General features: G+C 73.2%; 44 protein-coding genes (2 of these 44 cut by a window edge). 28 read left to right on the top strand and 16 right to left on the bottom strand.

The annotated features are described in order from the left end of the window. The 8 genes from ACIQLL_RS10490 to ACIQLL_RS10455 form a co-directional block, all read left to right on the top strand. On the top strand, positions 1-455 hold the 3' portion of the coding sequence (locus ACIQLL_RS10490) for a beta-galactosidase (protein ID WP_402466504.1). It extends 1,645 nt beyond the left edge of the window; only the last 455 of its 2,100 coding nucleotides appear in the window; its start codon lies off the left edge, out of view; its stop codon occupies positions 453-455. Between the two features lie 82 nt (positions 456-537). Next, a complete protein-coding gene (gene yicI, locus ACIQLL_RS10485) occupies positions 538-2,844 on the top strand; it encodes an alpha-xylosidase (RefSeq protein ID WP_402466503.1) in 2,307 nt (768 codons plus the stop codon). Beyond that, positions 2,841-4,292, top strand: coding sequence for a GH1 family beta-glucosidase (locus tag ACIQLL_RS10480; protein WP_402466501.1), 1,452 nt, complete (start codon positions 2,841-2,843; stop codon positions 4,290-4,292). The genes yicI and ACIQLL_RS10480 overlap by 4 nt, the downstream gene beginning before the upstream one ends. A gap of 652 nt (positions 4,293-4,944) precedes the next feature. Further along, on the top strand, positions 4,945-5,187 hold the full coding sequence (gene nrdH / locus ACIQLL_RS10475) for a glutaredoxin-like protein NrdH (protein WP_402466499.1): 243 nt from the start codon (positions 4,945-4,947) through the stop codon (positions 5,185-5,187). 79 nt (positions 5,188-5,266) lie between these two features. Further along, positions 5,267-5,698: a class Ib ribonucleoside-diphosphate reductase assembly flavoprotein NrdI gene (nrdI, locus tag ACIQLL_RS10470; RefSeq protein WP_402466497.1), complete on the top strand. Its 432-nt coding sequence runs from the start codon at positions 5,267-5,269 to the stop codon at positions 5,696-5,698. Between the two features lie 38 nt (positions 5,699-5,736). Next, the gene (gene nrdE, locus ACIQLL_RS10465; protein ID WP_402467403.1) at positions 5,737-7,863 is read left to right on the top strand and encodes a class 1b ribonucleoside-diphosphate reductase subunit alpha; all 2,127 of its coding nucleotides are present in this window, start codon (positions 5,737-5,739) and stop codon (positions 7,861-7,863) included. Between the two features lie 50 nt (positions 7,864-7,913). Continuing rightward, positions 7,914-8,894 carry a class 1b ribonucleoside-diphosphate reductase subunit beta gene (nrdF, locus tag ACIQLL_RS10460; protein ID WP_402466494.1) on the top strand — a complete coding sequence of 327 codons (981 nt, stop codon included), beginning with the start codon at positions 7,914-7,916 and terminating at the stop codon, positions 8,892-8,894. Positions 8,895-8,971: 77 nt separating this feature from the next. Further along, on the top strand, positions 8,972-9,763 hold the full coding sequence (locus ACIQLL_RS10455; RefSeq protein WP_402466491.1) for an MBL fold metallo-hydrolase: 792 nt from the start codon (positions 8,972-8,974) through the stop codon (positions 9,761-9,763). A 39-nt stretch (positions 9,764-9,802) separates the two neighbouring features. Here the strand turns inward: ACIQLL_RS10455 and ACIQLL_RS10450 are convergent, their stop codons facing one another. Together ACIQLL_RS10450 and ACIQLL_RS10445 are read right to left on the bottom strand one after the other, a co-directional pair. Then, positions 9,803-10,300, bottom strand: coding sequence for a phosphoribosyltransferase (locus tag ACIQLL_RS10450; RefSeq protein ID WP_402466488.1), 498 nt, complete (start codon positions 10,298-10,300; stop codon positions 9,803-9,805). A gap of 108 nt (positions 10,301-10,408) precedes the next feature. Then, a complete protein-coding gene (locus ACIQLL_RS10445) occupies positions 10,409-11,389 on the bottom strand; it encodes an FKBP-type peptidyl-prolyl cis-trans isomerase (protein ID WP_402466486.1) in 981 nt (326 codons plus the stop codon). 114 nt (positions 11,390-11,503) lie between these two features. On the opposite strand from ACIQLL_RS10445, the gene ACIQLL_RS10440 reads away from it, so the two are divergent. From ACIQLL_RS10440 to ACIQLL_RS10430, 3 genes are all read left to right on the top strand, one after another. Further along, positions 11,504-11,803, top strand: coding sequence for an LIM domain-containing protein (locus tag ACIQLL_RS10440; protein ID WP_402466483.1), 300 nt, complete (start codon positions 11,504-11,506; stop codon positions 11,801-11,803). Between the two features lie 84 nt (positions 11,804-11,887). Continuing rightward, positions 11,888-12,661 (top strand): alpha/beta hydrolase, encoded by a 774-nt coding sequence (locus ACIQLL_RS10435; protein ID WP_402466481.1) that lies wholly within the window; start codon positions 11,888-11,890, stop codon positions 12,659-12,661. Between the two features lie 36 nt (positions 12,662-12,697). After that, positions 12,698-13,489, top strand: a complete 792-nt coding sequence (locus ACIQLL_RS10430) for an alpha/beta fold hydrolase (protein WP_402466478.1) — start codon at positions 12,698-12,700, stop codon at positions 13,487-13,489. Positions 13,490-13,526: 37 nt separating this feature from the next. Here the strand turns inward: ACIQLL_RS10430 and ACIQLL_RS10425 are convergent, their stop codons facing one another. Further along, positions 13,527-14,999 (bottom strand): hypothetical protein, encoded by a 1,473-nt coding sequence (locus ACIQLL_RS10425; RefSeq protein ID WP_402466476.1) that lies wholly within the window; start codon positions 14,997-14,999, stop codon positions 13,527-13,529. Between the two features lie 271 nt (positions 15,000-15,270). Between ACIQLL_RS10425 and ACIQLL_RS10420 the strand changes: the two genes are divergently transcribed. From ACIQLL_RS10420 to ACIQLL_RS10410, 3 genes are read left to right on the top strand one after another with little or no spacing between them, the layout of a single operon-like run. Next, positions 15,271-16,788 carry a hypothetical protein gene (locus ACIQLL_RS10420; protein ID WP_402466474.1) on the top strand — a complete coding sequence of 506 codons (1,518 nt, stop codon included), beginning with the start codon at positions 15,271-15,273 and terminating at the stop codon, positions 16,786-16,788. Next, positions 16,785-17,858 (top strand): hypothetical protein, encoded by a 1,074-nt coding sequence (locus tag ACIQLL_RS10415; RefSeq protein WP_402466471.1) that lies wholly within the window; start codon positions 16,785-16,787, stop codon positions 17,856-17,858. Before ACIQLL_RS10420 ends, ACIQLL_RS10415 begins: the two co-directional genes overlap by 4 nt. A gap of 44 nt (positions 17,859-17,902) precedes the next feature. Continuing rightward, positions 17,903-18,838, top strand: coding sequence for a tetratricopeptide repeat protein (locus tag ACIQLL_RS10410; RefSeq protein WP_402466468.1), 936 nt, complete (start codon positions 17,903-17,905; stop codon positions 18,836-18,838). 9 nt (positions 18,839-18,847) lie between these two features. On the opposite strand, the gene glgB is transcribed toward ACIQLL_RS10410, so the two are convergent. Beyond that, positions 18,848-21,052, bottom strand: coding sequence for a 1,4-alpha-glucan branching protein GlgB (gene glgB / locus ACIQLL_RS10405; protein ID WP_402466466.1), 2,205 nt, complete (start codon positions 21,050-21,052; stop codon positions 18,848-18,850). A 99-nt stretch (positions 21,053-21,151) separates the two neighbouring features. Between glgB and ACIQLL_RS10400 the strand changes: the two genes are divergently transcribed. The 7 genes from ACIQLL_RS10400 to ACIQLL_RS10370 all read left to right on the top strand — a co-directional run bounded on the left by ACIQLL_RS10400 (position 21,152) and on the right by ACIQLL_RS10370 (position 31,202). Next, a complete protein-coding gene (locus tag ACIQLL_RS10400) occupies positions 21,152-22,174 on the top strand; it encodes a LacI family DNA-binding transcriptional regulator (protein WP_402466464.1) in 1,023 nt (340 codons plus the stop codon). Between the two features lie 105 nt (positions 22,175-22,279). Beyond that, on the top strand, positions 22,280-23,596 hold the full coding sequence (locus ACIQLL_RS10395; protein WP_402466461.1) for an ABC transporter substrate-binding protein: 1,317 nt from the start codon (positions 22,280-22,282) through the stop codon (positions 23,594-23,596). Positions 23,597-23,661: 65 nt separating this feature from the next. Continuing rightward, positions 23,662-24,606, top strand: coding sequence for a carbohydrate ABC transporter permease (locus ACIQLL_RS10390; RefSeq protein ID WP_402466458.1), 945 nt, complete (start codon positions 23,662-23,664; stop codon positions 24,604-24,606). Positions 24,607-24,683: 77 nt separating this feature from the next. Beyond that, complete coding sequence (locus ACIQLL_RS10385; protein WP_402467400.1) at positions 24,684-25,544, top strand: carbohydrate ABC transporter permease; 861 nt, start codon at positions 24,684-24,686, stop codon at positions 25,542-25,544. After that, complete coding sequence (locus ACIQLL_RS10380; RefSeq protein WP_402466456.1) at positions 25,541-28,060, top strand: glycoside hydrolase family 2 protein; 2,520 nt, start codon at positions 25,541-25,543, stop codon at positions 28,058-28,060. The genes ACIQLL_RS10385 and ACIQLL_RS10380 overlap by 4 nt, the downstream gene beginning before the upstream one ends. After that, the gene (locus ACIQLL_RS10375; RefSeq protein ID WP_402466453.1) at positions 28,057-29,061 is read left to right on the top strand and encodes a glycoside hydrolase family 113; all 1,005 of its coding nucleotides are present in this window, start codon (positions 28,057-28,059) and stop codon (positions 29,059-29,061) included. The genes ACIQLL_RS10380 and ACIQLL_RS10375 overlap by 4 nt, the downstream gene beginning before the upstream one ends. Continuing rightward, entirely contained in the window at positions 29,058-31,202 is a 2,145-nt protein-coding gene (locus ACIQLL_RS10370; RefSeq protein WP_402466451.1) for an alpha-galactosidase, read from the top strand. The genes ACIQLL_RS10375 and ACIQLL_RS10370 overlap by 4 nt, the downstream gene beginning before the upstream one ends. Here ACIQLL_RS10370 and ACIQLL_RS10365 read toward each other — a convergent pair. The 4 genes from ACIQLL_RS10365 to ACIQLL_RS10350 all read right to left on the bottom strand — a co-directional run bounded on the left by ACIQLL_RS10365 (position 31,189) and on the right by ACIQLL_RS10350 (position 37,245). After that, complete coding sequence (locus ACIQLL_RS10365; RefSeq protein WP_402466448.1) at positions 31,189-32,580, bottom strand: aminoglycoside phosphotransferase; 1,392 nt, start codon at positions 32,578-32,580, stop codon at positions 31,189-31,191. The genes ACIQLL_RS10370 and ACIQLL_RS10365 overlap by 14 nt on opposite strands. A gap of 14 nt (positions 32,581-32,594) precedes the next feature. Beyond that, positions 32,595-34,382 carry a maltose alpha-D-glucosyltransferase gene (treS, locus tag ACIQLL_RS10360; protein ID WP_402466446.1) on the bottom strand — a complete coding sequence of 596 codons (1,788 nt, stop codon included), beginning with the start codon at positions 34,380-34,382 and terminating at the stop codon, positions 32,595-32,597. Beyond that, positions 34,379-36,442: an alpha-1,4-glucan--maltose-1-phosphate maltosyltransferase gene (locus ACIQLL_RS10355; protein ID WP_402466443.1), complete on the bottom strand. Its 2,064-nt coding sequence runs from the start codon at positions 36,440-36,442 to the stop codon at positions 34,379-34,381. Before ACIQLL_RS10355 ends, treS begins: the two co-directional genes overlap by 4 nt. Before the next feature lie 65 nt (positions 36,443-36,507). Next, positions 36,508-37,245, bottom strand: a complete 738-nt coding sequence (locus ACIQLL_RS10350; RefSeq protein ID WP_402466440.1) for a TetR/AcrR family transcriptional regulator — start codon at positions 37,243-37,245, stop codon at positions 36,508-36,510. A 79-nt stretch (positions 37,246-37,324) separates the two neighbouring features. Between ACIQLL_RS10350 and ACIQLL_RS10345 the strand changes: the two genes are divergently transcribed. Beyond that, positions 37,325-38,779 carry an MFS transporter gene (locus ACIQLL_RS10345; RefSeq protein ID WP_402466438.1) on the top strand — a complete coding sequence of 485 codons (1,455 nt, stop codon included), beginning with the start codon at positions 37,325-37,327 and terminating at the stop codon, positions 38,777-38,779. Between the two features lie 27 nt (positions 38,780-38,806). Here the strand turns inward: ACIQLL_RS10345 and ACIQLL_RS10340 are convergent, their stop codons facing one another. Together ACIQLL_RS10340 and glgX are read right to left on the bottom strand one after the other, a co-directional pair. Continuing rightward, positions 38,807-40,507, bottom strand: coding sequence for an FAD-binding dehydrogenase (locus tag ACIQLL_RS10340; RefSeq protein WP_402466435.1), 1,701 nt, complete (start codon positions 40,505-40,507; stop codon positions 38,807-38,809). A gap of 79 nt (positions 40,508-40,586) precedes the next feature. Continuing rightward, positions 40,587-42,824 (bottom strand): glycogen debranching protein GlgX, encoded by a 2,238-nt coding sequence (gene glgX / locus ACIQLL_RS10335; RefSeq protein WP_402466433.1) that lies wholly within the window; start codon positions 42,822-42,824, stop codon positions 40,587-40,589. A gap of 175 nt (positions 42,825-42,999) precedes the next feature. Between glgX and ACIQLL_RS10330 the strand changes: the two genes are divergently transcribed. Both ACIQLL_RS10330 and ACIQLL_RS10325 read left to right on the top strand, forming a co-directional pair. Further along, on the top strand, positions 43,000-43,803 hold the full coding sequence (locus ACIQLL_RS10330) for an electron transfer flavoprotein subunit beta/FixA family protein (protein WP_402466431.1): 804 nt from the start codon (positions 43,000-43,002) through the stop codon (positions 43,801-43,803). Between the two features lie 14 nt (positions 43,804-43,817). Beyond that, positions 43,818-44,807, top strand: a complete 990-nt coding sequence (locus tag ACIQLL_RS10325) for an electron transfer flavoprotein subunit alpha/FixB family protein (RefSeq protein ID WP_402466429.1) — start codon at positions 43,818-43,820, stop codon at positions 44,805-44,807. Between the two features lie 149 nt (positions 44,808-44,956). On the opposite strand, the gene ACIQLL_RS10320 is transcribed toward ACIQLL_RS10325, so the two are convergent. Genes ACIQLL_RS10320 through ACIQLL_RS10300 form a run of 5 tightly spaced genes read right to left on the bottom strand, consistent with a single transcriptional unit; the run spans position 44,957 to position 48,474 of the window. Then, positions 44,957-45,199, bottom strand: coding sequence for a MoaD/ThiS family protein (locus ACIQLL_RS10320; RefSeq protein ID WP_402466426.1), 243 nt, complete (start codon positions 45,197-45,199; stop codon positions 44,957-44,959). 2 nt (positions 45,200-45,201) lie between these two features. Then, the gene (gene moaA / locus ACIQLL_RS10315) at positions 45,202-46,284 is read right to left on the bottom strand and encodes a GTP 3',8-cyclase MoaA (RefSeq protein ID WP_402466423.1); all 1,083 of its coding nucleotides are present in this window, start codon (positions 46,282-46,284) and stop codon (positions 45,202-45,204) included. Further along, the gene (locus ACIQLL_RS10310) at positions 46,281-46,556 is read right to left on the bottom strand and encodes a DUF6457 domain-containing protein (protein ID WP_402466421.1); all 276 of its coding nucleotides are present in this window, start codon (positions 46,554-46,556) and stop codon (positions 46,281-46,283) included. Before ACIQLL_RS10310 ends, moaA begins: the two co-directional genes overlap by 4 nt. Beyond that, entirely contained in the window at positions 46,553-47,155 is a 603-nt protein-coding gene (gene mobA / locus ACIQLL_RS10305; protein WP_402466419.1) for a molybdenum cofactor guanylyltransferase, read from the bottom strand. Before mobA ends, ACIQLL_RS10310 begins: the two co-directional genes overlap by 4 nt. Continuing rightward, positions 47,152-48,474: a molybdopterin molybdotransferase MoeA gene (locus ACIQLL_RS10300; protein WP_402466416.1), complete on the bottom strand. Its 1,323-nt coding sequence runs from the start codon at positions 48,472-48,474 to the stop codon at positions 47,152-47,154. Before ACIQLL_RS10300 ends, mobA begins: the two co-directional genes overlap by 4 nt. Before the next feature lie 313 nt (positions 48,475-48,787). Between ACIQLL_RS10300 and ACIQLL_RS10295 the strand changes: the two genes are divergently transcribed. From ACIQLL_RS10295 to ACIQLL_RS10285, 3 genes are read left to right on the top strand one after another with little or no spacing between them, the layout of a single operon-like run. Further along, positions 48,788-50,191, top strand: coding sequence for an MFS transporter (locus ACIQLL_RS10295; protein WP_402466413.1), 1,404 nt, complete (start codon positions 48,788-48,790; stop codon positions 50,189-50,191). Next, positions 50,188-52,419, top strand: coding sequence for a molybdopterin oxidoreductase family protein (locus ACIQLL_RS10290; protein ID WP_402466410.1), 2,232 nt, complete (start codon positions 50,188-50,190; stop codon positions 52,417-52,419). Before ACIQLL_RS10295 ends, ACIQLL_RS10290 begins: the two co-directional genes overlap by 4 nt. Continuing rightward, complete coding sequence (locus ACIQLL_RS10285; RefSeq protein ID WP_402466408.1) at positions 52,416-54,068, top strand: FAD-dependent oxidoreductase; 1,653 nt, start codon at positions 52,416-52,418, stop codon at positions 54,066-54,068. Before ACIQLL_RS10290 ends, ACIQLL_RS10285 begins: the two co-directional genes overlap by 4 nt. A 77-nt stretch (positions 54,069-54,145) precedes the next feature. Here the strand turns inward: ACIQLL_RS10285 and ACIQLL_RS10280 are convergent, their stop codons facing one another. After that, positions 54,146-55,564 (bottom strand): cellulase family glycosylhydrolase, encoded by a 1,419-nt coding sequence (locus ACIQLL_RS10280; protein WP_402466406.1) that lies wholly within the window; start codon positions 55,562-55,564, stop codon positions 54,146-54,148. A gap of 210 nt (positions 55,565-55,774) precedes the next feature. Between ACIQLL_RS10280 and nirB the strand changes: the two genes are divergently transcribed. Further along, positions 55,775-57,671 carry the 5' portion of a nitrite reductase large subunit NirB gene (gene nirB, locus ACIQLL_RS10275; protein WP_402466403.1) on the top strand. Its footprint extends 782 nt past the window's final position, so 1,897 of the gene's 2,679 nt are visible here — the first part of the coding sequence; its start codon is at positions 55,775-55,777; its stop codon lies off the right edge, out of view.

Raw genomic sequence — 57,671 nt, 5'->3', positions numbered from 1 at the left:
TCGCGCGGAGCACGTCCGGGGACGACGACGCCCCGCGGGCGACGATCCTCGGTGAGCTCCTGCGCAGCGACGGTGCCGAGGTGCTCGCGACGTTCGCCACGGGTCACCTCGCCGGTCTACCGGCGCTGACGCGGCACGTCCTGCCCGACGGCGGGGGGAGCGCCTGGTACCTCGGGACCGTGCCGCCGGCGGCGCTCCTCGCGCGGGTGGTCGGGGCCGCGCTCGACGCGTCCGGGGTCGCCGGCGTCCTGCCGGGGCTCGCCGACCTGCCGGACGTCGAGGCGGTGCGGCGCGGTGAGCTCCTCTTCGTCCTCAACCACGGGGCCGCCCCCGTCACGGTGCCGGTGCCCGCTCCGGCGACGGACCTCCTCGCCGGCGCTCGCTGTCGCGACGTCGTCGAGGTCCCGGCGGAGGGCGCCGTCGTGCTCGCCGCGGACCCCACCGAGTCGCCGTGACGGCGGCGCTCCCGACGCTCGAGATGTTGCGACCACCGCAGGGGCCGGTGCCCCTGGACCACGACGAGAAAGCGGACCACCGATGAAGTTCACCGACGGCTACTGGTTGTCCCGGCCGGGCCTGCACCCGCTCCACGCGGTCGAGGTGGACGACGTCCGCGTCGACGAGGCCGCGGGCACGATGACGGTCTACGCACCCACCGCCGTGGTGCGCCACCGGGGTGACACGCTCAACCGGCCCGTGCTGACGCTGACGTACTCGTCGCCGGCGCCCGGCGTCGTCACGGTGCGGGTGGAGCACCACGCCGGTTCCCTGCATCGCGGCCCGGACTTCGCCCTGCACCCCGAGCCCGGCTACCGGCCGGTGGTGAAGGTCGACGAGACGGCCGGTGTGCTGCAGTCCGGCGGCCTGACCGTGCGGGTGCACCGCCAGGGCCCGTGGCGGGTGGACTTCGAGCAGGACGGCCGCCCGCTCACGTCGAGCCTGACCAAGTCGGTGGGGGCCATCGCCTCCGACGCCGGCGAGCACTGGGTCCACGAGCAGCTCACCCTCGCGCCCGGCGAGCACGTCTACGGGCTGGGGGAGCGGTTCGGCCCGTTCGTCAAGAACGGCCAGGAGGTCGACGTCTGGAACGCCGACGGCGGGACGTCCAGCGAGCAGGCGTACAAGAACGTCCCGTTCTACCTGACGTCCGCGGGCTACGGCGTCTTCGTCGACCACCCGGAGAAGGTCTCGCTCGAGGTCGCCTCCGAGGTGAACTCGCGCGTGCAGCTCTCCGTGCCCGGGCAGGCCCTGACCTATCACGTGATCGCCGGTCCGGAGCCGAAGGACGTGCTGCGGCGCTACACCGCCCTGACCGGTCGCCCGCCCCGCGTACCGGCCTGGTCCTACGGGCTGTGGCTGTCGACGTCGTTCACCACCGACTACGACGAGAAGACCGTGACGTCGTTCATCGACGGCATGGCCGAGCGGGACCTGCCCCTGAGCGTCTTCCACTTCGACTGCTTCTGGATGCGCGAGTACCAGTGGTGCGACTTCACCTGGGACCCGCGCACCTTCCCCGACCCGCAGGGCATGCTCACCCGCCTGCACGAGCGCGGTCTGAAGGTCTGCGTGTGGATCAACCCGTACATCGCGCAGCGCTCCCCGTTGTTCGCCGAGGGCGCCGAGCGCGGCTACCTGCTGCGCACCGACGACGGCGGGACCTGGCAGTGGGACCTGTGGCAGGCCGGCATGGGGCTGGTGGACTTCACCAACCCCGAGGCGACGGCCTGGTACCTCGGCCATCTCGACCGCTTGCTCGACCAGGGGGTCGACTCGTTCAAGACGGACTTCGGCGAGCGCGTCCCGACCGACGGCGTCGTCTGGCACGACGGTTCCGACCCGCACCGGATGCACAACTACTACGCGCAGCTCTACAACGAGGCCGTGTTCGGCCTGCTCGAGCGCCGCCGGGGGAGCGGTGAGGCGGTCGTCTTCGCCCGGGCCGCCACGGCCGGCGGGCAGCAGATGCCCGTGCACTGGGGCGGCGACTGCGACTCCACCTACTCCGCCATGGCCGAGTCGCTGCGCGGCGGGCTCTCGCTGGCGATGTCCGGGTTCGGCTACTGGAGCCACGACATCGGGGGTTTCGAGGGCACGCCCGACGCCGGCGTCTTCAAGCGGTGGCTCGCGTTCGGTCTGCTGTCCAGCCACTCGCGGTTGCACGGGTCGGGCTCCTACCGGGTGCCGTGGGCGTTCGACGACGAGGCGGTCGACGTCGCCCGCCGGTTCACCCACCTCAAGATGCGGCTCATGCCGTACCTCGGGCGTCTTGCCGAGGAGGTGGCCGCGGCGGGCACGCCGATGATGCGGCCGATGGTCCTGGAGTTCCCCCACGACCGCGCGACGTTCGGCGTCGAGACGCAGTACATGCTCGGCGACGCGTTGCTCGTGGCGCCCGTGCTGCGGGCCGACGGGACGGTCGATGCCTACCTGCCCGCGGGGCGCTGGACGCACCTCGACCCCGGGACGGTGGCCGACGGCGGACCTGTCGACGGCGCGGTCGTGGACGGTTCGCGCTGGGTCACCGAGACCCACGGGTTCACCAGCCTCCCGCTCCTCGTGCGGCCCGGTACCGTCCTCCCCGTCGGGGAGCGGTCCGACCGGCCCGACTACGCGTGGGCGCACGGGGTGACGTTGCACTGCGTCGAGCTGTCGCCGGGGCACGACGCCGAGGTCCTGGTGCCCGGCGGCTCCGGAGCCCCGGCGACCTTCCGGGTGCGGCGGGAGGCGGACTCGGGCACCGTCGTCGTCACGAGCGTCGACGCGCCCGCGGCCTGGGCCGTCCAGGTCGGAGAACGGCGGGTCGCGGCCAGCGGCCCCGGAGAGGTGAGGATCGAGCAGTGAGCAGCATCAGCGCGACGGGGCAGTTCCCCGAGGGTTTCCTGTGGGGGACGGCCACGGCCGCCTACCAGATCGAGGGCGCCGCCCACGAGGGCGGTCGCGGACCGTCCATCTGGGACACCCTGTGCCAGGTGCCCGGTGCCGTGCAGGGCGGTGACACCGGCGACGTCGCCTGCGACCACTACCACCGCTGGGCCGAGGACGTCGACCACCTCGACCGGCTCGGCGTCGGCGCCTACCGGCTGTCGATCTCCTGGCCCCGGGTGCAGCCCGGCGGTCGCGGGGCCCTGAACCCCGAGGGCGTCGAGTTCTACCGTAACCTGCTCGACGCGCTGCGCGAGCGCGGCATCACCCCCTACGTCACGCTCTACCACTGGGACCTGCCCCAGGAGCTCGAGGACGCGGGCGGCTGGGCGTCGCGGGAGACGGCCCACGCCTTCGCCGACTACGCCCGCGCCATGGCCCACGAGCTCGGTGACCGTGTCGCCCTGTGGACCACGCTCAACGAGCCCTGGTGCTCGGCCTACCTCGGCTACGCCTCCGGCGTGCACGCCCCGGGCCGCACCGAGCCGGCCGCGGCGCTCGCGGCGGTGCACCACCTCAACCTGGCGCACGGGCTGGCCGTCCGGGCGATCCGCGAGGAGATCCCCGGGGCCGCCTGCTCGATCACGCTCAACCTGCACGTCTTCCGCGCGGACTCGGACTCGGTGGCGGACGCGGACGCGGTGCGTCAGGTGGACGGTCTGGCCAACGGGGTCTTCCTCGGGCCGCTGCTGGAGGGCTCCTACCCGTCCGACGTGCTGGCGGACACCGCGAGCGTGTCGGACTGGTCGTTCGTGCAGGACGGCGATCTGGAGATCACGCGGGCCCCGCTCGACGTGCTCGGGGTCAATTACTACTCCTCGACGCGGGTACGCCGGTTCGACGGGCAGGGCGAGCCGGTGCGGGCGGACGGGCACAAGACGACGGCGGTCTCCCCGTGGGTCGCGGCCGACGACGTCGAGTTCCTGCGTCAGCCGGGCCCGCACACGGCGATGGGGTGGAACGTCGAGCCCGGCGGACTCACCGAGCTGCTGTGCTCGCTGCACGATCGCTACCCCGACCAGCCGCTGGCGGTCACGGAGAACGGGGCGTCGTTCACCGACGAGGTCGTCCACGACGTCGCGCTCGGGATCGACCGGGTGCACGACGTCGCGCGGGTGGCCTACCTGCGCGACCACGTCGCCGCCGTCGCCGCCGCGATCGACGCCGGGGCGGACGTGCGCGGGTACTTCGCCTGGTCGCTCATGGACAACTTCGAGTGGGCCTACGGGTACTCCAAGCGGTTCGGGATCCTGCGCGTCGACTACCCGACGGGGGAGCGGACGTGGAAGGACTCGGCGTACTGGTACTCCCGACTGGCTCGCACGGGACGGATCCCCGCGGTGTTCGAGGCCGGACCGCCCGCCTGACCCGACGCGCGCCTGCCCCTCGCCTCCTCCCGTCGGTCGTTGTGGGCGTGAAATTGACGGCCCTACCTCCCGGCAGGGCCGTCAATTTCACGCCCACAACGACCGACGGGCGACGCGCGCGGTGGGACGACACGCCGGGACCCGGCGGTGTGAGGAAGATCTGAGGACCGGGTGGTGCCGGCCGCGTCCCCGCGCGGCGAGCTCCGTGCACAGGGTGTGGACCGGCGTCGTCCACGGGCTGTGGAGGACGGTGCGCGAAGCGCGCGACGGCGCCGTCGACGGGTCGATCCACCGGTGCACGGACCGGTGGACGACGGACCGTGTCGGTGGCGCGTGCGACGATGCTCGCAGGATCGCGGGAGGCGCCCGAACGGCCATTCCGGGCGAATCACACCGGTGTAATGACAGCCGTGTGAACCACAACATGTCGTAGCCGAGCAGACGGCGAACACTAGGTGTAGTGTCTGAGAGACGCGGAAGCCACCGGCTCCCGCGCTAGCAACATCGGCGTAGTTCCACCGGTGTCGTCACTGGTCGCAGGCCTCCGAAGGGGTCCTGACGGCCCGGACGGCGGTCCCGGATCGCACGCCGAGGGCGCGACATCACGGGACATCGGACGCCGCCGATCGAGTGGCGAGACAGGGAGTGCGACATGAGCGTCACGGTCTACAGCAAGCCGGCCTGCGTGCAGTGCGACGCGACCTACCGCGCCCTCGACCGCAAGGGCGTGGAGTACACGGTCGTGGACATCACCGAGGACGCCGAGGCGCTCGAGATGGTCCGCGGTCTCGGATACCTGCAGGCTCCCGTCGTCGTCGCCGGCGAGGACCACTGGTCGGGCTTCCGTCCCGACCGCATCACCGCCGTGGCGGCGCAGCAGACCGTCTCGGCCTGAGAGCTCCGGCCCGGTCGCGAGGCACTGCCTCCCGACCGGGCCGGCACCACCGCAGCACGTCCGTCGGGGGGAGGGTGACATGGGGTCGCTCGTCTACTTCTCCAGCGTCTCGGAGAACACGCACCGGTTCGTCGAACGCCTCGGCCTCGACGAGCTGGGCATGGCGGTCCACCGGATCCCCCTGCGCCCCGCCGACGGCTTCCTGACCGTCGACGAACCGTACGTCCTCATGGTCCCCACCTACGGCGGGGGCAACGAGGGCGGCTCGGTGCCTCGCCAGGTCCGCAGGTTCCTCGGCGACGTGCACAACCGGTCGTTGATCCGTGGCGTCATCGCCGCGGGCAACACCAACTTCGGCGCTGCCTACTGCATCGCCGGCGACATCATCGCGGCGAAGTGCCAGGTGCCCTACCTGTACGCCTTCGAGCTGCTCGGGACGACCGAGGACGCCCAGCGCGTCCGTGACGGATTGGGACGATTTTGGCAACGACAGTCACTGATCTCGGCGTGAGCACCACGTCCGCCGACGCCCCGGCGCAGGCCGGAGGCGTGACGCTGCAGGAGTCCGAGCTCGACTACCACGCGCTCAACGCGATGCTGAACCTGTACGGGCCGGACGGCGAGATCCAGTTCGACAAGGACCGTGAGGCGGCCTCCGCGTACTTCCGTCAGCACGTGCTGCCCAACACCATCGAGTTCGACACCCTCGACGACAAGCTCGACCACCTGGTCGAGAACAAGTACTACGACCCCGAGGTGCTCGCGAAGTACTCGCGCGCGTTCGTCAAGGAGCTCTTCCAGCGCGCCTACGGCGCCGGCTTCCGGTTCGAGTCGTTCCTCGGTGCCTTCAAGTACTACACCTCGTACACGCTCAAGACGTTCGACGGCAAGAAGTACCTCGAGCGCTTCGAGGACCGCGTCTCGATGGTGTCGCTCGGCCTGGCCGACGGGGACGAGCAGCGCGCGCGCGACATCGTCGACGAGATCATCGCCGGGCGGTTCCAGCCGGCCACGCCGACGTTCCTGAACGTCGGCAAGGCGCAGCGCGGCGAGCCCGTCTCCTGCTTCCTCCTGCGCATCGAGGACAACATGGAGTCGATCGCGCGCAGCATCAACTCGGCGCTGCAGCTGTCGAAGCGTGGCGGCGGCGTCGCGCTGCTCCTGAGCAACGTGCGCGAGCACGGCGCGCCGATCAAGCACATCCAGAACCAGTCCTCCGGCGTCATCCCCGTGATGAAGCTGCTCGAGGACTCGTTCTCCTACGCCAACCAGCTCGGGGCGCGCCAGGGCGCCGGCGCCGTCTACCTGCACGCCCACCACCCCGACATCCTGCGGTTCCTCGACACCAAGCGCGAGAACGCCGACGAGAAGATCCGGATCAAGACCCTGTCTCTCGGCGTCGTCATCCCGGACATCACGTTCGAGCTGGCCAAGCGCAACGAGGACATGCACCTGTTCAGCCCGTACGACGTCGAGCGCGTCTACGGCAAGCCGTTCGCGGACATCTCGATCACCGAGAAGTACGACGAGCTGGTCGCCGACGAGCGGATCACGAAGAAGACGATCAAGGCGCGCGACTTCTTCCAGACGATCGCGGAGCTCCAGTTCGAGTCCGGCTACCCGTACGTGATGTTCGAGGACACGGTGAACCGGGCCAACCCGATCGCCGGGCGGATCACGCACTCCAACCTGTGCTCGGAGATCCTGCAGGTCTCGACGGCCTCGACGTTCCACGAGGACCTGTCCTACGACGAGGTCGGCCGGGACATCTCCTGCAACCTGGGGTCGCTGAACATCGCCAAGACGATGGACTCGCCGGACCTCGGCAAGACCATCGACACGGCGATCCGCGCACTGACGGCCGTCTCGGACCAGACGAGCATCGAGTCGGTGCCGTCGGTGAAGAAGGCGAACGAGCTCGGCCACGCCATCGGGCTGGGGCAGATGAACCTGCACGGCTATCTGGCGCGCGAGCGGATCCACTACGGGTCTGCCGAGGGCGTGGACTTCACGAACATCTACTTCTACACCGTCGCCTACCACGCGATCGCCGCGTCGAACCGGCTCGCGATCGAGCGTGGACGTGCCTTCGGCGGCTTCGAGGACTCCACGTACGCCTCGGGGGAGTACTTCGACAAGTACACCGAGGCCGCGTGGACGCCGGCCACCGAGCGGATCGCCGACCTCTTCGCTCGGGCGGGAGTGCACATCCCGACCCAGGACGACTGGCGTGCACTGAAGGCGTCCGTCATGGAGCACGGGATCTACAACCAGAACCTCCAGGCGGTGCCCCCGACCGGGTCGATCAGCTACATCAACTACTCGACGTCGTCGATCCACCCGGTGGCGGCGAAGATCGAGATCCGCAAGGAAGGCAAGCTCGGTCGCGCCTACTACCCGGCGCCGTACATGACGAACGACAACCTGGAGTACTACCAGGACGCGTACGAGATCGGGTACGAGAAGATCATCGACACCTACGCGGCGGCGACCCAGCACGTCGACCAGGGCTTGTCGCTGACGCTGTTCTTCCCGGACACCGTCACGACCCGGGACGTCAACAAGGCGCAGATCTACGCCTGGCGCAAGGGCATCAAGACGCTGTACTACATCCGCCTGCGCCAGCTGGCGCTCGAGGGGACCGAGATCGAGGGGTGCGTCAGCTGCATGCTGTGACGCCCCCGGCCCCGCCTCCTGACCCGCCACGCACGACGAAGGACACCGCCATGGCACCGACCGGACAGCTCAAGCTCATCGACCGCGTGACCGCGATCAACTGGAACCGCCTGCAGGACGAGAAGGACCTCGAGGTCTGGGACCGCCTGGTCGGCAACTTCTGGCTGCCCGAGAAGGTGCCGGTGTCCAACGACATCCAGTCGTGGAACACCCTGTCCGAGGCCGAGAAGCTGATGACGACCCGGGTGTTCACCGGCCTGACGCTGCTGGACACCATCCAGGGCACCGTCGGCGCGGTCTCGCTCATCCCGGACGCGCTGACCCCGCACGAGGAGGCCGTGTACACCAACATCGCCTTCATGGAGTCGGTGCACGCCAAGAGCTACTCCTCGATCTTCTCCACCCTCATCTCCACCAAGGAGATCGACGAGGCCTTCGCCTGGTCCGAGCAGAACGCCCAGCTGCAGCGCAAGGCCGAGATCGTCCTGGACTACTACCGCGGTGACGACCCGCTCAAGCGCAAGGTCGCCTCGACGATGCTCGAGTCCTTCCTGTTCTACTCGGGCTTCTACGCGCCCATGTACTGGTCGAGCCGGGCCAAGCTGACGAACACCGCCGACCTGATCCGCCTCATCATCCGCGACGAGGCCGTGCACGGGTACTACATCGGCTACAAGTTCCAGAAGGGGCTGGCCAAGCTCACCTCGGCCGAGCAGGACGAGATGAAGTCCTACACCTTCGAGCTCCTCTTCGAGCTGTACGAGAACGAGGCCGAGTACACCGACACGCTCTACGGCGAGCTGGGGCTGACCGAGGACGTCAAGAAGTTCCTGCGGTACAACGCCAACAAGGCCCTGATGAACCTGGGCTACGAGGGCCTGTTCCCGAAGGACGAGACGGACGTCAACCCGGCGATCCTCGCGGCGCTGAGCCCGAACGCCGACGAGAACCACGACTTCTTCTCGGGCTCCGGCTCCTCGTACGTGATCGGCAAGGCGGTCCACACCGAGGACGAGGACTGGGACTTCTGAGACGCCCTCGGGAGGGCAGCGCGCGGCGTCGACGGACCTGACCGGGCCGGTCGGCGGACGAGCAGGAAGGGAGAGCCGTGACGGACACCCTGCGACTCACGCACGTCGGCGGGCCCACGCTCCTGATCCAGCTCGGCGGCTGGAACCTGCTCGTGGACCCCACGTTCGACCCGCCCGGACGCCGGTACGGGTTCGCGCTCGGTACCTCGTCGGTCAAGCTGGCAGGACCGGCCGTACCCCTGGAGGACCTGCCCCCGATCGACGCCGTGCTGCTCAGCCACGACCATCACGCCGACAACCTCGACGACGCCGGCAGACGCCTGCTTCCGCAGGTGCCCCGTGTGGTGTCCACGGCGGCGGCAGCCCGCCGGCTCCGGATGCCCTCGGTCACCGGCCTGAAGCCGTGGTCGGCGACCGAGCTCGCCCACACCGGCCGACCGACCCTGCGGGTGACGGCCACGCCGTGCCGGCACGGTCCACCGCTCAGCCGGCCGGTCGTCGGGGAGGTCGTCGGCTTCGTGATCGAGCCGGCCGACAAGAGCTCGGGCGCGCTCTGGATCACCGGTGACACCGTCACGATCCCCGCGCTCGCCGAGGTCCCTCGACGCTTCGACGTCGACACGATGGTCATGCACCTGGGTCGCGTCCGGTTCGGGCTCACGGGCCCCCTCCGGTACAGCATGGACGGCCACGACGCCGTCGAGCTCCTCCGGACGGTCCGCCCCCGCCGCGCGGTGCCCGTCCACTACGAGGGATGGAGCCACTTCAGCGAACCCGTCTCCGACCTCCGGCGCGCCGTCGACGGTGCCGAGCAGCAGCTCCGGGAGCGCGTCGTCTGGTTGTCGCCAGGGGTTCCCACCCCGGTCTGACGGGCCGAGGAACGCCGCCCTCGGCGGGCGCGCCGGGGCTCAGGCGGCCCCGTCGCCACCGGCCCCGTCGACGGGCGGCTCGGCCGACCAGGGGAACGTGATCCAACGGTCGGTCTCGCGCCAGGAGTACTCGGGCCGGTAGACCGAGCGGGGCTTGGTGTAGAGCACCGCCGCCCGGGCGTCGGCGCCCTGCTCGGCGAGCATCCTCATGACCAGCTCCAGGGTGCGCCCGGAGTCCGCGACGTCGTCCACCACGAGCACGCGCGAGCCCGGCAGCTCGGAGGTGTCCATGAGCGGCGGCAGGACCCGGGGGTCGTCGAGCGTGCGGCCGATGTCGGTGTAGAACTCGACGTTCATGGTGCCGACGCCCTTGGTCCCGAGCGCGTAGGCGACCGCACCTCCCGGGACCAGGCCTCCGCGCGCGACGGCGACCACGACGTCGGGCCGGAAGCCGTCGGCCACGACCTGCTCGGCGAGGCGGCGGACCGCCGTCGCGAAGTCGGACCAGGTCAGGACCTCACGGGGCGGGCTCGTCATGGGCCGACGATACGACGACGGCGGGCCCCCGCACCATGCGGGGACCCGCCGTCGTGGCTCTGCCCGCGCGCGGAGGCCGACACCGGCCGCGAACGCGGGCGGTCGGGACTACTCGACGGCGAGGATGTCCACGACGAAGACCAGTGGGCTGTCGGGCGGGATGCTCCCGTCCGGCGAGCCGTCGGCGCCGTAGGCCTGGTCGGAGGGGATGACCAGCAGCACCTGGCTGCCGACCGTCTGCCCCGCGATGCCGTCGGTCCAGCCGGGGATGACCTGCTGGAGGGAGAACGAGGTGGGGGCGCCACGTTCCCAGGAGGAGTCGAAGACCTCGCCGTCCATCGTCCAGCCCGTGTAGTGGGCGGTCACCGTCTGGTCGGCCTTCACCGTCGGGCCGTCACCCTTGATGAGGGTCTGGGCCACCAGCTCGTCCGGGGGCTCGTAGCCGTCGGGGATCTCGACGGACGGCGCGCCGTCGTCGGCCAGCGTCACGGTGGGCAGGCCCTCCGCGGGCTCCACCGCCTCGCCCTCGGCGCGTTCCGGGATCTTGACGGCGTCGGTGACCTCCAGCAGGTTGACCACCGTAGCCGGGTTGTTCTCCGCGTCGACCGTCGGGTTCGCCACGAGGATCCGGGCGCCGACCTGCTGACCGACCAGCGGCTCGGTCAGGAGGCCGTAGCGCTGGTCACCGAGGAGGAAGCTCTCCGGCGCGTCGGTCTCCCAGGTGGAACCGAGGAGCTCCCCGGTCGAGTCGTACGCGACGTACTGCATGGTGACCTGCATGCCTTCGGCCAGCTCCTCGCCGTCGCCCTCGTCGACGACGCGCGTGGTCGGCACCGACACCTCGAGGGAGTCGAACGTGAGCTCGGGCTCGCTGCCGGGCTTGCCGGAGACCTTGATCGCGGCGAGGGCGGCGATGTCCTCGTCCGTGGGCTCCGCAGCGCCGGTGGCGTCGGCCGACTGGGTCGACTCGGCGGAGGCGGAGGCCTCGGGCGTGGCCTCCGACGAGTCCCCCTCACCGCCCGAGCAGGAGGACAGGACGAGTGCGGCGGCCAGCGCGGTAGCCACGCCGGCTGCGGAACGGAGCTTCACGAGAGACCCTTCGGTCGCGGAGAGAATCGGCCCGAGTCACGGGCCCCGGACACTCTAACGGTCCGCGGCCCGGTCACGTTCCGCCGTCGGGCTCCTGGGCGTGACAATGGAGGCATGCCCTCACGCCGACCCTCACGCAAACGACCCTGGGGTGCGCAGCACCAGCCCCTCGACACCGACCGCGCCCTGGGCGGCGTGCGTCACGTCAGCGGGGGCGACGGCGAGTGGACGGTGCGCCGGGTCCGCGGCGGGGAGAAGGCGTACACCTGCCCGGCCTGCCACCAGCAGATCCCGCCGGGGACACCGCACGTGGTCGCCTGGCAGCGCGACGTCGTCGGGGGCGAGCAGGCCGGTCTGGCCGACCGCCGGCACTGGCACCCGGCCTGCTTCCAGCGTCGCGAACGGCTGCGCTGACCTGGGCGGCCGGGGCCTGGCGTCAGCCTGCCGACGGTCCGCGGCCGACGGGCAGGAGCGGCGGCGCGAACTAGGCTGGCAGTGATGAACGACGACGCCGCCACCGGCCACCAGATCCGCTCGATGACCGTCCTGCCCGCCCGCCGGGAGGACGTCGACCTGCACACCGCGGACGGGCTCACGCTCGTCGGCGAGCTCGCGCTGCCCGCCGACGTCGATCCCGTGGCCAGCCTGCTCACGTTCCACCCGTTGCCGACCCACGGCGGCTACATGGACTCGCACGTCTACCGCAAGGCGGCCTGGCGTCTCCCGGCGCTCGCGGACCTGGCGGTGCTGCGCTTCAACACCCGGGGCACGACCTCGCCCCGCGGCACGTCCGAGGGCGACTTCGACGGCGGCGACGCCGAACGGTACGACGTCGCGGCGGCGCTGGAGCTGGCCGAGTTCCGTGAGCTGCCGCACCCGTGGCTGGTCGGCTGGTCCTTCGGCACCGAGCTCGTCCTCAAGCACGGCGCCGACCCGAGCATCGAGGGGGCGGTCCTGCTCTCGCCACCCCTGCACCGCGCCACGGACGCCGACCTGGACCGGTGGGCCGACTTCGGCAAGCCGCTCGTCGTCCTCGTCCCCGAGCACGACGACTACCTGCAGCCCGTCGAGGCCAGGGAACGGTTCGCGCGGGTGCCGCAGGCGGAGGTGATCGGGGTCGACGGCGCCAAGCACCTGTGGGTGGGGGAGCCGGCCGTGCGCCGGGTGCTGGACGAGATCGTGCAGCACGTCGTGCCGGGCCACGCCCCGCTGCCCACGCACTACGACGGCGACGTCGAGCAGGTCTCGGACGTGGCACCGGCCACGAGGTGACGCGAACCGCGAGGACGACGAGAGGGTGACTCAGCGATGACGACCACGACACTGGCAACGTCCCTGCTCTGCGACGGCGGTGGTGTGCCCCTGGTGCTGCTGCACGGGTTCCCCCTGGACCTGCGCATGTGGCGCCCGGTGGCCGCCGAGCTCGGCGACCGTGTGCGCGTGATCGCGGTCGACCTCCCCGGCCAGGGCCACAGCGACATCGGCAGCCTGCCACCCACGCTCGAGGCCGCCGCCGACGCCGTCCACGACACGCTGCGCGCGCAGGGGGAGGGCAACGCCGTCGTGGTCGGGCTGTCGATGGGCGGCTACGTGGCCCTGGCGCTCGCGGAGCGGCACCCGGAGCTCGTCCACGGGCTCGGGCTCGTGGACACCAAGTCGACCGCCGACGACGAGGAGGCGCGCGCGAACCGGTACCGGATCGCGCGCACGGTCACGGACGAGCAGAGCACCGACGCGGTGGCCGGGATGCGGTCCAAGCTGCTGGGGCCGACCAGCGCGATGGAGCGTCGCGCCCTCTACCCCACCCTCGACGCCTGGATCCGCGCGCAGTCCCCGGCGGGGGTGGCCTGGGCCCAGAACGCCATGGCGGCGCGACCGGACCGGACCTCGGTGCTGGAGTCGTTCGACGGCCCCGTCGCCGTCGTCGTCGGTGCCGAGGACCAGATCACGCCGGTCGCCGACGCCCACCACATGGTCGACGCGGCACGGGACGCGGTGCTGACGGTCGTGCCCAACGCCGCTCACCTGAGCGCCGTCGAGGAGCCGGCGGCGGTGGCCAAGGCGCTGCTCGACCTGCACGACCGGGTCGCCCGGATCTGAGCCGCCGGCGGGTCGCGCCGCCGGCGGCTCGGGGCTGTCAGGCCTGCGAGCGGGCGGCGGCGGTGTCCTCCGCCGGAGACCCGGGTTCGCCGGACCCGGCGGCGTCGTCCGCCGACTGCGTCGAGGCCGCCCGTGCGGCCTGCGCCGGTGTCTGGTCGAGCGGACGCTCGGCCTCGGGTGCGGCCTCGTCCTCCGCGTCCTCGGGGGAGGCCGAGGACGCCGACGGCGCCGGGACGTCCCACGACTGGTCGGGCTGGGGCGACGCCGGGGCATCGGAGAGCTCCGCGGCGGCCTTCTCCGTGCCCAGCAGCCCCCGCAGCTCCTCGAGGTAGGAGTTGATCGAGTCGTGACGGCGGGTGAGGTCCTCGAGCTGCCGCTCCGCCGTGGTGCGGCTCTGCTCCGCCTCGGCCTGGGCGTCCGAGACCGTCTGCTCGGCGAAGGTCCGGGCCTCGGAGACGATCATGTCGGCCGATCGCCGGGCGTCGGCGACCAGGTCCTTGACGTAGGCGTCGGACTCGGTACGCACCCGGTCTGCCTGCGCGAGCGCCGCGGCGACGCGCTTCTCGGCCTCGGCGGCGTGCTCCTCGGCCGCGCCGACGAGACGTTCGGTCTCGGCACGCGCGGTCTCGTGCCGTTCGGCGGCCTCGGCCTCGACACGTTCGCGCATCTGCGCGACCTCGAGCTCGGCGTCGGACAGCGTCCGACGGGTCCGCTCGCGCAGGTCCTCGAGCTCGCTGGTGACGGAGTTGGCGGCCTCCGCCGCCTGGTGCTTCGCCTCGGCGACGATGCGGGCCGCCTCGTTCCGGGTGCGCTCGAGCAGGTCGCCGGACTCGCGCTCGGCCTCCTCGCGCACGGCGGCCGCCTCGGCCGACGCCTCGGCACGCAGCTGCGCGATCTCACGGTCGGCGGTGACGCGCGCCTCGGTCACCTCGCGCTCCGCCGTCGACCGCAGGGTGCCGATCTCCCGCTCCAGGCCGGCGCGGCGTTCGCTCTCCTCGGTGGTCAGGGTGCTCGTGATCAGCTGGGCCTCGCGTTCCGCGGAGCCGACCAGCTCCTCGGCGCGGCGCTGGGCGCCCTGGAGCGTGCCCTCGGCCTCGGCGCGCGTGGTGGACCGGATCTCCTCGGCCTCGCGCCGCGCGCTGGACAGCAGCTCCGAGGACTCGGACTCGGCACGCTGGCGGACCTGCCCGGCCGAGAGCTTGGCGCGGGCCATGATGTCGGCCGCCTGCTGGTTCGCCTGGGTCAGCACCTCGGCCGCCTGCTCGTCGGCGGACCGCAGCAGGCGCTCGGCGCGGGCTCCCAGGCCGGCGTAGGACGGCTTGTCGTTCTCGCGGAGCTGGCGGTGCGCCTCGGCCAGCTCCGAGGAGAGCTGCATGGCGCGGCCGTCGGTGGCCTCGACGTTGCGTCGGGCCTCCTCGACCGCCTGCTCCAGGCGGGAGATCTGGTTCTCCACCGCCGCGCGGTCGTAGCCGCGCATGGTGATGGGGAAGAGCGAACGCTCGTCGGACACGTGGAGACCTCCGTCTGTCAGTGGGCGCCGCGGGCTCCGGTCAGGATAGTGGGCGGCGAGTCCCACCGACACCCGAAGTACCTCCCGATCGGACCGGACACGCCGCTCCGGGGGTCGTGGTGGCCCCGCGGGGCGCAGCCGTGGGAGGCTCGGGGGCGCCGGTACCGGACTCGTGAAGGGTTCGTGAACCCATCCGGCGGGCCCTGCCTCGGCGTCCGACGGGACGGTGGGCGTCCCTATCCTGGAGTGTCCACGTCGAAAGGGAAGCTCGGTGCTGCAACGCATTCTCGGTGTCGTCCTCGTTCTCGCGGGCCTGGGCGCCATCGTGTTCGGGGTCGCCTCGGCCACGGTCCTGCGCGAGTCGGACACGGTCGTCGCCACGGCGCGCCCCGCCGGTGACGGCACGATGGTCGTCACCGACCCCGGGGTCCTCGGGCTCGTGGCCTCGGACGTCACCGTCACCGCCTCGGTGCCCGCCGGGCAGGAGGTCACCGTGGTCGTGGGCCGCGACGTCGACGTCACCGGCTGGCTCGGCGCGGACCCGTACACCCGGGTGACCGGGCTGGCCGACTGGGAGACCTTGTCCACCGAGGCGGTCGAGCCCCCGGCGGACGACGAGGGAGAGGGTGCCGACAGCGACGCGGCGGAGGGTGACGCCGCGGCGGACGGTGCCGACGACGGCGACGTGCCGCCCCCGGCGGACCCGGCCGGTTCGGACATGTGGGTCACCGAGCTCACCGACGCCGAGCAGGTGACGCTGCGCTGGTCGGATCGTCCGGGGCGGTGGGTGCTGCTCGCCGCGGGGACCGGGCCCGCGCCCGCGCAGGAGGGTGACGGGGCGGACGGCGACGGCGACGCCGCGCAGTCGGAGTCCGCCGACGGGGCGGCCGACGCCGCCGAGGCGCCGACCCTGGAGCTGACCTGGGACCGTGACGTCGCGACGCCTCTGCTGTGGCCCGCGGTCGGGGTGGGCGGTGTGCTCCTCGTGATCGGGCTGGTGCTCCTCGCCGCCGGCCGCCGCCGCCGCAAGCGGTCGCGCCGCAGCGCGACCGGAGCCGCGTCGTCGTCGTCGCCGTCGCTGAGCTCGCCGTCGCTGAGCTCGCCGTCGGCAGCGAGCCCGAGCACCAGCCCCGCCACCCCCGACGACAGCCCGGCCGGTCCCTTCGCCCGCACCACCACGACCTCCGCGTGGCCGGCCACCGTCGCCGCGAACCCGCCCGCTGCGCCGGACGAGACCACCGAGGCCTCGTCGGAGGCAGGCGCGGACGGTCCGGGATCCGCCGGACCCGACGGCGAGCCCGGTTCCGGGGGCCGGTCGGGCACCGCTCCGGTCCCCGTGGCGGGACGGTTCTCCCGTCGCTCACGCCTGCGCCGACCCCGGCCGGAGACGTCCGCGGAGCCCCCGCAGCACGAGGACGCCGCACCGGCCGCGACGCCCGAGCCGGCTCCGGCCGCCCCGGAGCCGGTGGCACCCTCGCCGGTCACGGCGACGGGCTCCCACCCGACGCTCCCGGACGGACGTCCCCTCACCCGCCGCGAGCTGCGTCGGCAGGAGGAGGAGCGCCGTGCGTCCGGACAGTCGGGCATGGGCCGCGCGTTGCGCGCCCTGACGGGCCAGACGCCCGTGGTGCCCCCGCCGTCCGGTGGCGGCACGACGCCGGAGGACGCGTCGCCGGGACGGCCCGCGTCCCGCCGCGCCTCGGCCTGGCGCGAGACGTGGGGCTTCGGGGACACCACCGGCGGCTCCGACGACGCGTACGACGACACGACCGACGGGGGAGCCCGATGACCCGCACCGACCGCACGCCCCGGGCGCGCCGCACCGCCGTCGTCGTCTCCGTGGCCACGACCGCCACGCTCCTGGCGGGCTGCGCCCAGGAGCTGCCGCAGCCCGTGGCCGACGACCCGTTCGAGGGTCCGGTGCTGACCGCCGCCCAGGAGACGGCCGTCGTCGACTCCGTCGCGGGGGCGCTCGAGAAGGCCGGCAAGAAGCGCAAGCCTCAGCTCCTCGAGCCTCGGGTGACCGGACCCGCGCTCGAGGTGCGCACCAGCCAGATCGAGGTCGCCCAGGCCCGGGACGACGACTCGTTCGTCACCAGCATCCCGACCGAGCTCAAGCGCATGATCATCCCGACGACGCAGACGTGGCCGCGGGTCAGCTACACCATCACGGAGCCGACGGAGAATCTCGAGGTCCCGCGGATGGTCGCCTATACGCAGGACTCGGCGCGGGACAACTACAAGATGTGGTCCTGGGTCCAGCTGATCCCGGGGACCACCATGCCCAACTTCGCGGATCCCGAGGTCATCGGGTCCGCGGCGGTGGCACCCGACGACGACTCCCTCATCGTGACCCCGACGCAGGCGATCAAGCAGTACGCCGACCTCGTGGCCCGGGGGACCGACAAGTCGAAGCACGCCGACGCCTTCGAGCTGCCGTCGGACAGCCCGGACCTCGTGCAGCGTGTCCAGGAGGACGCGCAGACGGTGCGCAAGGCGGAGGACTTCCAGGACGCCGACGGGGAGTACGCGCTGACGTTCGTGCCGCGGACCGACCAGACCGTCGCGGTGCGGACCTCCGACGGCGGCGCCGTGGTGATGGGCGTGCTCGACGGCAACGCCCGGGCGACGGTCGAGGAGGACGGCGAGATCGGCGCCCTGAGCGTCGCGCAGGGTGCCCTCATCGGCGACGAGGACAAGACCAACGAGCTGTACGTGGAGTACACCGACCAGATCGCGCTCTACGTGCCGCCGGCGGGTTCGTCCGAGTCGATGCGGCCGCTCGGCTACTCGCACGTCCCCGTCGACGCGTCCACGTCGATCCCCGACAAGAAGAACACCGACCGCTCGAAGAACTGACGCCGACGCGACGGCCGGGGTCCGAGGATTCGTAGGATGTGCTCATGAGCAACCCCACGCCCGAACCGAGCTACAGCCCGCGTGGCGCCGTCGACCTGTCGGCGCTGAACCGTCCTCAGTCGCCGCCGCCGGGAACCCCGGGCGGGGCGCCGACCGCGGGCGGGTTCGTCGTCGACCTCACCGACGCCAACTTCCAGCAGGTCGTGCAGGACTCGACGACGTACCCCGTCGTGGTCCTGCTGTGGATGCCCACGGACCAGGCCAACGCCGACCTGGGCACGCTGCTCGGCCGGATCGCCGAGGAGTACGCCGGACGGTTCCTCCTGGGTCGGTTGGACGCGGAGGCCTACCCCCAGATCGCCGCGGCGTTCCAGGCGCAGGGCGTGCCCACGGTGGTGGCCGTCCTGGCGGGTCAGCCGCTCCCGCTGTTCGCCGGCGCGGCCTCCGAGGAGCAGGTCCGGGGCGTCCTGGACCAGGTGCTCGCCGCCGCCGAGCAGAACGGCGTGACGGGGCGGGCCCCCGGGGCGCAGGAGCCTGCGGAGGAGGCCGAGGAGGTCGAGGAGCCGCTGCCTCCGCTGCACCAGGAGGCCTACGACGCGATCGAGCGCGACGACCTCGAGGCGGCCGAGGCCGCCTACACCAAGGCGATCAAGCAGGACCCGAAGGACGCGCAGGCCGTCGCCGGGCTCGCCCAGGTGGCCCTGATGCAGCGCACGCGCGGGGCCGACCTGCACCAGGTCCGCACGGCCGCCGCCGACGCGCCCGACGACGTCGCCGCGCAGCTGGCCGTCGCGGACATGGACATGCTGGGTGGCAAGGTGGACGACGCCCTCGCGCGGCTGCTCGACCTGCTGCCGGGGGCCGAGGGCGACGACAAGGAGGCGCTGCGCACCCGTCTGGTCGAGTACTTCGAGGTCGTCGGGCCGTCGGACCCGCGGGTCGGCAGGGCTCGCCGGAAGATGATGATGTTCCTGTACTGAGCCCGGGGGTCAGCGGGGCGTGAGCACCAGGGCGCCGAGCGGGGGGACCCGCAGAGCGGCCGAGTGCTCGCGACCGTGCCACGGGATCGGCTCGGAGCGGACCTCGCCGGTGTTGACGACGCCGGACCCGCCGTAGCGCAGGTCGTCGGTGTTCAGCGCCTCGTGCCACGTGCCCGCGTGGGGCAGGCCCAGGCGATAGCCCTCGTGCGGGACGCCCGCGAAGTTCACGACCACGACCACCGGGGAGCCGTCGGCGGCGCGGCGCACGTAGGACAGCACGTTGTGCGCGGCGTCGTCGGCGTCGATCCACTCGAAGCCGGAGCCGTCGAAGTCCCGCTCCCACAGCGCCGGGGTGGCCCGGTACAGGGCGTTGAGGTCGCGCACGGTGCGCTGGATCCCCGCGTGGGCGGGGTCGTCGAGCAGCCACCAGTCCAGGCTCCGGCCCTCGCTCCATTCCGCCACCTGGGCGATCTCGGAGCCCATGAAGAGCAGCTGCTTGCCCGGGTGGGTCCACTGGTAGGCCAGGAACGAGCGGACTCCCGCGAGCTGCTGCCAGCGGTCGCCGGGCATCTTGGCCAGCAGCGACCCCTTGCCGTGCACCACCTCGTCGTGGCTGATGGGCAGCACGTACTGCTCGGAGAACGCGTACACCAGGGAGAACGTCAGCTCGCCGTGGTGGTGGCTGCGGTACATGGGGTCCTTGGCGACGTAGCGCAGCGAGTCGTTCATCCAGCCCATGTTCCACTTGAGGCCGAACCCGAGGCCCCCGGCGTCCGTGGGCCGGGTGACCCCGGGGAACGCCGTGGACTCCTCGGCGATGATCATCACCCCGGGGCTGCGCCGGTAGGCGGTCGCGTTGGCCTCCTGCATGAAGCCGATCGCCTCCAGGTTCTCCCGGCCGCCGTGGACGTTCGGCTCCCACTGGCCGTCCTCGCGCGAGTAGTCGAGGTAGAGCATCGACGCCACGGCGTCGACGCGCAGACCGTCCGCGTGGAACTCCTCGAACCAGTAGCTCGCGTTGGCGACGAGGAAGTTGCGCACCTCGCGGCGGCCGAAGTCGAAGACGTAGGTGCCCCAGTCGGGCTGCTCGCCGCGCCGGGGGTCGGGGTGCTCGTACAACGGTGTGCCGTCGAACCGGGCGAGGGCGAACTCGTCGCGCGGGAAGTGCCCCGGCACCCAGTCGATGATGACGCCGACGCCGGCCTGGTGCAGCCGGTCCACGAGGTACCGGAAGTCGTCGGGGGAGCCGAACCGCGCCGTCGGCGCGTAGTAGCCCGTGACCTGGTACCCCCAGGAGCCGCCGAACGGGTGCTCGGCGACCGGCAGCAGCTCGACGTGGGTGAACCCCTGCTCGGTGACGTAGGCCGTGAGCTCCTCGGCGAGCTCGCGGTAGCCGAGACCGGGCCGCCACGAGCCGAGGTGCACCTCGTAGACGCTCATCGGACCACCGTGGGGGTCGGTGGCGGCGCGGCGGTCCATCCACTCGTGGTCGCCCCACGCGTGCTCGGAACGGGCCACCACGGAGGCCGTCGCCGGGGGGGCCTCGGCGGCCTGGGCCATGGGGTCGGCCTTGGCGCGCCAGGTGCCGTCCGGACCGCAGATCTCGTACTTGTACCGCGTCCCGGCGGCGACGTCGGGCACGAAGATCTCCCACACGCCGCTGGAGCCGAGGGACCGCATCGGGTGCACGGGGGACCAGCGGTTGTGGTCGCCGACGAGCCGCACCCCGCGGGCGTTGGGTGCCCAGACGGCGAACGACGTCCCGACGACGTCGCCGCGGGCGCTGGGGTAGACGTGCTGGTTGGCGCCGAGCACCCGCCAGAGCGTCTCGTGGCGGCCCTCCCCGATGAGGTGCAGGTCCATCTCGCCGAGCGAGGGCAGGAAGCGGTAGGGGTCGTCCGTCGTCGTCGACTCGTCGCCGTAGCGCACCCGGACGCGGTAGTCGGGCGCGTGCCGCGTGCCGTCGTCGTCGACGGGTGCAGGGACGACGGCGGCCCACACGCCCGCGTACTCGTGCGTGGCGGGGTGCTCGGTCCCGTCGTCGGTGACGACGGCGACCTCGTCGGCCAGCGGGCGCAGCACCCGGACCACGGCGAACGCACCGTCCCGGGAGGGGACCAGGTGCGACCCGAGCACAGAGTGCGGGTCGTGGCTCGTCCCCTGGGCGACGGCGGTGAGGACCTCGGGATCGACGGCGGGGGGTGCGGGTGTCATGCGCCCCACCCTTCCACCGCGGCCCCGACTTGTCAGGACGTGCACGCCGTCTGGCGCGCGGGGATTCCGACGTACGATCCTTGCGAGGAGAGGTGAGGAATGGCCCGCATCACGATCGCGGACATCGCGCGACGCGCCGAGGTGTCGACGGGTGCCGTGTCCTACGCGCTCAACGACCGGCCGGGCGTCTCGGCGACGACCCGGGAGCGCATCCTCGCCATCGCCGCCGAGATGGGGTGGCAGCCGAGCCAGGCCGCTCGCTCGCTGTCCGGCGCCCGTGCCGAGACGATCGGGCTGATCCTGGCCCGGGCGCCCGAGACCCTCGGCTTCGAGTCCTTCTACATGCAGTTCGTCGCCGGCATCGAGCAGGTGCTGTCCGAGCGTTCCTACGGTCTGCTGCTGCAGGTGGTGCCCGACGTCGCGGCGGAGGTCGCGGCGCACCGGCGCTGGCGGGCGGCACGGCGCGTCGACGGCGTCGTGGTGGTCGACCCGCGGACGGACGACCCGCGGCTGCCGCTGCTGCTGGGGGCGGACGCGCTGCCCGCGGTCGTCGTCGGTGACCCCGGGCTGGCCGGCGGGGCGACGGCGGTGTGGACCGACGACGGGACGGCGCTGCGGGAGTGCGTGCGGTACCTGGTCGGCCTGGGGCACCGTCGGATCGGGCGCGTCTCGGGTACCGAGGAGTTCGGTCACACCCACATCCGTGACCTCGCGTTCGACGACGAGACGCGCAGTCACGGCGTCGTCTCGCGCTCCGAGCGCGCCGACTTCACGCCGGAGGCCGGTGCGGCGGCGGCGCGGGCGCTCCTGACGGCGGCCGACCCGGTGACGGCGATCGTCTTCGACAACGACGTCATGGCGCTCGCCGGGCTGGGGGTCGCCCACGAGCTGGGGGTCCGGGTGCCGCAGGACCTCTCCCTGGTGGCGTGGGACGACTCGCCGCTGTGCGAGGCGGCGTTCCCGCAGCTCACCGCCCTGAGCCACGACGTGACGAGCTACGGCGCGCACGTGGCGCGGCGGCTCTTCGACCGCATGGAGGGTGCTCCGGCGGCGAGCTTCCTCGACGCGACGCCGGTGCTCCGGGTGCGCGGCTCGACGGGTCCGGCGCCCGCTGCCGACTGACCTCCCGGCGATCCCCTGCGCTGCACTGAAGCGCTTGACCTCCGTAACTTAACCGCTTAACGTGTGTCGCGTCACCGTTCAACGACGACCGGAATCGAGCACGACATGGCAACGAAGCACCGCATCACCGGCGTGGCCGCCACCGCCGCCGCCGCGCTGGCCCTGACAGCCTGCTCCGGCGGGGACGAGCCGGGGACCGGCACCGCCGACGACGCCGCACCCTCCGGCGAGATCACCGTCATCACGCAGCGCACCGACATCGTGGACACCGTCTTCCAGGACTACAAGGAGCAGTTCGAGGCCGAGTACCCCGACGTCACCGTCACGTTCGAGGCGCTGACCGACTACGAGGGCGAGATCGCCGTGCGGATGAACACCGCGGACTACGGCGACGTCCTGCTGATCCCCAACAGCGTCACACCCGACCAGCTCGGCACCTACTTCGAGCCGCTCGGGAGCGTCGACGAGATGAGCGAGACCTACCGCCTCGTCGAGGAGAAGGCGTACGACGGCCAGGTCTACGGCGTCTCGATCACCGTGAACACCCAGGGCCTGGTCTACAACAAGAAGGTCTGGGCCGATGCCGGCGTCACCGACCTGCCGACCACCCCGGACGAGTTCCTCGACGACCTGCAGGCCATCGCCGACAACACCGACGCCGTCCCGTACTACACGAACTACGCCGACGGCTGGCCGCTGAGCCAGTGGGACGGCAACCGCGGGGTCATGGGCGACCCGGACTACCAGAACACCCACGTCGCCCACAGCGACACCCCGTGGGCCGCCGACGAGTGGCACGGCATCTCCGACGGGCTCCTCTACGACATCGTCGCGGCGGGGCTCAGCGAGGACGACCCGACCACCACGAACTGGGAGGAGTCCAAGACGCTCCTGGGCACCGGCGAGGTCGGCACCATGCTGCTCGGCTCCTGGGCCATCACGCAGATGCAGCAGGCCGCCGAGGACGCCGGCGGCTCGGCGGACGACATCGGGTACATGCCGTTCCCCTACCAGGTCGACGGCACCTTCCACGCCCAGGTCGCGGGGGACTACAAGAACGCGATCAACGTCAACAGCGAGCACAAGGCCGCCGCCCGGGCCTGGATCGACTGGTTCGCGCAGGAGTCGGGCTACGCCTACGACGAGGGCGGCATCTCCCCGCTGGTCGACGGCCCGACGCCCGAGACGCTCGGCGACTTCGACGACGCCGGGGTCGAGTACGTCGAGATGAACCCGGCCCCGCAGGGCGAGGAGGCCTACGAGTCCGAGATCGTCAACGCCTCCGAGATCGACCTGTACGGGAACATCTACCGCCAGAAGCTCGTGGACACCGCCCGCGGCGCCGCGGACGGTGACAAGGAGTCCTTCTTCGCCGACCTGAACCAGCGTTGGGCCGACGCCCGCGCGGCAGTCGGCGAGTGACCCTCGCCCCGGGGTGGTGGCGTCCCGCGCCGCCACCCCGGGATCCCACCGATTGGAGGACCGCCATGGCGACGGTCTCGTCCCCGGTCCGTGGCGCCGTCCGCGCCTCGGCCACCCCACCCCCGGCCCCGAGACGGCGCGGGCCCGGCCGCGGCTGGCGCATCACACCGTGGCTGTTCCTGATCGCCCCGCTCGGCCTGCTGATCCTGTTCACCTACGTGCCCGTGGCCAACATGGTCTGGTACAGCTTCACGAGCTGGAACGGGATGGCCCCGGTCAAGGAACCCGTCGGGCTGGACAACTACGTGCGGATCTTCACCGACCCGGACATGTTCACGGTGTTCCTGGTGAGCCTGTACTACCTGGCCGGCGCGTTCCTGCAGCTCGCGCTGGCCCTGTACTTCGCGACCGTCCTCAGCTTCCGCACCCGCGTGCGGAACCTGTTCAAGGGGATCATCTTCTTCCCGTACCTCATCAACGGTGTCGCGATCGGGCTGGTGTTCCTGTTCTTCCTGCGCCCGGGAGGGACGCTCGACGCCCTGCTCGGGCTCGTCGGGGTCGCCGAGCCCCCGCAGTGGCTGGGGGACCCCGACCTGGCGAACGTCTCGCTGGCGACCACGAGCGTGTGGCGCTACATGGGACTGAACTTCGTGCTGTTCCTCGGGGCGATCCAGTCGATCCCGAACGAGCTCTACGAGGCCGCGGACCTCGACGGGGCGACGAGCTGGCAGAAGTTCCGGTTCATCATCGCTCCCGGCATCAAGCAGGTGATCGGCCTGACGACGATCCTGGCGATCTCGGGCTCGCTGGCGGTCTTCGAGATCCCCTGGATCATGACCGGCGGCGCCAACGGCACCACGACGTTCGTCATCCAGACGGTCCAGCAGGCCTTCGAGTTCAAGAAGTTCGGCCTCGCCTCGGCCATGGCCGTCGTGCTGCTGCTGATCGTCCTGGCGATCACCTGGATCCAGCGCCGGATCTTCCCCGACGAGAAGGTGGACCTGACGTGACCACGACACCCGACGCCCCGGTGCTGCCGGGATCGGCGGACGCCTACCCCGGTCCGGGCCCGGTGGAGGGCACCGTGCTGCGGTTCCGCCGAGCCCTGCGCGCCCTGCACCCGCTCCTCGGACCGGTGGCCACCACCGCGAAGTACGCCAGCCTGGTGGTCGCGTGCGCCGCCGCGCTCATCCCGCTGGTGACCGTGTTCATGGCGGCCTTCAAGACGAAGGAGGAGTTCGCCACCTCGGACCCGCTGACGCCTCCCCAGCACTGGACGAACCTCGACAACTTCGTCACCGCGTTCGTCCAGGGCGGGATGATCCGCGGGTTCGTCAACACCTCGGTCATCCTGGTCGTCGCGCTGGTGGGCACGATCGTCATCGGCACCATGACGGCCTACGCCGTCGACCGGTTCGACTTCCGGGGCCGCCGGCTGGTGATGGGCGGGTTCCTGCTGGCCACGCTCGTGCCCGCCGTGACGACCCAGGTGGCCACCTTCCAGGTGGTCAACGGCCTGGGCCTGTTCAACACCCGGTGGGCCGCGATCGTGCTGTTCATGGGCACCGACATCATCTCGATCTACATCTTCCTGCAGTTCATGCGGGGCATCTCGCGGTCGCTCGACGAGGCCGCCATGCTCGACGGCGCCAACCGCCTGACCATCTACGCCCGCATCATCTTCCCGCTGCTGCGCCCTGCCATCGCGACCGTCGTCATCGTCAAGGGCATCGCGATCTACAACGAGTACTACATCCCGTTCCTGTACATGCCCTCACGCGACCTCGGCGTCGTCTCGACCTCCCTGTTCCGCTTCATGGGACCGTTCGGGGCGCAGTGGGAGGTGATCTGCGCCGGGGCCGTCCTCGTGATCGTCCCGACGCTCGTCGCGTTCCTGCTGCTGCAGCGGCAGATCTACAACGGCCTGACCTCCGGAGCCACCAAGTGACCCACACCGCACCCCGTCCCACCCGTGAGCTCGACGCCGGCTGGAGCGTGCGCGCCGTCGCCGGACCCGTCCCGGCGCACCTCGCCGACGTGCTGGCCGCCGGGATCCCGGCCACCGTGCCGGGCACGATCCACACCGACCTGCTCGCCGCCGGACTGATCCCCGACCCCTACCTGGACGACCACGAGCGTCTGCTGCAGTGGATCGGCCGCTGCGACTGGGAGTACGCCACCACCTTCCGGCGCTCGCCCGGCCCCGACGACGAGCGCACCGAGCTCGCCCTCGACGGCCTCGACACGGTCGCCACCGTGACGTTGAACGGCACGGAGGTGGCCCGGACCGCGAACCAGCACCGGTCCTACCGGTTCGACGTCACCGAGACGCTGCTCGACGGCGACAACGTCCTGACGGTGCGGTTCACGGCGCCCGTTCCCTACGCCGACGCGCAGAGCCTCGCGCTGGGACAGCGGCCGCAGGTGAACCACCATCCCTTCAACGCCGTGCGCAAGTCGGCGTGCAACTTCGGGTGGGACTGGGGGATCGACGCCGCGACCGTCGGCATCTGGCGTCCCGTCCGCCTCGAGTCGTGGCGCGGTGCCCGCCTCGGTGCGGTACGAGCGGTCCCCACCGCCGACCTCACCGGTACCGAGGCGCTCGGCCGGCTCACGGTCCACGCCGACGTCGTCCGCTCCCCGGGCGCGCTCCTGGAGGTGACGGCACGCGTGACCGGCGCGGGCGCGGACGTGCACGCCACCGTGACGGTCCCCGCCGGCAGCGCCTCCGTCGTCGTGCCCCTCGAGGTGCCCGACGTCGCCCTGTGGTGGCCGCGCGGGTACGGCGCGCAGCCGCTCTACGACGTCGAGGTGACGGTGACCGGCCGGGACTGCCCGGCCGGTGACGTGCTGGACCGCTGGAGGACGCGCACCGGTTTCCGGTCGGCCGCTCTGGCGATGGAGCCCGACGACGACGGGACGTCGTTCACGCTGCTGGTCAACGACCGGCCGGTGTGGGTCAGGGGCGCCAACTGGATCCCCGACGACGTCTTCGCCCCCCGGGTAGACCGGGACCGCTACGCGCGGCGGATCGACCAGGCCGAGCAGGCCGGGATCAACCTGCTGCGCGTGTGGGGCGGCGGCCTCTACGAGTCCGACGACTTCTACGAGCTCTGCGACGAGCGCGGCGTGCTGACCTGGCAGGACTTCGCGTTCGCCTGCGCCGCCTACAGCGAGGACGAGCCGCTGCGCTCCGAGGTGGAGGCCGAGGCACGGGAGCACGTCGCCCGGCTGGCGCCCCACCCGTCGCTGGTGCTGTGGAACGGCTCCAACGAGAACGTCTGGGGCGTGCGCGAGTGGGGGTGGGAGCCGCTGCTCGTCGACAAGACCTGGGGCCTGGGCTACTACACGGACCTGCTGCCGCGGATCGTGGCCGAGGTCGACGGCACCCGGCCCTACACGCCGTCGAGCCCGTGGTCCGGGACGCTCGACGTGCCCCCCAACGATCCCGACCACGGGTCCATGCACTCGTGGGACGTGTGGAACCGGCTCGACTGGACCCGCTACCGCGACGACGTGCCGCGGTTCATGGCCGAGTTCGGCTGGCAGGCCCCGCCGGCATGGTCCACCCTCACCCGGGCGGTCTCCGACGACCCCCTGACCCCCGAGTCGCCCGGCATGCAGGTGCACCAGAAGGCCATGGAGGGCAACAAGAAGCTCTCGGTGGGGCTGGCGCCGCACCTCGCGGTACCGGACGACATGGACGACTGGCACTGGGCGATGTCCTGGAACCAGGCGACGGCGGTGCGCACCGCCGTCGAGCACCTGCGCTCGTGGTCACCGCGCTGCTCCGGGTCGGTGGTCTGGCAGCTCAACGACTGCTGGCCCGTCACGTCCTGGTCCGCCGTCGACGGCGACGGACGGGCCAAGCCGCTGCTCTACGCCCTGGGCCAGGCGCACGCCGACCGCCTCGTGACCGTCCAGCCGCGGCCGGCCGGACTGTCGGTCGCCGTCGTCAACGACACCGACGAGCCGTGGGGCGGCGACCTCGTCGTGCGCCGGCTCGCGTTCGACGGCACCGAGATCGCCGGCGCGAGCCTGCCCGTCAAGGTCGAGGGACGCGGCGCCGAGACGCTGACCCTGCCGACCGACGTCGCCACGCCGGACCACGAGGCGGGCGAGCTCGTCGTCGCCGAGCTGGACGGGACGCGGGGCCTGTGGTTCTTCGCCGAGCCCCGTGACTCCGCCCTGCCGGCGCCGCGGTTGCGCACCGCCGTCGTCCCGGCGCCCGACGGCGGCCTCAGCGTGCAGGTCGTCGCCGACACGCTGGTGCGCGACCTCACGCTGCTGGTCGACAAGGTGCACCCCGACGCCTGCGTGGACGCCCAGATGGTCACGCTGCTGCCGGGCGAGACCGTGGAGCTCGCCGTGCGGGTGCCCGACGGCGTCACGGTGGACCGTGCGGCGCTGACCGCCCCGCACGTGCTGCGGTCGCTCAACCAGCTCGTCGCGGGTGCGCGATGACCGCGGCGGGTCCGGCGGCGTCGCCGGGAGCTGCCGAGGTCCCGGTGGTGCCGCTGCCGGGTGGCCCGGTGCTCGGCATGACCTGGGGCTGGACGGGCGTGCGCGGGACCTGGGCCACCCCGGAGTCCGAGCGGTCCCTGGACGCCATGGTGGCCGAGCTCGCCACCACCTGGACGGCGGTGACCTACGCCGCCGTCCAGGCCACCGCGCAGTCCACGCGGATCCCGTTCCGCGAGGCCCCGGCCCTCACCGACGACGAGGTGCGCTGGGCGGTGCGCGCGGCGAAGGCGCGGGGGCAGCGGGTGTGCCTCAAGCCCGTGGTGAACGTCGCCGACGGGACCTGGCGCGCCCACATCGGGTTCCTCGAGCCGGACGTGCCGAACGAACCGACCTGGGACCGGTGGTTCGCCTCCTACACCGAGTTCGTGGTGCACCACGCCCGCATCGCCGCGCAGGAGGGTGCCGAGATGTTCTGCGTCGGCTGCGAGATGGTGCGCTCCGACCCGCACGCCGAGCAGTGGCGGGCCGTGATCGCCGCCGTGCGCGAGGTCTACGACGGACTCGTCACCTACAACTGCGACAAGTACCAGGAGGACCGCCTGACCTGGTGGGACGCGGTGGACGTGATGAGCGCGTCCGGGTACTACCCGCTGGGCGGGTGGGAGGCCCAGCTCGACCGCATCGCGCCCGTCGTCGCCCGGGAGCGCAAGCCGTTCTTCTTCATGGAGACCGGCTGCCCGAGCCGCACCGGCTCGGCCGCGCTGCCCAACGACTGGACCCTGCAGGGCCCGCCCGACGGCGGCGAGCAGGAGGCCTGGTACCGCGACATGCTCGCGGCGACGTCCGCCCGTCCGTGGGTGCAGGGCTGGGTGCTGTGGGACTGGCCGGCCACGCTGTACGCCCGGCAGGACGCCGCCGGGAACGACGACTACTGCCCGTCCGGGAAGCCGGCGGCCGAGGTGATCGCCGCGACCTACCGGCGGCTCGGGGGCACCGCATGATCCACCTGCGTTCCGGCGGGGTCAGCCTGGTGCTGGCCGTCACCGACGACCGGCTGCCCGTCGTCGTGCACTGGGGCGCCGACCTCGGTGCCGTCGACGGCGCGACGCTGGCCGAGCTGCGGCGCGCGTGCGCCCCGCAGCCGTTCGGGTATCCCGTCGACGGTGCGATGCCGGTCTCCGTGCTGCCCGAGGCGTCGTCGGGGTGGCCCGGCGTCCGCGGCGTCTCCGGCCACCGCGGCGGGGCGTCGCCGTCGACCCGGTTCGTCGTGACCTCCGTCGCCGAGGCGCCGCGTCCGGCGCCGTGGTCGGCCGGGGTGGTGGTGGACGCCGCGGACGACGCCGCGGGCCTCGGCCTGCGACTCGAGGTCGAGCAGGCGCGCAGCGGCCTGGTCCGGGTGCGTGCCGTCGTCACGAGCACCGGCGCCGGCACCTACGACCTGACCGGGGTGCTGCCCGCACTGCCGGTGCCCGCGCGTGCCGCCGAGCTGCTCGACCTGACGGGGCACCAGCTGCGCGAACGCTCCCCGCAGCGGCTCCCGTTCGTCCACGGCACCCACGAGCGCGGCGGCGCCCGCGGTCGGCCCGGGTTCGACAGCGCCTTCCTGCTGTGCGCCGGCGAGCCGGGGTTCGGGGCCCGGTCCGGTGAGGTCTGGGGCGTGCACGCCGCCTGGTCCGGCAACCAGCGCATGCTCGCCCAGCGCACCCCCCACGGGGTCTCCCTGCTGGCGGCCGGAGAGGCCCTCGACCCCGGCGAGGTGCGGCTCGGGCCCGGGGAGGCCTACACCTCGCCGTGGGCCTACGGCACGTACGGCGTCGGGCTCGACGACGCCGCCGGTCGCGTGCACGACTGGCTGCGCGCCCGCCCGCAGCATCCCCGCACGCCGCGGCCCGTGGTGGTCAACACCTGGGAGGCCGTCACGTTCGACCACGGCACCGACCGGCTGCGGGCGCTCGCCGACGCCGCGGCCGAGGTCGGGGCGGAACGGTACGTGCTCGACGACGGCTGGTTCGGCGCTCGCCGTGACGACACGGCGGGGCTGGGGGACTGGGTCGTCTCGCCCGAGGCCCACCCCGACGGGCTGGGGCCGCTGGTGGACCACGTGCACGCCCTCGGGATGGACTTCGGGTTGTGGGTGGAGCCCGAGATGGTCAACCTGGACTCCGACGTCGCGCGGGCGCACCCCGAGTGGATCCTGACGGCCGCCGGCGGGCGTCCGCCTCGCGAGGGCCGGCACCAGCACGTGCTGAACCTCGCCGACCCCGGCGCGTACGCCCACGTGCGCGACCAGCTCGACGCGCTGCTGGACCGGTACCCGATCGCCTGCCTCAAGTGGGACCACAACCGCGAGATCGGGGAGGCGGGCCTGCCGCCGTCGGGCCGCGGCGCCGTCCGGGCCCAGACGCTCGCCGTCCACCGGTTGATGGACGAGCTGCGTGAGCGCCACGAGGGCCTCGAGATCGAGACCTGCGCCTCGGGCGGCGCCCGGGTCGACCTGGAGATGCTGCAGCGCACCGACCGCGTGTGGGCCTCCGACTCCACCGACGCCCACGAGCGCGTCGGCATCCAGCGCTGGACGTCCCTCCTGGTGCCGCCGGAGATGATCGGAGCCCACGTCTCGGCACCGGTCGCCCCGACGTCGGACCGGGCGCTGCCGCTGGACTTCCGGTGCGCCGTCGCCCTGTTCGGGCATCTCGGCATCGAGTGGGACGTGACCGCGGCGCTGCCGCAGGACCGGGATCGGCTCGCCGAGTGGGTCGCGTACTACGTCCGGCGCCGCGGGCTGCTGCACTCCGGCCGGGTGGTGCACGCCGACGTCGCGGACCCGGCCTACACCCTGCACGGCGTCGTCGCGCCCGACGGCGGCGAGGCGCTGTACGCCTGGGTGTGCACGGCGTCGTCGGAGTCCTGGCCGCCCCCGGCCCAGCGGTTGCCGGGCCTGGACCCGGACCGCACCTACCGGGTCGCGCTGGACGGCCCGATCACCACGACGGAGGGCGTCGCGGCCCGCTGGGGCGTCCCGGTGCCCTGGATCGAGGCCGGGGGCGTCGAGCTGCCCGGACGGCTGCTCGGGGAGGTGGGCCTCGCCCTGCCGGTGCTGTTCGCCGACCGGGCGGTCCTGCTGCGGGTCAGTGCCTGCTGAAGACCCGGTCGACGGCGTCCAGGGGGATGCCGAGCCAGTGCGGGCGGTGGTGGTTCTCGTAGACCACCTCGTACAGCGCCTTGTCGAGCACGAGCGCGTCCAGCACGAGCGCCGCGGTGTCGTCGTCGAGTCCCGAGGGCGGCGCCGCGGCCCGGTAGGCGTCGAGGAACGCCCGGGCCGCCTCGGCCTGCCATGCCGCGGGCTCCGTGGCCCCGCCGACCGCCGCGGCGTAGTCGAAGGACCGCAGCATCCCGGCGACGTCGCGCAGCGGCAGGTCCGGGGCGGTGCGCTCGGTGACCGGTCGCTGCGGCTCGCCCTCGAAGTCGAGCACCTTCCAGTCGGCGTCGCCGTGCAGGGTCTGACCCAGGTGCAGGTCGCCGTGGACGTGCTGGGTGGCGACGGGGTGGGTCAGGGCCGCCAGACGGCCCTCGAGCTGGTCCAGGATCGCGGCCACGTCGTTCGCGCGCTCGCCCAGCGGGGGCACCTCGCCGACGGCGCGGTCGGCACGACGGCGCAGCCCCGCCACGAACCCGCCGGCGTCCAGCGACGGTCCGGGCGGCAGGACGCGACCCATCCGCTCGTGCAGCTCGGCGACCAGCCGGCCCAGCGCGGCGGCGTGGCCCGCGAACGACTCGTCCCGGCTCGCCAGGTCGCAGGCCAGCTCGAACCCGTCGACGGCGTGGGGGACCAGCTCGGACAGGATGGCCAGGTGCAGCGGGACGCCGTCGCCGGGGTCGACCTCCAGGGCTCCGAGGAACCGGGGCACGCCGTCCCACCCGTCCGCGGTCAGGGCCGCCGGCACGACGACGTCCGGGTGCGGCCCGTCGGCGATGGTGCGCAGGATCTTGAGCATCCCGCCCGACCCCTGCGGGGAGGGCACGCCCGGCAGGATCACCGACGTGTTCGACTGCTCCCCGGCGAGCACCCGGGCGCGTTCGGTCAGCTCGTCCGCGTCACCCTCGATCCCCATCGCGTGCAGCAGGGTGACCCAGCCCGTGGGGTTCGCCCCGCCGTCGTGCACCGCGACGTCCCCGGCGGCCGTCGTGACCGTGCCGATGTGGCCGAGGCTGACGTGCTCCGGGTCGGACAGCACCAGGGGCACCTGGGCGAGGAGCTCGCCGCCGGGCAGCGCGGGGCCGGTGAGCCGGACCAGGAGCAGCACGAGGTGCGGCTCGGACGCGACCGGCGTGCCGGCGTCGGCCACGGGACCCGCTCCCGGTGCACCCTCCTCACCGCCGTCGTCGAACGTCACGGCGAGCCACGGTTCGACGCGGACGTCGTCGGAGCCGGGGAACCAGCGCTGCGTGGGCAGCCAGGCGGCCAGGAGCTCCCCGACGCTCGGGTCGGGCACGGCGTGCTGCACGGCGACGTCGATCATGGCGGTCGTCCTCCTCAGGAGTCGGTCACGCTGTCGTCGTCCGGCGGGGTGGCCACCAGCCAGTAGAAGTCCCGGGACCCCCACGAGAGCTGGACGGACCCGTCCGGGCCCACGGCGGGGAACCGGCCGCCCCCGAAGAGGTCCGTGAGCGACCAGCCGGCGAGCTCGGGCACCGAGATGGTGGCCGACCGCGCCGTGGTGGACAGGTTCGCCGCGACGAGCAGGGTCTCGTCGTCGGTCCGCGTGAACGCCAGGATGGCCTCGTCGTCGACCTCCTGCGCGGCGAAGGCGCCCGTGCCGAACGTGGGGTGCAGGCGCCGGACGGCGAGCATGCCGTGCACCCAGTGCAGCAGCGAGGTGGGCTGGGCCAGCTGGGCCTCGACGTTGGCGTGGTGGTAATGGTTCACCAGCGACTGGTTGAGAGGCAGGTACAGCTTGCCCGGGTCGGCGGTGGAGAACCCCGCGTTGCGGTCCGGGGTCCACTGCATGGGCGTGCGCACGGCGTCGCGGTCCGGCAGCCAGATGTTGTCGCCCATGCCGATCTCGTCGCCGTAGTACAGGCACGGGCTGCCCGGCAGCGAGAGCAGCAGCGCGTGCGCCAGCTCGGTCTCCTTGCGCGAGTTGTCCAGCAGGGGCGCCAGCCGACGGCGGATGCCCACGTTGGCGCGCATGCGCGGGTCGTGCGCGTACCACCCGTACATCGCGGCGCGCTCCTCGGTGGAGACCATCTCCAGGGTGAGCTCGTCGTGGTTGCGCAGGAACGTGCTCCACTGCCCGCCCGGCGCCGGGATGTCCGGGGTGTCCGCCAGGATGTCGAGGAGCTGGTTGGCGCGCTGGTCGCGCAGCGCGTAGAAGATGCGCGGCATCACCGGGAAGTGGAAGCACATGTGGCACTCGGGCGCCTCGGCCGTGCCGAAGTAGTGCACCACGTCGTGCGGCCACTGGTTGGCCTCCGCGAGCATGATGCGCCCCGGGAACTCCGTGTCGATCATCTCGCGCACGCGCCGCAGGAAGTCGTGCGTCTGCGGCAGGTTCTCGCAGTTGGTGCCCTCCTCCTCGAACAGGTAGGGCACGGCGTCCAGCCGGAAGCCGTCGACCCCGGTGCGCAGCCAGAACCGGGTCACCTCCAGCATCGCCTCGGCGACCTTCGGGTTCTCGAAGTTCAGGTCCGGCTGGTGGTTGAAGAACCGGTGCCAGAAGTACTGGCGGCGCACCGGGTCGAACGTCCAGTTGGAGGTCTCGGTGTCGACGAAGATGATGCGCGCGTCCTGGTACCGCGTGTCGTCGTCGGACCACACGTAGAAGTCGCCGTAGGGGCCGTCCGGGTCGGACCGCGACGACTGGAACCACGGGTGCTGGTCGCTGGTGTGGTTCATCACCAGGTCGATGATGATGCGGATTCCCCGCGCGTGGGCCGCCTCGATGAGCCGGCCGAAGTCCTGCAGGTTGCCGTACTGGGCGGCGACCGCCGTGAAGTCCGCGACGTCGTACCCGCCGTCGCGCAGGGGCGAGGGGAAGAACGGCGGCAGCCACAGGCAGTCCACGCCCAGCCACTGCAGGTAGTCGAGACGGTCCATGATGCCGCGCAGGTCCCCGGTGCCGGCACCCTCGGAGTCGGTGAAGGCCCGCACCAGGACCTCGTAGAAGACCGCCTTGCGGTACCAGTCCGGGTCGTCGCTCAGCCCCGGCTTGGGCAGGGGCGGCGGCTCCGGCTGACGCCGCGGCGGCAGCGCCTGCACCGGGATCTGCCGGGTGATGGGACGGGGGACGTCGACGCCGCCGGCGTTCACGGAGGCGTTCATGCGGCCGTCACCCGCAGCACGTGGGCGACCTGCACCTGGGGGTCCAGCCGCACGTACGGATGCCTGCCCCAGGGGTAGGTGGCCCCGGTGAGCTCGTCGTGGACCGTGAAGAACGGCTGGTCCTCGACGTCGTCGGGTGCGGTCAGGCCGAGGGCGTCGACGTCGAGCAGCACGGTGGACTCCTGGGGCCGGTGCGGGTCGAGGTTGGCGATCACCAGCACGACGTCGTCGCCGGTGGCACCCGGACGGCCCGCGGCCGGCAGGTGCTCGGCACGGACGCGCCGGGAGTAGGCCACCACCTGGTCGTTGGTGGTGGGGTGGACCGTGAGGTTGCGCAGCTGCTGCAGGGCCGGGTGGGCACGCCGGATCGCGTTGAGCGTGCCGAGCAGCATCGAGATGCCGAGGTCGTCGGCGCGGGACCAGTCGCGCGGGCGGTACTCGTACTTCTCGTTGTCGATCTGCTCCTCGACGCCGGGCCGCGGCACGTTCTCCACCAGCTCGTAGCCGGAGTAGATGCCCCAGGTGGGGCTCCCGGTCGCGGCGAGGACGGCACGGACCGCGAAGCCGGCGGCACCGCCCTCCTGCAGGTAGGGCGGCAGGATGTCGTGGGTGGTGGGCCAGAACGCCGGGCGCATCAGCGCTCCCTGCTCGCCGGAGACCTCGGCGAGGTACTCCTCGATCTCCTCCTTGGTGTTGCGCCAGGTGAAGTACGTGTAGGACTGGTGGAAGCCGATGCGGCCGAGCGTGGCCATCATCGCGGGTTTGGTGAACGCCTCGGACAGGAAGATCACCTCCGGGTTCGTCGCGCGGACCTCCGCGAGCAACCACTCCCAGAAGTCCAGCGGCTTGGTGTGCGGGTTGTCCACCCGGAACAGCGTCACGCCGCGGTCGATCCAGGTGCGCACGATCCGCAGCACCTCGGCGGACAGCCCCTGCGGATCGGTGTCGAAGTTGAGCGGGTAGATGTCCTGGTACTTCTTGGGCGGGTTCTCGGCGTAGGCGATGGAGCCGTCGGCACGGACCGTGAACCACTCGGGGTGCTCGTGCACCCAGGGGTGGTCGGGCGAGCACTGCAGCGCCAGGTCGAGCGCCACCTCCAGGCCGTTGTCGTGCGCCTCGGCCACGAACGCCTTGAAGCCCCGCTCCGTCCCCAGGTCGGGGTGGATCGCGTCGTGGCCGCCGTCGGGCGAGCCGATCGCGTACGGGCTGCCCGGGTCGCCCGGCTCGGCGCCGAGGGTGTTGTTGCGGCCCTTGCGGAACGTGGTGCCGATCGGGTGGATCGGCGTGAGGTAGACGACGTCGAACCCCATCGCGGCGATCGCCGGCAGCCGCTTGGACGCCGAGACGAACGTGCCGGACCGCCAGGTCCCGTCGCGCATCTGCGTCGCTCCCTCGGAGCGGGGGAACATCTCGTACCAGGAGCCCGCCAGGGCGAGCCGCCGGTCGACGCGCAGCGGGTAGGTCGCGCTGGGCGTCATGAGCCGGCGCAGGGGGATGCGGTGCAGGGCCTCGACGACGGCGTGCTGGGTGGCCATCGCCAGGCGCGCCTCGGGCGGCCGCGTGGTGTCGGCGAGCTCGCGGGCGACGTCGGCCAGGAGCTCGGCGTCCTCGGGGGTCCGGCGGCGCTGGAGCTTGCGGGACACGATCTGCTCGAACAGCAGCGCCCCCTCGGCGAGCATGAGCTCGACGTCCTGGCCGGCCTCGACCTTGATCGTCGCGTCGTGCGCCCAGGTCGTGTACGGGTCGGACCAGGCCTCGACCCGGAACGACCAGTCGCCCGTGCTGTCGGGCTGCAGGAAGCCGCGGAACCGGTCCAGGCCCGGCGCGACGTCGACCATCGGCGCCCACGAGTGCACGCGCTTGTCGGGGCCGAACAGCACGGCCGTGGCGGAGACGGCGTCGTGGCCCTCGCGGAAGACGGTGGCCTCGACCGGGACGACCTCGCCGGGGGTCGCCTTGGCAGGCCAGCGGCCCCCCTCGACCACGGGGCCGACCTCGAGCACGGGGATGCGGCCGATGGGATGGGGCGGTGCGGGCTGCGGGGGCGTCACGACCCCCACGCTAGCCAGCCCCGGCGGGGTCTGCGCGACAACATGCCCGGAACGACCCGTTCAGCCCTCGTGCGCTACGGCGTGTCGCTCGGGCCGCTCTGCTGTCGCAGGCCGGCCAGGAGCAGGTCGAGCCCGGCGCGGAACTGCTCGACGTCGTCGTGCGTCGCGAACTCGTCCGCCACATGGTGCACGAACGGGAACTCGTCCGGGTCGAGGGCGAGCAGCTCGTCGCGGAACCCTGCGACGTGCTGGTCGAGGTCCACGCGTCCCTCGCGCACCTCGGCCGGCGGGTCCTGACCGCGGTCCGCCGCGACGCCGACGACGTAGGCCATGACGGCCGAGACCGCGTCGAACCGCTGCCGCGGCGTGAGGTCGAGGCGCATCGTCTGACGCCCCATGCGGTCGTAGAGGCGCAAGCCGTTCGGCTGCGTGCCGGCGTCGCGCAGGAAGTACGCCCCGAGCCACGGGCGGTGCACGGTGGCGGCGTAGAAGGCGAGGGCGATCTGTCTCATGTCCGCCACCGGGTCGTCGGAACCCACGTCCGCCGTGTCGTCGAGCACGGTCTCCAGGACCATGTCGGCCGCACGGCCCAGCAGCTCGTCCTTGCTGGAGACGTACCAGTAGATCGAACCGACGCCGCCGCCGAGCCGGGCGGCCAGGGCCCGGAACGTGAGCGCCGGCTCGCCGGCCTCGTCGAGCAGGGCCACCGCCGCGCCGACCACGGTGTCGAGGGAGTGGGAGGCACGGCGGCGGCCGTCCCTGCCCCGCGCGGGGCGCTGTGACCGATCGCTCACGCCGTCGTCCGTCCGCATGCCTTGCATCCTACCGAACGGCGTTCTAGTTTATAGAACGTTGTTCGGTAAAAGAACCATGTTCGAGAGGAGATCGGCCATGACCGCTCTCACCGCTGCCGCGCCCCCGCGGACCTACCCGTCCCTGCGAGCCGCGTGGCTCCCGATGCTGGCGCTCTGCCTGGCCTTCTTCGTGGAGATGGTCGACAACACGCTGCTCACGATCGCGCTGCCCACGATCGGTCGGGACCTGGGGGCCGGGACCACCGCGCTGCAGTGGGTCACCGGCGCCTACTCGCTCACGTTCGGCGGACTGCTCCTCACCGCCGGATCGGCCGCCGACCGGATCGGGCGCCGCCGGGTCCTGCTCTGGGGGCTCGCCGCGTTCGGTCTGGTCAGCCTCGGCGTGGTGCTCGTCGAGACCCCCGGAGAGCTCGTCGCGCTGCGCGCCGCGCTGGGCGTCGCCGCGGCCGCGACGGCGCCGATCACCAACTCGCTCGTCTTCCGGCTGTTCGAGGACCAGGCGCTGCGGATGCGCGCCATGACCGTGATGATCGTCGTCGGCATGAGCGGTTTCGTCCTCGGCCCGCTGCTGGGGGGCACCGCGCTCGCCCACGTCGGCTGGCAGTGGTTGCTGCTCGTCAACGCGCCGGTCGCGCTCCTCGCCTGGATCGGTGTCCGCGCCGGCGTCGCCGCCGACGACCCGGCCGGCCTGACGACGGACCGGCTCGACCTGGCCGGGTCCGTGCTGAGCATCGCCACGATCGGGCTCGTCTGCTATACGGCGACCAGCGGCGTGGAGCACGGGTGGAGCTCGCCCTGGACGGGGGCGTGCGGCGCCGGCGCGGTGCTCGCCCTCGTCGCCTTCGTGCGGCACGAACGCCGGACCGCCCAGCCCATGCTCGACCTGGCGGTCTTCCGCAGCGGCGTCGTCCGCGGTGCGAGCATCGCCCAGGCGGGTACCTCGATCGCGATGGCGGGCCTCATGTTCGGCCTCATCCTGCACTTCCAGTACGCCGACGGGTGGAGCCCGGTGCGTGCGGGGCTGGCCAACCTGCCGATGATCCTCACGATGGTGCTGGCCACGCCGCTGTCGGAGGCGCTGGCCCGGCGGTTCGGTCACCGGGTCGCATGCCTCGTGGGGGCGGCGCTGCTGGCCGTCTCGCTGGGCGGCATCGCGTGGGGCGTCGAGCTCGGGTACCTCACCATCGCGATCTTCATGGTGACGTTCACGATCGGACTGCGCACCGTCATGACGATCTGCGCCGTCGCCCTGGTCGACGCCATGCCCGAGAACCGCACCTCGTTGGGTGCGGCGCTCAACGACACGGCGCAGGAGGTCGGCACGAGCCTCGGCACCGCCGTCGTCGGGACGCTCCTCGCCGTCCTCGTCACCGCGGCGCTGCCCGCCGGGACGTGGAGCACCGAGCTCGTCACGTCCTTCTTCCACGGCGAGCGGATCGTCTACGCCCTGCTCGCGGTGGTCGTCGGCGTGGTCGTCGCCGGTGGCGCCCTCACCCTGACCGGCTCGCGCTCGACCGAGGAGCAGCACTGACCCGCACGGCCGGGCCGGGTGCCCGGCTCAGCCGAGGTCGGCGGCCAGCGCGCGCCCGGTGACCCGCCCGGTGTGCAGGCAGCCGCCGAGGAACGTCCCCTCCAGCGCGCGGTGCCCGTGCACGCCGCCGCCGCCGAACCCGGCGGCCTCACCCACGGCCCACAGGCCCTCCAGCACGGTGCCGTCCTCGTGCAGGGCCCGGCCGGACGGGTCGCACCACAGCCCGCCGAGCGTCTTGCGGGTCAGCACCGACAGCCGCACCGCGAGCAGCGGACCGTCCTTCGGCGTGGTCAGCGGCCGCGGCGGGGAGACGCGGATCATCTTGTCGACCCGGAAGTCGCGGGCGGCCCGGGTGGCCACGACCTGCGGGTCCTTGCCCAGCCCCGAGGCCACCTGGGCGTCGCGGGCGCGGACGACGGCGGCCAGCCCGGCCGGGTCGACGTGGCCGCGGGACCCCTCGGTCGCGTCCGTCAGCGCGTTCATCCTCCCGGCCAGCTCCTCAGGGGTGTCGGCCCACAGGAACTCCGGTGACTCCCGCGCGAACCGCTCCACCGGGCCGACGGCCCCGGGCAGCACCCGCTGGGCGAGCAACCGGATGTCCTTGCCGGTGAGGTCCGGGTTCTGCTCCGAGCCGGACAGGGCGAACTCGGAGTCCATGATCGCCTTGTTGAGCACGAACCAGGAGTGGTCGTCGCCGCGGGCGGTCACGTGCTGCAGCGCGCCGAGGGCGTCGAACCCGGGGAAGAGGGGAGCGGGCAGCCGACCGCCGTCGGCATCGAGCCACAGGGACGACGGCCCGGGCAGGATCCGGATGCCGTGGTTCGTCCACACCGGCGAGTGGTTGGCGATTCCCTCGGGGTAGTGCCACATCCGGTCCTCGTGCACCAGGGCGGCGCCGGCGTCGGCGGCGTGGCCGAGCATGAGGCCGTCGGTGGAGTCGGGCACGCCGGAGAGCATCCGGGCGGGCAACGTGCCGACGGCCGGGTTCCAGCGTGCGCGCGCCACCTCGTGGTTGGCCCCGATGCCGCCGGAGGCGACGACGACCGCCCCGGCGCTCAGCTCCTCGGTGCCCACCACGTCGCGGGACGACGGCGCGCCGCGCAGGGCGCCGTCGTCGGCCAGGATCTCCGTCCGCACCCCCGTGACGCGGCCGTCCGTGGTGACCAGGGCGGTCGCCCGACGGCGGAACCGCAGGTCGAGCAGACCCGCGGAGCGGGCCTCGAGCGCGGCGGTGACGAAGGGCTGGAGGATCGCCGGGCCCGTGCCCCAGGTGACGTGGAAGCGCGGCACGGTGTTGCCGTGGCCCGTGCCGTGCGCGGGGCCGAAGGCGTACCCGCCCCGTTCGGCCCACTGCACCAGCGGGAACCAGCGCACCCCCTTGGCGTGCAGCCAGGACCGCAGGTCGCCGGCCGCCGCCTCGACGTAGTGCTTGGCCCAGGCGTACCCGTGCCGGTCGGGGCCCGCGCCGTCCTCCGCGCCGGGCGCGAACCGGGCCGACCCGAGCCAGTCGGACCAGGCGAGCTCGGCCGAGTCGTGCACCCCGAGGCGGCGCTGCTCGGGGGAGTCGACGAGGAACAGCCCGCCGAACGACCACCAGGCCTGTCCACCGAGCGAGGCCTCCGGCTCCTGGTCGAGCAGGATCACGCGGCGCCCGGCCGCCGTGAGCTCGGTCGCGGTGACCAGGCCCGACAGGCCTGCCCCGATGACGATGACGTCCGCGTCTGCCATGGGCGCAGTCTGGCAGACGGCGCCCCGATGTCCCAGCGATGCCGGCCGGTCGGTCCCGGGGCGGGCGCGGGCCCCGCCGTCAGCGGCGCGCCACGAACACCTCGACGCTGAGCGACTCCACGAGCGCGTGCCCGGGTGCCTCCTCCTCGTCGGCCTGCTCGGGGCCCTCGGGCGAGTCCCAGGTCGAGCTCCACACCCGCTCCCACGTGTCCGCGCCGTCGAGCAGCGCGGGCAACGTCACCTCGACGTCCTCCAGCCCGCCGTGCAGGACGCACAGCACGTCCGCCTCGGTCTCGTCCGGACCGGGCCGCAGCATCTGGATGACGCGCCGGCCGTCCACGGCCCAGGCGGCACGGTCCATCTCGGCACCGGTCTCGTCGTACCAGAGCAGGTCGGGCAGCTCCTCGTCGGGCCGGGGCGTGCCCAGGAAGAACGACTCGGCCCGCAGCGCGGCGTGCTCGGCCCGGAGCCCGACGAGGTACCGGGCGGTGGCCAGCAGCTCCCGGCCCGAGACGTCGAGGTCCCAGTCCACCCAGGACAGCTCGGAGTCCTGGGCGTAGGCGTTGTTGTTGCCGCGCTGCGAGCGCCCCATCTCGTCGCCGGCGGTGATCATCGGGGTGCCCGCGGCCAGCAGCAGCGTGGCCAGCAGGTTGCGCTGGGAACGGCGGCGCAGCGGCACGACGGCCGACCACGGCTCGGTCGTGGCGTCGTCGCCCTGCGGTGCATGGCCCTCGACGCCGTGGTTCCAGGAGCGGTTGTCGTCGGTGCCGTCCCGGTTGTCCTCGCCGTTGGCCTCGTTGTGCTTGTGGTCGAACGAGACCAGGTCGGCCAGGGTGAAGCCGTCGTGGGCCGTGACGTAGTTGACGGACGCGACCGGTCCCCGCATCAGGGGCGGGTCCGAGTGCCCGAACAGGTCCGCCGAGCCGGCCAGCCGGGTGGTCAGCTCGCGCAGGCCGTGCATGGGCCCGCTGTGGGAACCGGCCTTCGGGGCCTCCAGCCAGAACGACCGTGCCGCGTTGCGGAAGCGGTCGTTCCACTCGGCCATCGGGGCAGGGAAGCGGCCCGTCTGCCAGCCGCCGGGCCCCACGTCCCACGGTTCGGCCACGAGCTTGAGCCCGGACAGCACCGGGTCGGTCTGCAGCCCCACGAGGAACGGGTGGTCGGGGGTGAAGCCGTCGTGGTCACGCCCCAGGGTGACGGCGAGGTCGAACCGGTAGCCGTCCACGCCGACGACCTCGGCCCAGTAGCGCAGCGAGTCCAGGGCCATCTGCACCACGCGCCACCGGCGGAAGTCGAGCGTGTTGCCCGTCCCGGTGACGTCGGCGAGCGCGGCCGGGGTCCCGCCGTCGTGCAGGTAGTAGAGCGTGTTGTCCAGCCCGCGCCACGACAGGTCCAGGGCGTCGTCGCCGCCCTCGCAGGTGTGGTTGTAGACGACGTCGAGGATCACCTCGATGCCGGCGGCGTGCAGCAGGTGGACCATGCCGCGCACCTCGTCCAGGACGGCGTGCGGGCCGGCCTCGCGCGCCGCGGCGGTGGCGTACGCGGCGTGCGGGGCGAAGAACCCCATCGTCGAGTATCCCCAGTAGTTCGTCAGGCCCCGCCCGGCCAGCCAGGGCTCGGCGGCCGAGGCGTGGATCGGCAGCAGCTCCAGCGTCGTGACGCCCAGGGACGTCAGGTGCTCGATCACCGCCGGGTGGGCCAGGCCCGCGTACGTCCCGCGCAGCTCGGGGGGCACGTCGGGGTGCTGCAGCGTCAGCCCCCGCACGTGCGCCTCGTAGACCACGGTGTCCGCCCAGGGCACCCGGGGGCGCGTCAGGGGCGGGGCGTCCGGCAGGTCGCCGATGACGACCGCGTGGGGGACGAACGGCAGGGAGTCCTGCGCGTCCGGCCCGCCGTCGTCGTCCGCCCCGCCGCCCAGGGTGGCCGGGACGTAGGCGAGGTCGCCGCGGTAGCCGCGGGCGTACGGGTCCAGCAGGAGCTTGGCCGGGTTGTGCCGCATCCCCGCCGCCGGGTCCCAGGGGCCGTGCGCCCGGAAGCCGTACCGCTGCCCGGGGGCGACGTCGGGCACGTGGCCGTGCCAGACGCCGTACGTCGGTCCGTCCAACGGGACGCGGCGCTCGGCGTACCGGTCCGGGTCGTGCGCGTCCTTGGCGTCGTCGACGACGTCGACGAGGCACAGGTCGACGCCCGTGGCGTGCGAGGCGAGGACGGCGACGTCGACCCCGCCGTCGGGCGTGGTGCGGACACCGAGCGGAGGCACGTGGCTGCGCGTCCGGGTGGGGCGGGTCAGCGGTGTCACCTTGGGCCGGGAATCCATGCGCCCATCCTGCCTTCCGGCTGCGACGGCGACGAACGCACGCGCCGCGGGCTGCGACGACACCGTCGCGCGATGCGGACGGGGGACCGGACGCGCTCGCGCGGCGAGTAGGCTCGCCCCAGGCGGCTCCGGCCGCCGTGGTCATCCGTCGAGCACCTGGATCGGAAGGTTCCCCGTGCGCATCGCCGTTCTCGTGAAGTACGTGCCGGACATCAACGCCGAACGGAAGTTCGCGGACTGTCGCGTCGTGCGCGACCCGGCCGAGGGCACGCTGAACGAGCTCGACGAGAACGCTCTCGAGGCCGCCCTGCGCCTCGTCGAGGCGCTGCCCGACGACGAGCGCGAGGCCAGCGAGGTCGTGGCGCTCACCGTGGCCCCCGCCACGGGGGACATCGCCCTGCGCAAGGCCTTCCAGATGGGTGTGGACCGCGGGGTGCGGGTCTCGGACGACGTGCTCGCCGGCTCGGACTACTTCGGCACGACGGCAGCACTGGCGGCCGCGGTGCGGCGGCTCGCGTCCGAGGCCCCGGTGGACCTGGTGATCACCGGGATGGCGGCCCTGGACGGCCTGGGCTCGGTGGTGCCGGCGCTGCTGGCCGCCGAGCTCGGACGCCCCGCGCTGACGTTCGCCAAGTCGGTGTCGCTGACCGACGGCACCCTCGAGATCACGCGAGAGACCGACGAGGCCACCGAGACCCTGAGCGCACCCCTGCCCGCGGTGCTGTCCGTGGCCGACACCGCCAACACGCCGCGGTTCCCCAACTTCAAGCTCATCATGGCCGCCCGCAGCAAGCAGATCGAGGAGTGGACGGCCGCGGACCTCGGGCTCGACGCCGCCACGGTCGGCGCGGCCGGCGCGCGCACGGAGACCACCCAGGCGGCTCCGCGCCCCGAGAAGCCCGAGGTGGAGCTGGTCCAGGACAAGGGCTCCGGCGGCCGGGCGCTCGCCGAGTACCTCATCCGCAACGAGCTGGTCTGAACGGAGTCGTCACGATGTCTGAGCCCACCGTCAACCGCACGGTCCTGGTCCTGCTCGACCCCGCCGGCGAGGTCCGCCCCAGCGTCCTGGAGCTGCTGACGATCGCCCGGTCGCTCGGCCGCGTCGAGGCCGTCACGCTCGAGGCGCCGAGCGTCGAGGCACTGGCCCTGCTCGGCACCTACGGCGTCGAGACCGTCCACCAGGCCGAGCTGCCGGCCGAGGTCCGCGGTGACGCCCGCCACCTGTCCGCCGTCGTGGCCACCACCCTGGCCGCGGCCGTCCGGCTCACCGACGCCGACGTCGTCCTGGCGCCCTCGACGTTCGCCGCCAAGGAGGCGGCGGCGCTCGCGGGCCGTGAGCTCGACGCCGGGGTCGTCATCGACGCCGCCGGGGTCGCCGAGGACGACGAGGGCCGCATCGTCGGCACCAAACGAGTCTTCGCCGGCGCCTGGGACACCTCCAGCCGCGTCACCACGGACGTGGCCGTCCTGACCGTCCGGGCCAACGCCGTCGTCCCGCAGCCCGCGGACGCCGCGGTCACCGCGGAGGTCGAAGGGTTCGCCGTCGCCGTGGAGGGTGTGCTGCCGGCAGTCACCCAGCGGACCGCGACGGTGCGCGACTCCGACCGTCCGACGCTCGAGGAGGCCGCGATCGTGGTGGCCGGCGGGCGGGGCACCGACGGCGACTTCGGGCCGGTGCAGGACTTCGCCGACGCCCTCGGTGCGGCGATCGGCGCCTCGCGCGACGCCGTCTTCGAGGGCTGGTTCGACCGGTACGTCGGGCAGACCGGCGTCACCGTCGCGCCGCGGCTCTACGTCGGCGCGGGGATCTCGGGCGCGCCGCACCACCGCGGTGGCATGCAGGCGTCGCAGGTGATCGTGGCGGTCAACTCCGACCCCGAGGCGCCGATCTTCGAGATCTGCGACTTCGCCGTCGTGGGCGACCTGGCCGACGTGCTGCCGCAGGCCGCCGAGGTCATCCGCGCCCACAAGGCCGCTCAGTAGGTCCCGACCCGGCCACCCACCCCTGTCGCGCCGAGATCGACGTACCCGTACCGAGATCGACGTACCGTGCGTCGATCTCGATACGGGTACGTCGATCTCGCCGTGCGCCGTGCGCCGTGCGGCGCGGCGTGACAGTGCGGCGCTCCTGCTCAGCCGCCGGCGAAGGGCGGCAGCAGGTCGAGCGTCGCGCCGTCGGGCACGGTCTCGCCGCCGTCGACCCGGCGCCCGTCGAGCAGCACCGAGCACCGTGACAGCACCGGCGCCGCGTCGGGCGAGGCGGCGCTGAGGCGCCCGACGACGTCGCCGACCGTCGCGCCGTCGTCGACCACCAGCGACTCGCCCGACCGGCCGAGCGCCGCCCGCGCCGCCGCGAAGTACCGCAGCTCCACCATGGTCAGCCTCCGATCGCGCTCATGGTCCGGTCGGGCTGGGTGAACGACGGGTCGTCCATCCCGTGCCCGGCGCGCTTGCCCCACATGGCGGTGCGCCACCGGTCGGCCAGCTCGGCGTCCGACGCGCCGTCGCGCAGGGGCCCGAGCAGGTCGGTCTCGGTGTGCGCGAACAGGCAGTCGCGGACGCCGCCCTCGGCGGTGAGCCGCGTGCGGCGGCAGTCGGCGCAGAACGGCTCGGTGACCGAGGCGATGATGCCGACGCGGCCGAGCCGCTGCCCGGCGCCGAGCGAGCGGACCTCGAAGCGTTCGGCGGGTGCGCCGTCGCGCGGCTCGTCGTCCGGGGACAGCGCGAACCGGCGCCCGAGCAGCTCCCGCACCTCGGCCGCCGTGACCATCGCCGACCGGTCCCACGAGTGATCGGCGTCGAGCGGCATCTGCTCGATGAACCGCAGCTCGAACCCGCGCTCCAGGCACCAGCCGAGCAGGTCCGCGGCATGGTCGAGGTTGACCCCGCGCACCAGCACGGCGTTGATCTTGACCAGGTCGAACACGCGCGCCCCGGCCTCGATCCCCGCCAGGGTCCGCTCCAGGAACGGCCGGCGCGCCAGCGTGGCGAAGGTGTCCGGGTCCAGGGTGTCGAGCGAGACGTTGATCCGGTCCAGGCCGGCCGCGCGCAGGGCGTCGGCCCGCGAGTCCAGGCCGACGGCGTTGGTGGTGAGGCTGATCTCGGGCCGCGGGTCGAGCGCCGCGACGTCGGCCACGACGTCGACCAGGTCGCGGCGCAGGAGCGGCTCACCGCCGGTGAACCGCACCTGCCGCACGCCGAGGTCCCGGGTCGCGACGCCGACCAGCCGGGCGATCTCGGCGCGGCTCATGACGGCGTCACGCGGCAGGGCGGGCAGCCCCTCGGCGGGCATGCAGTAGGTGCAGCGCAGGTTGCAGCGGTCGGTCAGGGAGACCCGCAGATCGGTGGCGACGCGGCCGAAACGGTCGACCAGCCCGGACGCGTCCGGACGGTCGGCGGGCAGCCCGCCGTCGGCCCCGCTGCCGGGGATCATCGGGATGCCGAGGTCGACGAGGCTCATGGGCGGCTCCCGGCGTCCCAGCCCAGCGCGAGCCGGGCGGTGCGGTCGGCGACGTCGTCGTCCGCGGTGGCACGGCCGGACGCGCTCGCGAGACCGCGGGCGTAGCCGACGAGGTACGCGGTCACCGGCGCGGCGGGCCGGGCGACGTGGTGCGCGGCGTCCCGGGCGAGGTCCAGGATCTCGGTGAGGTCGACGCTGCCCGCGGGCAGCCCGAGATCGGCCTCGACGGCCTCGACCCAGCGCGCGAGGACGGCCGGGGTGTCCTGGGTCATGCGGTTCCTCCCTCGTCGTGGGCCGCCGCGAACCGCGCGGAGAGCCTGTCCACATCCTCCCAGGTGTCGGCGTCGTCGCTCATCCCGGACCCGTCGGGCACCGCGACCAGCCGCAACGGGGCGACCAGCCGCCGCACCGGTGCGCCGTGCGGCTCCAGGCCGGCGAGCGCTCCCGTCAGGGCGGCGCGGCGGTAGATCCCGGTGAGCCACTGCGCCCGTCCGTCGTGCACGAGGTGCACCCCGTCGGCCTCCGGGTGCTCTGCGGCGGCGTCGTGCAGCGCGGCGGCGGCCGCGGCCGCCCCGGGGACGTCCACGGCGAGCACCAGCACCCGGTCGGGAGCGTCGGGGCGGTCCAGGGCACGCAGCCCGGCGTCGAGGCCGGCCACCGGCCCGCCGAACGGTGGGTCCTCCCGCGTGACGACGACGTCCGGGGGTGCTCCGGTCGGCACGGGGCCGACGACGGCGGTCGCCTCGGCGCCGCGGGTCGCGGCCAGCGCGTGCTCGAGCAGCGTCGCCGGGCCGACGACGACCTGGGCCTTGGGCGTCCCGCCGAGCCGGGTCGCGCGGCCCCCGGCCAGCACCACGGCGTCGATCCTCATCGGCTCTCCCCGTCCAGCGCGACGATCGCGACCGGGTCACCGGCCACGACCTTCTCCACCGCCGCCGGGACGATCACGAGCGCGTCGGCGCGGGGGAGCGCGGCCAGGTGGTGCCCGTCGCGCGCGGCCGGGGTGACGCCGTCGGGCCCGGTGGTCACCGGCAGCACCTGCTCGACGCCGGGCGGGCTCGTCCACCCCGTCGCCGCACGCCCGGTGCGCACCGGCGTCGTGCCCTCGTGCCCGGCGAGCCGGCGCAGGGCGGGGCGGACGAAGAGCGTGAACGACACGAAGGCGCTCACCGGGTTGCCCGGGACGGCGATCCAGGGCACGCCGCGCCAGGTCGCCACCGCCTGCGGGCGGCCCGGACGCATGGCGACGGCGGCGAGCTCGACGTCGTCCGCGGCGCCCGAGGCGAGGACCTCGCGCACCACGTCGCTCGCACCGGCCGAGACGCCGCCGGAGGTGACGACCAGGTCCGCCGGGCGTGCCGTGTCCGTGACGTCGTCCAGGGCCGCACGCAGCGCGTCGGGGTGGTCGGGGACCGCGCCGACGCGGACGACGTCGGCGCCCAGGTCCCGGGCGAGGGCGGCGAGCATGAGGGAGTTGGAGTCCGGGATGGTGCCGGGCGCGGCGGTGCCGAGGTCCGCCAGCTCGGAGCCGGTGGAGATCACGGCGACCCGCGGCCGGCGGTGGACGGCGAGCGTGGTGAGCCCCGCGGCGGCGGCCGCGGCGACCAGCCCCGGACCCGCCGTCGTCCCGGCGCGGGCCAGCAGGTCACCGGGACGCAGGTCCGTCGCGGCACGCCGCACGTGGTCGCGGGGCTGCCGGGCGAGCGTGACGGTGCGCTCCGCCGTCGGCCCGCCCGCGACGAACCGGCCGGTCGACGTGCGCTCGACGGGCACGACGGCGTCGAACCCGGCGGGCAGGGCGGCACCGGTCATGATCCGCACCGCCCCGGCAGGCGTTGTGGGTATGGAATTGACAGTCCCGGAACCATCCACGCCGGTAGATTTCATGCCCACAACGTCGGATGCGGGGTCCGCGACGTCGGGTGGGGGGCCGGGACGCACATCGGCGACCACCGGCAGGGTGACCTCCGAGCCGTCCGCGGGCAGGTCCGCGAGGCGCACGGCGTAGCCGTCCATCGCGGAGTTGTCGAAGGCCGGCACGGCCGCGGCGGCGGCGACGTCGCGGGCCAGCACCAGCCCGGGCGTCTGCGCGCAGTGTTCCACCGGAACCTCGACGGCGCCGAGCGGCGCCGTGCGCGCGAGCACGGCGCTCCTGTGCTCGGCGATCGTGCGCGGTGCGGGTCCCGTCATACCTGTCACCGTAGGCCGCCGATGTGTCGCCGGTGCAGCAGCGACCTCACGGCACTACCGGAGTGGCTGTGAGATCCTGTCGGACACCCGAGCCGCCGGACGTGCCGGCCGCCCGGAGTTCTCACAGGTCCCCTGAGGGCGGTGAGAGTTTTGGCTCATGGGAAGTTCACGCCCCCGCGCCGTGAGGTGAAACACCCGCTGCCTAACGTCGTCCGTACCGGCCCGACGTCGAGCCGGTCCGGGAACGGCACCCCGCCGGACCCGTGGCCCCCGCCCGGCGTCGTCGGGCACGAGCACGGACAGGAGAACATCGATGGCTGCTCCGACGAGCGGAACCACCGAGTCCGAACCGGTGGCCGCCGGCCTCGCCGACGGCGCCGCGGACGGCGCCACCGGGACCGTCGCGCCCCGCCGCCCCGTGCACCGCTCCGGGCGGTGGATCGACCACTGGGACCCCGAGGACCCCGTCTTCTGGCGCAACGGCGGCCGCAGCATCGCGCGGCGCAACCTGTGGATCTCGATCTTCGCCGAGTTCCTCGGCTTCTGCGTCTGGGCGATCTGGTCCATCGTGGTCCCGCAGCTCCCCGACGCCGGGTTCGCCCTGACGACCGACCAGATGTTCTGGCTGGTCGGCCTGCCGGCCCTGGTCGGCGCGTCCCTGCGCGTCCCCTACACGCTGGCCGTCCCGGTCTTCGGCGGCCGCAACTGGACGATGATCTCCGCGAGCCTGCTCCTCATCCCGGCGCTCTCCCTGGTGTGGGTGGTGCAGCGGCCCGAGACCTCGTTCGGCGTGCTGCTCGCCGTGGCGGCGCTCGCGGGCTTCGGCGGGGGCAACTTCGCCTCCTCGATGGCCAACATCTCGTTCTTCTTCCCCGAGAAGGAGAAGGGGGCCGCGCTCGGCTGGAACGCCGCCGGCGGCAACATCGGCACCGCGGCCGTCCAGTTCGTCGTGCCGCTGGTCATCGTCACCGCGGCCGGGGTCTCCCTGCCGCGGGCGGGCTGGGTCTTCATCCCGTTCATCCTGCTGGCCGTGCTCCTCGCCTGGCGGTTCATGGACAACCTGACCGCCGCCAAGGCCGACCCCCGGTCCTTCGGCACCGCGGCGCGGGAGAAGCACACCTGGCTGATCTCGTTCATCTACATCGGCACGTTCGGCAGCTTCGTCGGGTTCGCCGGAGCCTTCCCGACCCTGCTGAACAAGGAGTTCCCCGAGGTCACGCTGTCCCTGGCGTTCATGGGCGCCCTCGTCGGCTCGGTCACCCGCCCGCTCGGCGGCTGGATCGCCGACCGCACCGGCGGCGCCGTGATCACCGTGGCGAGCTTCGCGGTGATGGTCGTCGGCGCCTTCGGCGCCATCCAGGCGCTCGGCAGCGGCTCCTTCGGGCTGTTCTTCGGCTCCTTCATGCTGCTGTTCGTCGCGACCGGCATCGGCAACGGGTCGGTCTACCGCATGATCCCGGCGACCTTCCGCATCGCGAACGTCGCCGGCGGCGGTGCCGCGACGGCGAAGGCCGCGGCGGGCTGCATCGGCATCGCCGGTGCCGTCGGCGCCTTCGGCGGGTTCCTCATCCCGCGCGGGTTCGCGATGTCGGACACGGCGACCGGCTCCATGGTGCCGGCCCTGTGGACGATCATCGGCGTCTACGTGGTCATGGGCGTGCTCACCTGGGCCGTCTACGGTCGCCGCAGCAGCCGGATGGGGGCTGCTCGGGTATGAGCAGCGCGACCGCCGCTCCGGCCGCCCCGGCCGCGACGCACTGCCCCTACTGCGCCCTGCAGTGCGGCATGGAGCTCACGCCCGTCGAGGGATCGGCGTCGTCCGCAGCCGCGGACGCCGCGCCGGCCCCCGGCGGGCGTGCGCCCCTGCCCGTGACCGTGAGCCCCCGGGACTTCCCGACGAACGCCGGCGGGCTGTGCCAGAAGGGCTGGACCAGCGCCGAGGTGCTCACGGTGGCGGACCGCATCACGACGCCGCTGGTGCGTGACGCGGGTGGCGAGCTGGTCCCGGCCACGTGGGACGAGGCCCTGGACGTCGTGGTGTCCGGGGTGCGGGCGGTGCAGGCCGAGCACGGCGAGCAGGGCGTGGCGATCTTCGGCGGCGGGGGCCTGACGAACGAGAAGGCGTACACGCTCGGCAAGTTCGCCCGCACGGTGCTGCGGACGCCGAACATCGACTACAACGGCCGGTTCTGCATGTCCTCGGCGGCGGCGGCGGGCAACCGCGCGTTCGGCGTCGACCGGGGGCTGCCGTTCCCGCTGACGGACCTCGGCGGGGCGGACCTCGTGATGCTGCTCGGTTCCAACCCGGCCGAGACGATGCCGCCGTTCGTGCAGCACCTCGCCGGCGCGCGGGAGCGGGGCGGGCTGGTCGTGGTGGACCCGCGGCGCTCGGCCACGGCGCGGCTCGCCGAGGACGGCCAGGGGGTCCACGTCCAGCCGGTGCCCGGCACCGACATGGTGGTCCTGCTGGCGCTGCTGCACGTCGTGATCGCCGAGCGTCTGGTGGACACGGCGTTCCTGGCCGAGCGCACCACCGGGTACGACGACGTCGTGCGGTCGGTCTCCGCGTGGTGGCCGGAACGCGCCGAGACGGTGTGCGGCGTCCCCGCCGAGGAGCTGCGACTCCTGGCCCGCCGGGTCGCGGCCGCCTCCCCGGCCCACGGCGGGCGGGGCGCCTACCTGCTCACCGGACGGGGCGTCGAGCAGTCCGCGCAGGGCACCGCCACGGTGACGGCCGCGGTCAACCTGGCGCTGGCGCTCGGTCTGGTGGGCCGGCCGGGTTCCGGGTACGGCTGCCTGACCGGTCAGGGCAACGGCCAGGGCGGCCGCGAGCACGGGCAGAAGAACGACCAGCTGCCCGGCTACCGCAAGATCGACGACCCGTCCGCCCGCGCCCACGTCGCCGGCGTGTGGGGCGTCGACCCGGACACGCTGCCGGGACCGGGGCTCCCGGCCGTCGCGCTCCTGGGCTCCCTGGGCACGCCGGGTGGTCCGCGGGCCCTGTTCGTGCACGGGTCGAACGTGCTGGTCTCCGCCCCCGACGCCGACCGGGTCCGCGAGCGCCTCGAGTCGTTGGACCTGCTCGTGGTGTGCGACTTCGTGCCCTCCGAGACGGCGCTGCTGGCTGACGTCGTGCTGCCGGTGACGCAGTGGGCCGAGGAGGAGGGGACCATGACCTCCCTGGAGGGCCGCGTCATCCGGCGGCGCCGGGCGACCGAGGCTCCCGGCGCGGCCCGGTCCGAGCTCTGGTTGCACGCCGAGCTCGCGCGCCGGCTCGGTTCCCCGGTGCCGTTCCCGACCGACCCGGCGGAGGTCTTCGACGAGCTGGCCCGGGCGTCCCGGGGCGGCCCCGCCGACTACTCGGGGCTGTCGCACGCCCGGCTCGACGCCGACGAGGACGCAGCCGGTCCGGGCTACTTCTGGCCGGTGCCCGACGGCGCGCACCCCGGCACGCCGCGCCTGTTCCTGGACGGTTTCCCGACGCCGGACGGCCGGGCCCGCATGGTGCCGGTCGACCACTCCGGGCCCACCGACGACGTGCGCGGTGACGCCCCGACCTACCTCGTCACCGGCCGCGTGCTCCAGCACTACCAGTCCGGCGCGCAGACCCGCCGGGTGCCGGCCCTGGACCGGCTGGTCCCCGAGCCGTACGTGGAGATGCACCCCCAGCTCGGCCTGCGCACCGGGGTGGCCGACGGGGCCCGGGTGCGGGTGCGGTCCGCGCGCGGTGAGGTCGAGGCGGTCGCCCGCTGGACCGACGCCGTCCGCCCCGAGGTCGTCTTCATGCCGTTCCACTGGAGCGGGCTCGGCAGCGTCAACCGCATCACCAGCGACGCCGTCGACCCGATCTCCTCGATGCCCGAGTTCAAGGTGTGCGCGGTCAGCGTCGAACCGGCCGCGCCCGCCGAGCAGGACGCCCACGACACCCAGGAGGTGCCGGCATGACGCTCCACGTGCCGCTCAAGATCGTCGTCGTCGGCAACGGGATGGTCGGGTCCCGGCTGGTCGACGAGCTCGTCCGACGCGACGCCGAGGCGTTCGACGTCACGGTGCTGGGCGCGGAGCCCTACGAGCCGTACAACCGCGTCCTGCTCAGCGACGTCGTCGCCGGGCGCACCGAGGTCGCGGCGATCTCGATGCCGGAGGTCACCGGTGAGCACGTCGCCGTGCTGCGCGGGGTGACGGCGGTGGCGATCGACCGCACGGCCCGGTCGGTGACCGACTCCGCGGGCGCCGTCCACCCCTACGACCACCTGGTGCTCGCCACGGGTTCGCAGGCCCGTGTCTTCCCTGCGCCCGGACTGAGGGGCGACGACGGCGCGGTCCGGCTGCCCGGCGGGGTGCACGCCCTGCGCACGCTCGACGACGCCCGGGACATCGTGGCCGCCACCGTCAACTCCACGCGTGCCGTCGTCGTGGGTGGTGGCGTGCTCGGGGTGGAGGCGGCGTACGGGCTGGCGGGCCGTGGGCTCGACGTCACCCTGGTGGACCCGGCGCCGGCACCGATGTCCCGGCAGCTCGACCGGGACGCGGGCGCCGTGCTGGCCGACGGGTTGCGGGGCGCCGGCGTGTCGGTGCGCTCGGGCACGCGGCCGAGCGAGTACCTCGTCGCCGGCGGCCGGGTGGTCGGCGTGCGCGTGGGCGACGACGACGGCGGCGAGGTGCTCGCCGCCGGGCTGGTGGTCCTCGCCACGGGCACCGTGCCGGAGACCGGGATCGCGGCCGACGCCGGCCTGAGCACCGATCGCGGGATCGTCGTCGGGCACGACCTGGCGAGCCCCGACGACGCCCGCGTCTTCGCGATCGGCGACTGCGCGCAGCCGCCGCAGGGGTCCCGTGGTCTGGTGGCGGAGGGCTGGGACCAGGCCCGGCGGCTGGCCGAGCACCTGATGTCACGGGTGGCGGTGCACGCGGACGCCTCGCGGTTCACGGACCGCGCCACGGGCGGTCCGCGCGAGCACCTGCGGTTCCCCGACGCCGGCCGGCGGCCGTCGATGGCCGTCCGGCTGGGGACCCTGCTGGCCACCCGCGCACCCACCGACTCCGGGGTGGACACGCGCGGCACCGACGTCGTCAAGGTCAAGGCCGGGGCGCTGAGCGTGGTCTCGATGGGGGCGTGCGGTGCCGGGCGGACGCCGGTGCCGGGGGAGCGGGCCGTCCGGCTGCACGACCCGACGGCGGGCCGGTTCGTCGAGGCGGTCGTGGCCGACGGCGTCCTGGTCGGCGCCACGTGCGTGGGCGACGCCCGCGTGGCGGCCGATCTCACGGCGGCCTACACGCGCCGCACGCCGGTGCCCGTCGACCCGGCGTTCCTGCTGCTCACACCGGTGATGCCGAGCGCGGAACCGGCCACGTCCCCCGAGCACATGCCCGACGACGCCACGGTCTGCCGGTGCAACGGCGTGACCAAGCACGACATCACCCGGTGCTGGGACGACGGCGCGCGGTCGGCAGAGGAGATCGCGGCCGGCACCCGGGCCACCACCGGGTGCGGGAGCTGCTCGGAGGCGGTCTGCGGGCTCGCGGACTGGCTCGCGGCGACCCGCGACGGCGGCGACCCGGCCGACGAGGAGCCGGCGCTGGCGACCGTGTGACCCCCGAGCTCCGGGACGGTCGGCCCGACCCCTCGCGGACCGACCGTCCCGGATTCCACCACCCTCGCCCGCGGGTCTCAGCCGGCGGCGCAGGCCACGTCGGCGTCCGACGGCGCGGGACCCGAGCCGATGAACCCGTACGACGCCGACGTCCCGGCCCCGAGCGCACCGTTCCAGGCGGCGTTCGCCACGGTCACGGCCGACCCGTCCACGCTCAGGGCCCCGCTCCAGAGCTGGGCGACAGTCGTCCCGGACGGCAGCGTCCAGGAGGTCGACCAGCCGTCGATCGCGGCGTCGCCCGCGGTGACGGTCACCTGACCCTGGAAGCCTCCGGGCCAGGAGTTCTGCACGGACAGCTCGGCCGTGCAGGCGCCGTCGGTGGGTTCGTCGGTGGGCGTCGGGTCGGGTGTGGGCTCCTCGGTCGGCTCGTCGGTCGGCGTGGGGTCCGGCGTCGGGTCGGTCCCGCCGAACACCGACGCCTCGACGCCGGTCTCGGCCAGGCCGTCGGGTCCGGCGATGATCCGGGTGCCCCACGTCGAGGGGGTCGTGGGGTCGAAGTCGTACACCAGGTCGAGCACGGGGTCGGTGTTGCCGGACCACGACCAGGCGAGCCAGCCGAGGCCGAGCCGCTCGGCCTCGGCGAGCACCACGTCCTCGTCCGGCCCGGTGCCGGAGTGCCCGAACTCGCCCACGATGATCGGCAGGTCGGCGTCGACGAACCGTTCCAGGTAGGCGGTGATCGACGCCGGGTCGGAGTACACGCCGTACAGGTGGATGGAGAACACGGTGTCACCCTGCGGGTCGGCGGCGGCGACGTCCTCGGCCTGGTCGTTCATCAGGCCCTTCCAGTCCTGCCCCCAGTTGGGGGCGTCGACGACGAGGGCGTGCTCGTAGCCGATGTCGCGCAGCCGCTGGATCGCGGCCTTCGTGTGGTCGTCCCAGAGCTCGTTGGCGGCGTCGTCGTTGCCGAACGGCTCGTTGCCGATGTTGATCATCACCCGGTCCTCGGTGCCCTCCAGCACCGGGAGCAGGTACTCCCAGTAGTCGACGGCCTGGTCCAGGGACGCCGCGGCCGGCTCCTCGCCCCAGCCGGTGGTGTCGTGCGGCTCGAGGACGCAGACGAGTCGCTGCTGGGTGCACTCGTCGACGATGTCGGCGACGGCGTCGGCGTCGGTGCGGGTCCACCGGTCGCCGGTGGCCAGGACCACGCGGACGGAGTTCGCCCCGGTGTCCTTGATGTCGGCCAGCGCCTGCGGCGTCGTGGCCGCGTACCAGGCGTGCGCGTGGTTGACGCCCCGCAGGACCAGGTCGGTGCCGTCGGCCTCCAGGATGCGGCCGTCGTCGGCGACGTGGATCCCGGGCGGCTCGGCGGCCCGGGCGGTGAGCGTGGTGGCTGCCGCTGCGAGCGCGGCCACGCCCACGACGGCGGCCGCGCCGGCGGCGGCGACGGCGCGGCGTGGGCGGTGGGCCCGGCGGGGGGTCGGGTGGTGTGCCATGGGACGTCCTCGTTCCTCTCGGCGGTGGTTCGCGCACCACCGTCGCCGAGGACGGCGCGGACCGTGACCCCCTGAACCGTTTAAGCGGCGGACCGGGCCGGGCGCGTGACCGCCGTCTCTCACGGGACCGCCGACCTGCGTGAGCACAATGTTCCCGAGCGGTAACGGCGTCCTGACGGACCGGTCACGCGCGCTGCCTAGGTTCGAGACATGAGCAGCGAGCCCCCCACCTCAGCCCGGCCGGACGCCCGGCGCCACGTCGTCGTCGTCGGCGGCGGCATGGTCGCCCAGCGCTTCGTCGAGGCGCTGCGTGCCCGCGACACCGCCGGCGAGTGGCGCGTCAGCCTCTTCGCCGAGGAGCCCCGCAAGCCCTACGACCGCGTCGGCCTGACCCGGTACTTCGAGGTCCGCGACGCCGAGGAGCTCACCCTCGGCGACCCGGCGCTCTGGGACGACCCGCTGGTGACCCTGCACCGCGACTGCAAGGTCGTCTCGATCGACCGCGAGGCGCGGACGGTCACGGACCGCCTCGGCCGCGTCCACGCCTACGACGAGCTGGTGCTCGCCACCGGGTCGAACGCGGCACGCCCGCCGATCCCCGGCAACGAGCTGCCCGGCGTCTTCGTCTACCGCACCATCGACGACGTCGCCGAGCTGCGCGGCTGGGTCGAGTCCAAGCGGGAGGCCAACAAGGTCACCACCCGCGGCGGCGTCGTCGAGAAGCCGGTCCGTGGCGCCGTCATCGGCGGCGGCCTGCTCGGGCTGGAGGCGGCCGGCGCGCTCAAGGCGCTCGGCGCCCAGGCGACGGTCATCGAGTTCGGCACCCACCTCATGGGTGTGCAGGTCGACCTCGGCGGCGGGCAGGCGCTCAAGCGTCTCATCAACGACAAGGGCATCGCGGTGCGCGCCGAGACCGCCACGAAGGAGATGAGGCCGCACCGTCGGACCGGGCACGTGGGCCGGATGGACTTCGCCGACGGTGGCCGGCTCGACGTCGACGTGGTGGTCATGGCCACCGGGGTGCGTCCCCGCGACGAGCTCGCCCGGGAGGCCGGGCTGCCGATCGGCGAGCGCGGCGGCGCCGTGGTCGACCTGAGCTGCCGGACCGAGGACCCGCACGTGTGGGCGATCGGCGAGGTCGCCTGCATCGAGGGCCGCTGCCTGGGCCTGGTCGCCCCCGGCAACACGATGGCCGAGGTCGTCGTCGACCAGCTCCTGGGCGGCGCGGCCGTGTTCCCGGGCGCCGACACCGCGACCAAGCTCAAGCTGTCCGGCGTCGACGTCGCTTCCTTCGGGGACGCGCACGGTCGCACCGAGGACTGCATCGAGATCGTCTGGGCGGACCCCACGGCGGGCGTCTACAAGAAGCTCGTCCTGTCCGACGACGCCTCGACGCTGCTGGGCGGGGTGTTCGTCGGTGACGCCGCCCCCTACGCGTCGCTGCGCCCCATGCTCGGCGCCGAGCTCCCCGGCGACCCGGCCGCGTTCCTGCTCCCGGAGGGCGGCGGCGCGCCGGACCTCGAGCTGCCGGACGAGGCCAACGTCTGCTCGTGCAACAACGTCTCGGCGGGCACGATCCGCGGGGCCGTGACCGAGCACGACTGCACGTCGGTGGGCGACGTGAAGAGCTGCACCAGGGCCGGGACCACCTGCGGCGCCTGCCTGCCGCTGGTCAAGAAGATCACCGAGACCGAGATGACGCGGGCCGGCATCGAGGTCTCGAACGCCCTGTGCGAGCACTTCGCGATGACGCGCGCCCAGCTCTTCGACGCCGTGCGCGTGGCCGGGCTGCACTCGTTCAGCGAGATCATCGAGCGCTTCGGCGTCGTCCCCGAGGGCGCCACGAGCGCCGGACGCGGCTGCGACATCTGCAAGCCGGTCGTCGCCTCCGTCCTGGCCAGCCTCGGCAACGGGCACATCCTGGCCGGCGAGCAGTCCACTTTGCAGGACACCAACGACCACATGCTCGCCAACATGCAGAAGGACGGCACCTACTCGGTGGTCCCGCGCGTGCCGGGCGGGGAGATCACCCCCGAGGGCCTGATCGTCATCGGCGAGGTCGCGAAGGACTTCGGCCTCTACACCAAGATCACGGGCGGCCAGCGGA

This window comes from Isoptericola aurantiacus, assembly GCF_044769875.1.
Lineage (GTDB): Bacteria > Actinomycetota > Actinomycetes > Actinomycetales > Cellulomonadaceae > Isoptericola > Isoptericola aurantiacus.
This window is presented reverse-complemented; position numbering and strand designations above follow the sequence as displayed.

What these genes read in the sequence shown, in the direction of transcription:
- moaA (WP_402466423.1), bottom strand. Translation starts at nt 46,284, where the DNA reads ATGAGCCTCGTCGACCTCGGCATCCCGATGATCCCCGGCAGCGGGGCC.
- ACIQLL_RS10400 (WP_402466464.1), top strand. Translation starts at nt 21,152, where the DNA reads ATGGCCCGCATCACGATCGCGGACATCGCGCGACGCGCCGAGGTGTCG.
- ACIQLL_RS10395 (WP_402466461.1), top strand. Translation starts at nt 22,280, where the DNA reads ATGGCAACGAAGCACCGCATCACCGGCGTGGCCGCCACCGCCGCCGCC.
- ACIQLL_RS10300 (WP_402466416.1), bottom strand. Translation starts at nt 48,474, where the DNA reads ATGACGGGACCCGCACCGCGCACGATCGCCGAGCACAGGAGCGCCGTG.
- glgX (WP_402466433.1), bottom strand. Translation starts at nt 42,824, where the DNA reads ATGGATTCCCGGCCCAAGGTGACACCGCTGACCCGCCCCACCCGGACG.
- nrdI (WP_402466497.1), top strand. Translation starts at nt 5,267, where the DNA reads ATGGGGTCGCTCGTCTACTTCTCCAGCGTCTCGGAGAACACGCACCGG.
- ACIQLL_RS10450 (WP_402466488.1), bottom strand. Translation starts at nt 10,300, where the DNA reads ATGACGAGCCCGCCCCGTGAGGTCCTGACCTGGTCCGACTTCGCGACG.
- ACIQLL_RS10280 (WP_402466406.1), bottom strand. Translation starts at nt 55,564, where the DNA reads ATGGCACACCACCCGACCCCCCGCCGGGCCCACCGCCCACGCCGCGCC.
- ACIQLL_RS10290 (WP_402466410.1), top strand. Translation starts at nt 50,188, where the DNA reads ATGAGCAGCGCGACCGCCGCTCCGGCCGCCCCGGCCGCGACGCACTGC.
- ACIQLL_RS10440 (WP_402466483.1), top strand. Translation starts at nt 11,504, where the DNA reads ATGCCCTCACGCCGACCCTCACGCAAACGACCCTGGGGTGCGCAGCAC.
- ACIQLL_RS10390 (WP_402466458.1), top strand. Translation starts at nt 23,662, where the DNA reads ATGGCGACGGTCTCGTCCCCGGTCCGTGGCGCCGTCCGCGCCTCGGCC.
- ACIQLL_RS10375 (WP_402466453.1), top strand. Translation starts at nt 28,057, where the DNA reads ATGACCGCGGCGGGTCCGGCGGCGTCGCCGGGAGCTGCCGAGGTCCCG.
- treS (WP_402466446.1), bottom strand. Translation starts at nt 34,382, where the DNA reads ATGAACGCCTCCGTGAACGCCGGCGGCGTCGACGTCCCCCGTCCCATC.
- glgB (WP_402466466.1), bottom strand. Translation starts at nt 21,052, where the DNA reads ATGACACCCGCACCCCCCGCCGTCGATCCCGAGGTCCTCACCGCCGTC.
- yicI (WP_402466503.1), top strand. Translation starts at nt 538, where the DNA reads ATGAAGTTCACCGACGGCTACTGGTTGTCCCGGCCGGGCCTGCACCCG.
- ACIQLL_RS10350 (WP_402466440.1), bottom strand. Translation starts at nt 37,245, where the DNA reads ATGCGGACGGACGACGGCGTGAGCGATCGGTCACAGCGCCCCGCGCGG.
- nrdF (WP_402466494.1), top strand. Translation starts at nt 7,914, where the DNA reads ATGGCACCGACCGGACAGCTCAAGCTCATCGACCGCGTGACCGCGATC.
- ACIQLL_RS10365 (WP_402466448.1), bottom strand. Translation starts at nt 32,580, where the DNA reads ATGATCGACGTCGCCGTGCAGCACGCCGTGCCCGACCCGAGCGTCGGG.
- ACIQLL_RS10325 (WP_402466429.1), top strand. Translation starts at nt 43,818, where the DNA reads ATGTCTGAGCCCACCGTCAACCGCACGGTCCTGGTCCTGCTCGACCCC.
- ACIQLL_RS10285 (WP_402466408.1), top strand. Translation starts at nt 52,416, where the DNA reads ATGACGCTCCACGTGCCGCTCAAGATCGTCGTCGTCGGCAACGGGATG.
- ACIQLL_RS10410 (WP_402466468.1), top strand. Translation starts at nt 17,903, where the DNA reads ATGAGCAACCCCACGCCCGAACCGAGCTACAGCCCGCGTGGCGCCGTC.
- mobA (WP_402466419.1), bottom strand. Translation starts at nt 47,155, where the DNA reads ATGAGGATCGACGCCGTGGTGCTGGCCGGGGGCCGCGCGACCCGGCTC.
- ACIQLL_RS10415 (WP_402466471.1), top strand. Translation starts at nt 16,785, where the DNA reads ATGACCCGCACCGACCGCACGCCCCGGGCGCGCCGCACCGCCGTCGTC.
- ACIQLL_RS10370 (WP_402466451.1), top strand. Translation starts at nt 29,058, where the DNA reads ATGATCCACCTGCGTTCCGGCGGGGTCAGCCTGGTGCTGGCCGTCACC.
- ACIQLL_RS10295 (WP_402466413.1), top strand. Translation starts at nt 48,788, where the DNA reads ATGGCTGCTCCGACGAGCGGAACCACCGAGTCCGAACCGGTGGCCGCC.
- ACIQLL_RS10310 (WP_402466421.1), bottom strand. Translation starts at nt 46,556, where the DNA reads ATGACCCAGGACACCCCGGCCGTCCTCGCGCGCTGGGTCGAGGCCGTC.
- nrdH (WP_402466499.1), top strand. Translation starts at nt 4,945, where the DNA reads ATGAGCGTCACGGTCTACAGCAAGCCGGCCTGCGTGCAGTGCGACGCG.
- ACIQLL_RS10345 (WP_402466438.1), top strand. Translation starts at nt 37,325, where the DNA reads ATGACCGCTCTCACCGCTGCCGCGCCCCCGCGGACCTACCCGTCCCTG.
- ACIQLL_RS10340 (WP_402466435.1), bottom strand. Translation starts at nt 40,507, where the DNA reads ATGGCAGACGCGGACGTCATCGTCATCGGGGCAGGCCTGTCGGGCCTG.
- ACIQLL_RS10320 (WP_402466426.1), bottom strand. Translation starts at nt 45,199, where the DNA reads ATGGTGGAGCTGCGGTACTTCGCGGCGGCGCGGGCGGCGCTCGGCCGG.
- ACIQLL_RS10435 (WP_402466481.1), top strand. Translation starts at nt 11,888, where the DNA reads ATGAACGACGACGCCGCCACCGGCCACCAGATCCGCTCGATGACCGTC.
- ACIQLL_RS10430 (WP_402466478.1), top strand. Translation starts at nt 12,698, where the DNA reads ATGACGACCACGACACTGGCAACGTCCCTGCTCTGCGACGGCGGTGGT.